The following is a 57,671-nucleotide window of genomic DNA, read 5'->3' on the forward strand; positions in this document are numbered from 1 at the left end:
TATAACCACCATCGGTAATCAACGCAACAGCATCGCGCTTGTACTCCTCGGTAAAGCTCCTGCGGGTGGAACCCATAAAAGTAGTCTCCTACACTCGGGAACCCGGACAAACCCAACCGTGTCCACTAAACCGGGGACGCTCCACTCGGAGCACGCTGCGGCTACGACCACCACCTCAAAGACGACCCCCACACCCGCTGGACCACCACCCAACCAACCCCCGGCACCTTCACCCACACCTCACCCACCGGCCGCACCTACACCACCCACCCAGAACCCCCACCCTTCTGATATGTAGGTTTTGTTGTCAAGGGGCATCCGCGCGGCGGATGAGACAAAGATGATTGCTGATCAGGCTGATGGTCGGCGAGACTATCCAAGCCATTGACACTCAAAAGCGGCTCAAGGGGCGCTTCCAACCTATTGGAACGGGTGTCGATTACTTCTTCTTCTGGATGAGTGTGAGGATCTGCCATGGCTTCCAGTCGGCGCCCAGCGGATATCGGGCCGATCTCAGAAGTGTTTCGATACGGTTTCAGTTCCGTCCCGAAGGCCCTGACCGCCCAGCCCGCGGTCGCTGTCATGCGAAGCTGAAGAGGCCGCCGCGCGAGCGCGGGACATTCTTTATCGAAGGACACAGCCATCAGGAACACCGTGAATGCCACTGTGCGCCGGTACAGCCACTGCCGGTGGGTGCCGTCGCGCGCGTGGTTGCGCCCGGGCGCGATTGCTGTTTGCGCTGTCTTGCTGCTCTCCGGCTGCAGTCATTCCGGTCCCCCCACTCCCGCGGATGCCACCATGCCGCCCTCGAGCAGCACTACGCCCACGTCAGCCGTAACGAGCGCCCCGCTGGAGACCACGCAGAGCTCAGCGAAAATTCCGGTGTACTGGTTGGGCCACAGCAACAGCGACGTCTTCTTGTACCGCGAATTCCTGCCTGTCAACGGCAATGGAGATCCCATTCAGGCCGCCCTGATGGCCATGACGAGCCAGAAGCCTTTGGACGGCGACTACTTCACGCCCTGGAAGAAGCCCTCGAAGCTGGGCGCTTCCATCTCCGCCAAAAACGTTATAACGGTGGACATCTCCGCCGACGCCTTCAGCAACGATGTTGACGAGGGAATTGCCCGGCGGGCCATCCAGCAGTTGGTTTACACCGCCACGGCGGCTGCCGCTAACGCCGGACTTATCGACGACAACTCCTCCATTCAGGTCGTCATCCTGGTGGACGGCCATACGGACTACGAAGCCTTTGGAAAGGTTCCTCTCAGTGGACCGCTGGTTCGTGAGGGCAGCTTCCTGGCTCCGGTCTGGGTGATTGATCCTCAGGAGGGGACGCGGCAGAACTCCCCGGTTAAGGTGGACGGCCGGGGCATCTCGGCCGACGGGCAACTGATGTGGCAGCTTCTCAAATCAGATGCCAAGGGCCACCAAAGCGTCTACCTTTCCGGCAGTACTGACATCAGTAGCGGAAGCGGCCAGTTGGGAGATTTCGGATTCACAGTGAAGCCGGTGCCGGGATCATATGAGCTGAAGGTGTACGCCGCGGATCCGGCTCATCCCATGGCGAAATCCGGAGTGGAAACCAAAAAGCTGGAAGTCAAGTAACGCTACCAGCGGCCCAGCTGTTCGCTCAGCAGGGCGACGGCGGCGGGACCGGCCGTGGAGGAGCGCAGCACATGTGGGCCGAGACGCACGGGCTTGGCTCCGGCGGTGCTAAACAACTTCATTTCACGGTCGCTGATTCCGCCCTCCGGCCCGACGATCATCAGCAGGTCGCAGCCACGCCCGCCAGAATCTGAACCGCCTGCCCTATCGGACCCATCTGCCGCGTCTGCGCCAGCACCGGATTGCGGCGCCGTGGCCCGCCAGGTTTCGATGACGGAGCGCAGAGGACTTTCTGCTTCCTCAGACAGCACCATGGCTAAAGGTGCCGAGGCGATCAGCCGTGCCAGCGCGGCCGAGTCGACGGCTTCCCCAACGGTAGGAATCCACGCCCGTCTGGCCTGCTTGGCCGCCGCCGTCACGGCGCCTCGCCACTTGGCCAACGATTTGGCGCTGCGTTCACCTTTCCAACGCACAATTGAGCGTTCGGCCTGCCAGGGGAGAACGGCGTCAACGCCCAGTTCGGTGGCCGTTTCGATGGCGAGCAGGTCCCGGTCCCCCTTGGCCAGAGCCTGCACCAGCACCAGTCGTTGGGCTGGCATCGGCTCGGTACAGATGCTGTCCACCCGCAGCTCCAGCTCCCCGGCGGCGGCGGCTGTCACAGTTCCTGACACCCGAAGCCCGCAGCCGTCAACGATGTCCAGTTTTTCCCCGGCGGTGAGCCGCTTGACGGTGCTGGCGTGGCGGCCTTCCGCGCCAGTTAAGGTAAACCCAGCGCCCGGCGTCAGGGCTGCCAGTTCTGCGGCAGCGGCAAAGAATATGGGCCTGGTCATGCGGATTCCTAGAGGTTCCCCAGCCTGTCCTTCAGCCTGGCGAACATTCCGCCGCTGCTGACGAGCCTGCCCTCGCGGAACTGCTCTCCGCGCAGTTGGGCCAATTGGCGCAGCAGCTCCTCCTGGGCGGGATCCAGTTTTGCCGGGGTCTCCACGTGAAGGTGCACCTTTAGGTCTCCGCGGCCGTAACCGCGCAGGTGTGTCACCCCCAGAGCCCTGAGGTTGACCACCTCGCCGGATTGTGTGCCCGCCTTGACGCTGATCGGCTGCTCGCCGTCGAACGTCTCCAGGGTCAGTTCGGTACCCAGAGCGGCGGCCGTCATGGGGACGCTGACCGTGGCGTGGAGATCATCTCCATCCCGCAGGAAGGCCGGATCGTTGTTGACCTTGATTTCCACGTAGAGATCGCCCGCGGGACCGCCCGCCGGTCCTGCCTCGCCCTGGCTGGCAAGCTGGATCCGGGTTCCAGTGCTGACGCCAGCGGGAACCTTGATGGTGATGGAACGGCGGCTGCGCACCCGACCCTCGCCCGAGCATTCCAGGCAGGGATCCGGAATTACGGTCCCCAGTCCCTGGCACGATCCGCACGTGGCCACGGTCATGACCTGGCCCAAAATGGAACGCACCGGACGCTGAATCTGCCCGCTGCCATGGCAAATGTCGCAGGTAGCCGGTGAGGTTCCCTCGCGGCAGCAGCTGCCCTTGCAGGTGGGACAGGTGACAGCGGTTTCGACCTCAATCTTCTTATTCACGCCGAAGACGGCCTCGCGCAGCTCGATCCGGACGTTGATCAGCGCGTCCTGCCCCCGGCGGGCGCGTGAGGCGGGGCCGGCCTGGCCACCGCCGCCGCCGCCGAAAAAGGTTTCAAAGATATCCTGGAAGGCGAAGCCGGAGCCGGCGTAGTTTCCGCCGAATCCGCTCTCGGTGCCGTTCTCATTGCCGGTGGTGTCGTAGACCCGGCGTTTCTGCGTATCCGAGAGAACCTCGTACGCATGCGTGACGTCTTTGAAGCGTTCCTGTGCGTCGTCGCCCTGATACACATCGGGGTGGTAGCGGCGGGCAAGCTTGCGGTACGCCTTCTTGATTTCCTCACCGGTAGCGTCGTGGGAAACACCCAGTACATCGTAGTGGTTGCTCAAAGTCTCTGACTCTTTCTTTTGTACGGCATCTGTTACGAGCGGGGGCAGCGGACTGCCGGCTCAGCCTTGACTGGCCAAAATTCGGGAAAGATAGCGGGCCACCGCCCGAACGGCAGCCATCGTGGTCGGATAGTCCATCCGGGTCGGGCCCAAGATACCGATCTTTGCGGACGAGTCCTGTCCGTAGACGGTGGCGACCACGGACGCTTCGGCCAGAGCGTCGTACGGATTCTCCCGGCCGATGCTCACGGATACGCCGCGGGCGTCCTGCGCCATTTCGGAGAGCAGCCGGAGCATCACCACCTGTTCCTCCAGAGCATCCAGGACCGGGCCGATACTAAGCGGAAAATCCACGTTGGAGCGGGCCAGGTTCGCTGTCCCTGCCAGGACAATGCGTTCCTCCCGTGCCGTGGCCGCCAGCTGGGCCAGTGCGGAGGCAATCTTATGGGCGGCCGGGCGCAGCGTCTGCGGCACCAGGGCGGGCACGGTTTCCAACACCTGCGGCAGTGATCCAATCACTGATCCCACGCAGCAGGCCAGGAACCGGCTGCGCAGCAGCGTCAGGGTGTCGTCGTCGAGCTGCTGGCCCACGTCGATCACGCGCTGTTCAACCTTACCGGTCGTCAAAATCAGCACAATCAGCACCTGGTGCGGCGTCAAAGACACGAATTCAACGTGCCGCACTGTGGCCGACTGCAGCTTGGGGTACTGTACGACGGCGACTTGGTTGGTCAGCTGCGACAGCGTCCGTACTGTGCGGTCCAGGACGTCGTCAATGTCATTTGAGCCTTCCAGCAGGGAGGCGATGGCACGGCGTTCGGGTGCTGACAACGGCTTGACTGCCGAGATCTGGTCCACGAACAACCGATAGCCCTTGTCGGTGGGGATCCTGCCGGCGCTGGTATGCGGGGCGGTGATCAGACCTTCCTCCTCCAGCACGGCCATGTCGTTGCGGATGGTGGCGCTGGAAACACCGAGATGGTGGCGGTCCACGAGCGCTTTGGAGCCCACCGGTTCACGCGAATGGACGTAGTCTTCGACGATGGCACGCAGAACCTCGAGTTTGCGCGGTTCGCTCATCAATACACCTCCCACGGTCCCAACAGTTCTCTGGCGCGCGGCCCGCCCCAAACGTCGCCGGTGCAGGCGTTAGCACTCTCCGTACCCAAGTGCTAAGTCTAATACCTTCGGCCGCTGACCTCCTGCAGCCTTGCTAGCATGGGATCTTCCGTGCCCGAGGAGGCCAGATGATGTATGACCAGTGGGGCCCGCAAGACCTTTCCGCCCCCGTAGCGTCCAGGCTGCCCGAAGTGCCGGCAGACCTGGGCCTGGTCCTGGAGGACGTCCAAAGCGGCTGGGTGGGCGCTGTGGTGCGGGTGGAAAAGTCCGGCGGCATGCACATCCTTGCGCTCGAAGACCGACGCGGCAGGACCAAATCCTTTCAACTGGGCTTCGGCTTCCTGCTGGACGGGCGCCCGGTGAAAATTGTGGCACCTGGCTCCACCAAACCCGGCAGCCCGGCTCCAACGCTGCGAACCGCCTCCGGCTCTGTGAAGGTGGCCGGCCAGCGGGCCCAGGTTGCACGCGCCAGCCGCATCTGGGTTGAAGGCAAGCACGACGCCGAACTGGTCGAGAAGGTCTGGGGGGATGACCTCCGGGTGGAGGGCATCGTCGTCGAACCGCTGCACGGCATCGACGACCTGGCCGCAGCCGTACGGGACTTTGCACCGGGGCCCGGCCGCCGGCTCGGTGTCCTGGTGGACCATCTGGTTCCCAACTCAAAGGAATCCAGGATCGCCGCAGACGTGTTGCGGCAGCCTGGCTCCCGCAATAATGTGCTGATTGTAGGGCATCCCTATGTGGACGTCTGGCAAGCCATACGGCCTGCCGTCCTGGGGATCCCGGCGTGGCCCAGCGTGCCGCGGAACATTGAGTGGAAGGTGGGCATCCTTACATCCTTCGGTTGGCCGCACACCACTGCCACCGATATTGCGATGGGCTGGAAAAGGCTCCTGGGCAAGGTCGGCAGCTACGCGGACCTTGAGCCGACACTGTTGGGACGGGTCGAGGAAGTAATTGACTTCCTCACTGTTCCCGTATCCTAGAAGGGGACCGCTAATGGCGGTTCTGTCATCGGAGAGAGCCGGTACCGGCGCAGCGTAGAGGACAGCAGCAGTGGTCAACAGTGCCCGCGGGAACGACGCGGATCGAGCCCAGGAACCCCGGGAGCCTGTGCAGTATCAGGGGGTCCCGGCAAATGCGCCGCCCCTGACCGCCAGCGAGGATCGGCAATGGGCATTCATGGCGCATTGTGGCGGCATCCTCGGATTCGTGCCCGCACTTGTCATCTACATCGTTTTCCGCGACCGCGGCCCGTTCACGGCCCAGGAATCCAAGGAAGCTCTCAACTTCACCCTGCCGCCAACCATCCTTGCGGCACTGGCCAACATTCTGGCCCTCGCGGTCCCCTCCGAAGGCAGCCTCTTTGCCATCCTCGCCGTGGCACTTTGGATCTTCCTGACCGTCTATTCGGTCGTCGCCGCCATCGCGGTCAACCGCGGCCGGCCGTACCGGTACCTGCTGAATCTGCGCCTGATCCGCTGACCAGCGGGCGATCCGCCGCCGGCTCAGTCCGGCAAAAGGTCCCGAACCACCGTGTCGGCCAGCAGCCGTCCCCGCAGCGTCAGTATCAGCCGTCCGGCGAAGGCCTGAGCCGGTTCAATAAGTTCCCCAGCTATCAGCTGTGCCACGGCGCGGCGTGGCGCCGGGCCCAGGGTGTCCAGCGCCAGGCCATCGGACAGCCGGGCGGCGAGCATAATGCGCTCAACGTCGCGGGTGGCCTCGTCCAATGTTTCCCGGCCGGCGGCCGGCGACTGCCCCTGGGACAATCTGTTGGCATAGGCCGTCGGGTGTTTGACGTTCCACCAGCGCACGCCGCCTACGTGTGAATGAGCCCCCGGCCCGACTCCCCACCAATCGCTGCCCCGCCAATAGGCGAGATTGTGCCGGCAGGCATCCTCCGGACTGCGGGCCCAGTTGCTGACTTCGTACCAGGACAATCCGGCGGCGGCGAAGAGTCCGTCGGCCAACGCATATTTGCTGGCGTGGTCGTCGTCGTCGATGGGTGGCACCTGACCGCGGCGGATCTGGGCGGCTAGTTTGGTGCCTTCTTCAACAATCAGAGCGTAGGCGGAAATATGGTCCGGCTCATACCCCAGAGCGGTTCTGACGGAGAGTTCCCAATCCGCTTCCGACTCCCCCGGCGTGCCGTAGATCAGGTCAACACTGACCTTCAGACCGGCCTCGCGTGCCCACTCAATCGCCTGCGGCACGCGGCTGGGCTCGTGTGTTCGGTCCAGCACCTTAAGGACGTGCGGCACTGCCGACTGCATCCCAAAGGAGACCCGGGTAAAGCCACCGTCTGCCAGCTCCCGCAAGGACGACCGGCTCACCGAATCCGGGTTCGCCTCGGTGGTCACCTCTGCGTCGTTCTTCAGACCCCAGACGCCGGCGGCGGACTGCAGCACTGTGACCAAGTCGGACGCCGGCAGCAGGGTAGGGGTGCCACCGCCAAAGAAGACGGTGTCCAGTTCGCGGGCGGGCAGCCCCGATTGCTCCAGCACACGGGCGGCAAAATTGACTTCCGTGGTGGCCGTTGCAGCATATGCATCCTGGGAGGCACCGCCGCCGAGCTCGGTGGCGGTGTAGGTGTTGAAGTCGCAGTAGCCGCAGCGCACTGCGCAGAAGGGGATGTGCACGTACAGGCCGAATCCGCGCCCGGCGGCGCCATGGCGCGCCTGCTTCGGCAGAACGCCGTCGGCCGGGGCAGGATCCCCCAGCGGCAGGACGCTAGGCATGCAGCGTCCGCCCGCCGGCCCGTTCCGCTGCCATGCACACTGGCAGGAAACTCATTTCTTGGACTTGTCCTTGGAATCATCGGAGGACAGGGCAGCAATGAATGCCTCCTGCGGCACCTCCACGCGGCCCACCATCTTCATGCGCTTCTTGCCCTCCTTCTGCTTTTCGAGCAACTTGCGCTTCCGGGTGATGTCACCGCCGTAGCACTTGGCCAGCACATCCTTGCGGATGGCACGGATGCTCTCCCGGGCAATGATGCGCGCCCCGATAGCGGCCTGAATCGGCACCTCGAACTGCTGGCGGGGAATGAGTTCGCGCAGCTTGCCCGTCATCATCACCCCATACGCATACGCTTTATCCCGATGGGTAATCGCGCTGAAGGCGTCCACCTGTTCGCCCTGGAGCAGGATGTCCACCTTGACCAAATCAGCGACCTGATCGCCGTCGGCCTTCCAATCCAGCGAGCCATACCCGCGGGTCTTGGACTTGAGCAGGTCGAAGAAGTCGAAGACGATCTCGGCGAGCGGCAGACGATAGCGGATTTCCACCCGGTCCTCGGACAGGTAATCCATGCCACCCATCACGCCTCGGCGCTGCTGGCAAAGTTCCATGATGGCACCAACGAACTCATTGGGAGCCAGGATGGTGGCAGCCACCATGGGCTCACGCACCTCAGCAATCTTGCCGCTGGGATACTCGCTGGGATTGGTGACCTCAATAACCTTCCGGTCCTCCAGGGTCACCTCGTACTCAACGTTGGGCGCGGTGGAGATCAGGTCCAGTTTGTACTCGCGTTCCAGCCGCTCCCGGGTAATCTCCAGGTGCAGCAGCCCGAGGAACCCGACCCGGAAGCCGAATCCCAGCGCGGCCGACGTTTCTGGTTCGTAGACCAGCGCGGCATCGTTGAGAGTGAACTTATCCAGCGCGTCCCGGAGCACCGGATAGTCGGCGCCGTCGAGCGGATACAGACCGGAAAACACCATCGGTTTGGGATCTTCGTAACCGCCCAATGATTCGGTGGCGGGCTTGTTCAAGGTGGTGACAGTGTCGCCCACCTTCGACTGGCGGACGTCCTTGACACCGGTGATCAGGTACCCCACTTCGCCGACACCGAGACCCTTGCACGGTGTGGGCTCCGGCGAGCTGACACCGATCTCCAGAAGCTCATGCGTGGCGCGGGTGGACATCATCTGGATACGTTCACGCGGTTTGAGGTTTCCATCCACGACCCGCACATAGGTGACCACGCCGCGGTAGGTGTCATAAACGGAGTCGAAAATCATCGCGCGGGCCGGGGCGTCCGGATTCCCCACCGGCGCCGGCAGATCGCGGACAATCTTATCCAGCAGTGCTTCCACGCCGATCCCGGTCTTGCCCGACACCAGCAGCACATCCTCGGCCTTGCCGCCGATCAGGTTGGCCAACTCCAGGGCATACTTTTCCGGCTGGGCCGCCGGCAGGTCGATCTTGTTCAGCACCGGGATGATGGTGAGGTTGTGCTCCATCGCCAAGTACAGGTTCGCCAGCGTCTGGGCTTCAATGCCCTGCGCCGCATCGACCAGTAGAATGGCGCCCTCGCAGGCGGCCAGCGACCGCGACACTTCGTAGGTGAAGTCGACGTGCCCGGGAGTGTCGATCATATTCAGGCAGTATGCGGTGCCATCCACTTCCCAAGGCACGCGCACGGCTTGGGATTTGATCGTAATGCCGCGTTCGCGCTCAATGTCCATGCGGTCCAGGTACTGGGCCTTCATGTCCCGCTGCTGGACGGCTCCGGTCAACTGCAGCATCCGGTCCGCCAGGGTGGACTTCCCATGGTCGATATGGGCGATGATGCAGAAGTTCCGAATGATCGCCGGATCGGTCGCGGCGGGCACCGGGGCGGTGCGGGCCATGGGTGACACGCGCTTCCTTACTGTTGTACGAATGGTCGACGGCGGTCCAGCCCCCGCGCGCAAACACACCGCGCTGCCGAATCGCAAGCGTTAACAGTCTCCCACGCCGCGCGCCGCAGCGGCGCATTGAGCCGCGAGTCCACCGGACTGCCGCCTTCCCGCAGGCTTCGGTGGTCTGTACGGTGGTCTGTCCGGTGACCGCTGGTAGACCCGTTGCCCGGCGTTTGACTGATTCCAGTTCGGAGCGGGCGGTCCCGTGTTCTGACAGTGCGCAGGCCGCGATCTGCTACTCTTGGTAGCTGTGTGTCCGTGCAGGTCGGCGGGCACTACAGGTCAGCCGGACGTTCACCTTATTCGAGCATCCCCACGCCGCTGTCAATGGCTGGCCTACGCCCTCTACGACCGAAGTCCGCTTTAAAAAGAGAGTTCAAACGTGGCTAATATCAAGTCCCAGAAGAAGCGCATTCTCACCAATGAGAAGGCGCGTCAGCGCAACAACTCCATGAAGTCCGAGTTGAAGACCGCCATCCGCGCCGTAAATACAGCCGTGGAGACTTCCGATAAGGAAGCTGCGACGGTGGCTATGGTTAGCGCCAGCCGCAAGCTGGACAAGGCCGTTGGCAAGGGAATCATCCACGCCAACAATGCGGCCAACCGTAAGTCGGCCATCTCCAAGAAGGTTAACGCCCTCTAGGAACGCCTGCTCCGCGTCCAGCGGGGTCACAAAGTATCACCGCAGCAAAGTATCAGACCAACAGCGACCGACGCTTGGCGCCGGTCGCTGTTGGTGTGTTCGGGCTCATTCGGCCTGGATAATCCATGCGGGCTGGATCAGCGCCGTGACGTCGCTATGACTGTCACTGCCCGCTCCACTGCATAAATCGGATCCCTGGCGGCCCCTTTGACCTGGGCATCAGCCTCGGCCAGCACCTGGATGGCCCGCACCAGCGCCGCGGAATCCCAGCCCCGGATGTCCCGCTTCGCCTGATCCACCTGCCAGCCCTGTAATCCGAGTTCCTTGGCAATTTGCGCGGAACTTCCACGCGCCGAATACACCTTGGCGAGCGTGCGTACCTTCATCGCCAGCGCTGCGACGAGGGGTACCGGATCAACCCCGGTTGCCAGGGCATGCCGGAGTGAGGACAGTGCCACCGGCCCATTTCCGGCCAGCGCCGCATCAGCCACTTTGAAGGCGGTTGCCTCCACCCGGCCGCCGTAATATTTGTCCACCAACTCATGCGTCACCGTGGCCGAACCCCCAGCGGCCGGAACGTCGGCGATCAATTGACTGCATGCCGCCGCAAGCTCGGCCAAGCTGGCGCCCACGGCTGCAACCAAAGTCCGTACGGCCATTGGATCAATCCGCCGCCCGGCCTGCCGAAATTCCGCAGCTACAAAGTCGGCTTTGTCAGCATCCTTTTTCAACGGTTGGCACTCCACATAGGTTGATCCACCCGTCTTGAGCGCGTCGAGCAGTTTTTTCCCGCGGACTCCCCCGCCGTGGTGAAAGACGGCTACCACATCGGGGTCCGGTGCACGGACATAATCGAGTCCATCGACGAGGAAATCGTCACTCATGCTGGCCAGACCGGAGACTTCGATCAGTTTTGCCTCGCCGAAGAGCGAAGGACTGGCAGCCATTGCAAGCTGACCGGCCACATAATGAGAGGCGTCCAGCCGGGTGACTTCAAGGTCGGGGCTTTGCAGCCGCAAAGTTTTGCGAAGTCCTGCCAGCGCGCGTGCAGCGAGATACTCTTCCGTTCCCTGGACCAGAACCAGGCTTGCGGGCTGGACGTCGCGCCAATTGGACGTTCGGACATTGGCATTGCCTGCCCCTGCTCCTGGGCGGGCATTAGAGGATGCAGCCGGGGTCATCGGCTGGTCAATTCAGTAATTCGGATCACGCACCTAGCGTCCCACGTGGCGCCGACATTCCCAAGCGCGTTGGTGCTCCCCAGCAGCCCTCAGAGGACCAACATTGTCTCGCCAAGGGTGCCAATCGACCGTGGGTTCAGATCAGGCCGGTTTGACTCAGGACCCACACTGTCACCCCTGTGACAGCTGCCGCGCCTGCGGCGACGGCTGGCAGACCCACTGCAGCCTGCCAGCGCGCCGGAAGGCGTCCCCGGGCGGCAGCCGCCATTGTGGCAACGCGCCCGAGGTTGAGAAGAGTCCACAGCGTTGCCACGGTGAGGACGCACAGAAATGACATCAGGGCAACACCCACTGCGCCGGCTGGCCAGGGAATCGCCGCGCCGGGCAAGCCGGAGAAGAACCTGGCAGCTAATGCCACCCATTCGGCTCCCAGACCGGCTGTGGCCACGAACGCCGGCGCGGCCCATGGTATTAACAGCAGTGTCGGCAGGCCCAGAGTGCCGGCGGCGGTCACCAAGGCCACGACCGGTGCTGCGGCGATATTTGCCGGTAGTGAATAAACGGTCAACTGCGGCTGGAGCAGCACGATGACCGGGGCACAGAAGAGTTGGGCCGATAAAGGCACCGCCACCGCCTGGGCAATCCACTGCGGCAGGCAGGTGCTCAACCATCGTGCGCACGGTTTTCCGAGCAGTACCAAACCCAGCATGGCCAGGACGGAGAGAATGAAGGCGAAGCTGCCTGATAGCCAGGGATCTACGGTCAAGAGCACCACGATGGTGACGGCCAGTAAGGCGGGGATGCGTCTCGGCCTTCCCGAGAGCAGGGCGAACAACCCAATCAGCCCCATCAAGGCTGCCCTGAGCACGCTTGGGTCCGGTCCCACCAACGCCACGAAGCCCGTCAGCCCCGCTGCGGCTCCGGCCGCGGCCAGCCAGCGCGGCATCCGAAGACTTCGGGTCGCGAACAGCAAGCCAGCCAGTATCAGAGTGCAATTTGCGCCGCTGACCGCGGTCAAGTGCGTTAGGCCCACCCGTTTCATGGCAGTGTCCAGATCTGACGTAATCGAGGTTCGGTCCCCCACCGTCATCCCAGGCAACAGCCCGGCTGCGTCCGGCCACAGCCATGCGCAGGCCAGCCGCCAGCGTGATCTGAGCTCGGCAGTCCATTGCGCCCAGCCAAAATCTACGGGCAGAATTCGCGGGGCGCCGCCGGCGAGGAACAGCGCTGCAGCGTCCTGTCCCGCACGTCCCGGAACAAGTCTGCCCGCGGTGGCGACCCTGTTGCCGGTCTTCACTTTGGCCCAGTCGTAACGACCGAGCAGGACAACGGGGGTATTGGCACCAAACCTTTGGCCCTTGGCTGTGGCCTCGGTCACCACAGCGTTTAGAGAGAGACGGGCACCGTTGCCGAAAGCCGGAGGCCCGGTAGCGGCCGCCCGCGGCTCGCCTGTGACCGTCAGCGTGGCGGTCACCGTGCCAGATTCGGCAATGACCGCTCCGATGGGGCCCTTGGTCCGGCTATCGCCCTTAAACCCCGCGGCCAGCAGCACTCCACCGATGCAAAGAAGCGTCAGAGCCAGCGCCGACCAGGCCGAGTGACGCGCGGTTTTTCGATATCTTCGTCCTTCGGCTGGAACTGCGGGGACTCCGGGGGCCGAGGAGGTTGCGGCCGGGACTTCGGGGGTGGGAGCTGCGGCGATCGAGTGCGTAGATGCGTGCGCCGTGCTGGCGGCGAGGCCGAGCACGCTTCCGACTGCAATTATTGCCATACCGGCGCTCAAAGCAGGCCCGGTTCCTACCCGGATCCCTATCCACGCAGCCGCCCAGCCGCCGATGGCCGCCGGTACAAGGCGCACGTCAAGCCGGGCTCTGCGCGCATCCCATGCGACGGCCTGGGGCCGGATCCGGCGGCGGGTTCTGGCGGCTACCTGCTCGACCACGCGGCTCCAAGATTGGCCAGCCAATGCGGCGAGGATCTCTGCTGTGGGGAGCATCGGGCGAGTGACGTCAGTTGCCTGGCCGCTTTCAGCAGTGTCCCGGCGATCGGAACGGGCCCTGGTGCGGTTCGCGCGGCCCCGAGCTTGATGGTTGGATTGTGGACCGGCCGTACCGCCGCCGGCGGGACGGACAGCACAGGTGGCCGCTTCGGTATACCTAAGTCGATCCCGGCTCGTCATCTAAATCGTTACCAAGGGCAGAAGCGACTCGAGCATTTTCGGTCCAACCCCGTCGACGGAGTCGAGCTCCTGCGCCGAACTGAACCTTCCATGGTCCAGTCGCCATTGGACAATCCGCTGCGCAAGGACCGGTCCCACCCTGGGCAGGGTCTGGAGTTCCTCCGCGGTGGAAGTGTTCAGGTTGATTTTTGCTCCAGCCGTTCCGGGCACCGGGAGAATTTTGGCGGCTGATCCACCACCGGAGCCCGGCTGTTGGGTCGCTGCCTGCGGTCCACTGCCTGGCGCGGCGGCTGCTGGTATCAGCTGAGCTGCGACCTGGTCCCGGGTGGGAACGATGACCTGTTCGCCATCCTGAAGCGGGGCGGCCAGGTTCACCGCTTCCAAAGCGGCCTCCGGCAGGCTCCCACCGGCTCTGTCGATAGCCTGATAGAGCCGGCTGCCAGCAGGCAGACTGAAGATTCCCGGTCGCTTGACGGCGCCGGCGATATATACCACGAACGTCCCCGCCGTCGTGGAGGGCGCCGGAGACTCCGCGGGTTTCGTGGCTGCGGGGCTGGGGACGGAATTCGTTTCGAGCGGCGGCACGGTCACCTTCGGTGACACCACCGCAGCCACGCTCTGCACGGGGAATCGTTGGCTGGCGGCCTGTAGCCACAGCACTGCCACAGCGCTGAGCAGCATGGCCAAGGCTACGATGACAGCACCGGAGGCCACCCGCCAGCGGATTGTGCGCCGTTTCGGAGGGTCGTCGCCAGCTCCTGGGCTTCGGTCCCGACCGCTGTCGTCCTCTACTGCCGTGCCACCTGGCGGGGCGCTGACTTGTGCCGGTGCCGTGCCGCCGGCCGGCGTCACGGCACCCGCAGTGGCGCCGGTTTGGGCGATGTACCGTGACGGTGTTAAGCCATCTGCCGGGGCGGTGGCGCTTGTATTGTCACCTGTCTCGACGGTGTCCGGTGTCTCGGCTGTGTCCGCTGTTGCCCTGTTGTGCTCGGCGGCGTCTTCGCCGTGCACAACGGCGCTTCCGGAGGTGGCGCCCGGACCTACGGTTGCCGGCCTCCCGTTCTGAAGGGCAGGAAGAAGCCCTACCGTCGGGGAGCGGGACAGACCGGTCCCGGCATGCCGGCCCGGTGGGCGGACTCCGGTCCGGCCAGGTGGCTGCAGCAGTTCAGCGAGGCGGGACGGATGCCCGTCCACCCCCGGTGCCCCCCGCTGCCTGCTCTCCCTAGCCATGATTTCCACCGTAGGGAGCCAGATGGACACCCGGCAGCGCGGCGTACGGCTATGTGAGGCCGGGCCGGGAATCCGGGGGCTGTGCAGGAGAACTGTGCGTTCCGCGCCGGCGCTTCCAACGCACGCCGCCGCCGCTTCCAACGCACCCCGCCGCCGCCGCTGCTGCGAAGGATCTCAGCCGCGCTGCGCCGGATCCTCACCAACGATGACTGCCAGGACACCCAGCCCGGCGTGGGCTGCAAGCACGGCCGGCAAGGGTGTGATCAGCACCTCTGGCGCCTTCGCTGCGGCTCCTGCAGCGGACACCGCGGGAATTCCCGCAGCCGGGCCAACGGGATCGCCGGCAATTACTCCGCCAGCGGCCTCCGCGCCAGCCGCCGCTGCGGCTTGTTCGAGGCCGGAAACGAGCCGCGCGCATAAGGCCTCAGCCGCAGGCTCATTGCCGAAATGGTGCACAGCGAGCTTCGCCGCACCGACCGGGCGCCCGGCGATGTCCTGACGAACCAGCTCCTCCAGCCGGGCGATCGCCCGAACCTCGGTGCGAATCCGTTCGAGCGGAACCACCTGGCCATCACGAACGGACAGGATCGGTTTAATCGAAAACACAGTTCCCAGCCAGGAAGCCGCCGTCCCAATACGTCCGCCGCGGCGCAGCTGGTCAAGGCTCGGAACGTAAAAGTAGATCCTGGCGGCATCCGTCTGCTGCCGAACGGCCGCGGCTACCTCCCTCAGATCGGATCCGGCCGCGGCGGCCAGCAACGCGGCCTGGACGCCAAAGCCTTGGGCCATCCCCACGGTCCTGGTGTCGATGACCTCGACCGGGAAATCGACAGTGGCCGCGGCCAGCTGCGCGGATTCGACGGTTCCGGACAGCGCGCCGGAGAGGTGGATGGAAACCGCCCCCGCGAAGCCGTCCGCCTTGGCAGCGCGGTAGGCCCTTTCGAACTGGCCCGGCGAGGGCCGGGATGTGCGGACGGGCTGACCCGCCGCGAGTGCCAAGCCAATGGACGCCGCAACGTCATCGGCTCCTTCACCGAAAATGTCCGGCCCCACCATCACCGGCATCGGCACGATAGCCAACCGGCCGTCGTCGGGCAGGTCAAGCCCCCACGCCGGCGGCAGCGCCGCAGCCGAGTCCGTGATTACAGCGACCGACGGCAGGTGTTCGACGGCGGCTGCTTCCGGCCGGAGCTTAGCCAGCCGTTCGCGCAGCCAGCTGACGGCGGCAGCTTCGCGTTCAGCCATGTGCGCGCTCCTTATGCCGAAAGCCGGTCATGCCGAAAAGCTGGAATTACGAGGCCGGGACGATGTTCACCAGATTTGGCGCACGGACAATCACGGTCCGCACGCCGCGCCCAGCCAGGAACCGCTGCACAGGCTCGGAAGCCAACGCCAGCTCGCGCAGCTCCGATTCCGCGATGTCCGGGGAAACGGTGAGCCGATCGCGGACCTTGCCCTGGACCTGGACCACGGCTGTTACGGTGGCCTGCACCAGCAGCGCCTGATCAACCTCCGGCCACCCTGCAGCGGCAACAGATGGCTCATGCCCCAGCGCCAGCCACATGTCCTCGGCGGTGTACGGCGCGAAGAGGCTCAGCACCACGGCGACCGCTTCGACGGCCTCGCGCACGGCAGGGTCCGCCCCGCCGGCGCCGCTGTCAATATCCTTGCGTGTGGCGTTGACCAGTTCCATCAGCCGTGCCACCACCACATTGAACTTGTGATGTTCCACCAGCTCAGTGGCATCAGCCACCATCCGGTGCGTGGCGGACCGCAGGACAGAGTTCCCCTCGGCTGGGTCCGTGCCGGGAGCACTGACCACATCCTGGGCCAGCCGCCAGGCGCGCGCCAAGAACTTTGATGAGCCGGAAGGGGACACGTCGGCCCAATCCAGATCGTCCTCGGGCGGCCCGGCAAACACCATAGTCAGCCGGATGGCGTCCACGCCGAATTTGTCCAGCTGCTGGCCCAGATCCACGCCGTTGCCCAGCGATTTGCTCATCGCTTTGCCGCCGTTGAGTACCTGACCCTGATTCAACAGGGCCCGAAACGGCTCATCCGCTGTGATCATGCCCATGTCGTGGATGACTTTGGTGAAGAACCGGGCATAGAGCAGGTGCAGGATTGCGTGCTCGACGCCACCGACATACTGGCCTACCGGCATCCACTCGTTGACCTTGGCCGGGTCGAATGGACCGTCTGTGTACTCGGGGGAGGTGAAGCGCAGGAAGTACCAGGACGAATCGACGAAGGTGTCCATCGTGTCGGTGTCGCGTTTCGCGCTGCCGCCGCACCTCGGGCAGGGGACGTTGACCCAAGCCTCAACGGCCGCCAGCGGGGAGGTTCCCTTGGGCGACAGATCCTCGCCGCGCAGATCCGCCGGCAGGGTAACCGGCAGCTGGTCATCCGGAACCGGCACCTCACCGCAGTCCGCGCAGTGGATGATCGGAATCGGAGTCCCCCAGAAACGCTGACGGCTCAGCAGCCAGTCACGCAGCCGAAAGTTCACGAATTTCTCCCCGGTGCCCTGGCGTTCCAGCTGGCCGACGGCGGCAGCAATGGCTTCCGCTTTGGGCATGCCGTCCAGTTCGCCGGAGTTCACCAGCACGCCGTCGCCGGTGGTGGCAACGCCCGAGTCGGCCGGATCGTCCGCCCCGGTGTCCAGCACCACGCGCACCGGCAGACCGAAGGCCCGGGCGAAGTCCAGATCCCGCTGGTCATGGGCGGGAACGGCCATTATCGCGCCCGTTCCGTAGTCGGCCAGCACGTAGTCCGCCGCCCAGACCGGCAGTTTTTCGCCGTTGAGCGGGTTCACGGCATAGCGGCCGGTGAAGACGCCGGTCTTTTCCCGCTCGGTGGACTGCCGCTCGATCTCGCTCAGTGCCTTGACCTTCTCGCGGTAGGCAGTGAGGGCGGCGGCATGTTCGGGCGTCACCAGATCCTCGGCCAGAGGCGCGTCGGCGGCGACCACGAAGAACGTGGCCCCATACAGGGTGTCCGGGCGGGTGGTGAAGACCGGAACCTCATGCGCCGGCAGACCGCCGTCGGCCTCGATCACAAAACGGACGTGCGCGCCCTCGGAGCGGCCGATCCAGTTGCGCTGCATGGCCAGCACGCGCTCGGGCCAGTGGCCCTCCAACTCGTCCATGTCATCCAGCAGCCGGTCCGCGTAATCGGTGATCTTGAAGTACCACTGGTTCAGCGATTTCTTGGTCACCAGCGTGCCGCAGCGTTCGCAGGCGCCGTTGACGACCTGCTCGTTGGCGAGCACCGTCTGGTCCTTCGGGCACCAGTTGACCGGGGAGTCCTTCCGGTAGGCCAGACCGCGTTCGTAGAAACGCTTGAACAGCCACTGCGTCCAGCGGTAGTACCCTTGGTCCGAGGTGTGCAGCCGGCGGGACCAGTCCGCGGAGATGGCGTAGCGGCGGAAGGACGCCGCCTGGGTTTCGATGTTGGCGTAGGTCCACTCGCTGGGGTGTGCGTTGCGCTTGATTGCTGCGTTTTCCGCCGGCAGGCCGAAGGAGTCCCAGCCAATCGGGTGCAGGACGTCGAACCCGCGCTGGCGCCAATACCGTGCCACCACGTCGCCCATCGCAAACGCCTCGGCGTGACCCATGTGCAGATCCCCGGAGGGATAAGGGAACATGTCCAGCACATAGCGCCGTTCCCGGGAACCGTCATCGACCGGAGTGAAGACCTTCAGCTCATCCCAGACGGCCGGCCACTTCGCCTCCATGGCAGCGAAGTTGGAGCTGCTGCCGTCCTGCTGGGACGGTTGCACCTGGTCCATTTGCCCGGTCTGCGACTGCACGCTCACTGGTCCTGCCTTTTCACTTTTCATTGTCATCTTTCCCATCGAATTCTTCCCGGACACACAAAAGCCCCTCGACAAGGCAAGGGGCTAACCGCGCGGCAACGATTCCATCAAACAGGACCCGCAGTGCCGAGCGGCTATCCAAGAAGGAGAAGGAAGTACATAGCAACACTTTAGCGCATGGGACGCACACGACGGCGGTGCGCCGTCCGAACGTGGGCCGGGCCTGGTTACGCCGCTGAAGCAGCGTCCCGATCCGGAACCCGGGCTCGACGCCGAGATGCGTCGGCTTTCGAGCGCGACGTGAACGAGGGTGCCGTAGTCGTCTTCCATCTCCAGGACGCCGCCGCGGAGGATTCACATGCGGAACATCGACGAATTTCCCAAAGAATGAGACGATCCGGGAACTGAGCACATTAGTAGATGAATAGATCGTTCGGACGCCTCGATGGGGATGGTATGGAATCAAATGCTGACGCGGAGATTTCATCCGACAGCGCGGCTGATGGATGTCTGCTTAGACGAATCGGCAAGGGTGACAAACCGGCGTTCGGGATGGTCTACGAGAAGTACGTCCGTGCGGTGGCATGGACTGCGAGGAGCATGCTGGGTTCCATTGATCTCGCTGAAGATGTCACGCAGACAACGTTTCTGGTTTTGTGGCAGGAATCAAAGCGCATCACTCTGGTTGGTGAGTCCCTGCTGCCGTGGCTGCTGGGTACATGCAGGATGCAGTGCCGCAATCTCCGCGTAAAGGAGCGACGACGAACACATCAACAGCTGGACAACGATGCCGATATCTCCGCTGCGGGGTTCTCCACAGAAGATTTGGTTATTCAACAGGCGACAGTCATGGGACTGGAGTCCCACATTGAAAGCCTCAAAGACATCGACCGGCAAATTTACCGGCTATGCCTTCGGCAGGAACTCAGCTACGAGGCCGCGGCCAACTCTCTGGGCATCAGCCACGCGGCAGTCCGCAATCGCCTTTCCAGACTCAAGAAGAACCTGCGTCAATTCCTGTCGGCCCAGGAATCAAAGGAGACCTCATGAGCACCAATCGACCGGCGGTCTGGCCAACGGAAACAGACATCGACCGGATGCGCGCCGCAACACTCGATCGCGTGAGTCAGCACCAGCAGCGAATCCGTCGACATCGCATTGCCGGAACCACCGCCGTCGCAGTGATGGTGATCGGTTCCGCCTCCGCCGCCATCTATATCCCGACCACGCAGCGCCCCGCAGACTCGTCGACCTACTGCTACTCCGAGCAATCCCTGGATTCCGCATCCATCCAGGCAACGAATCCTGATGGCTCTGCGAACCAGGACAGAACCGGACGCAAGGCTATGACGTGGTGCGGCCTGAATTGGGCCACGGGAGAACTGCCGGCCGTGAAAGGAAGCCATTCGGCAGCTAGTCAGCATTCCGAGCTTTCGGTCCCCCCACTGGGTGTCTGTGTCCGGCCCGACAACGTCCTGGGTGTTTTCCCCCTCACCACGACAAGCGGCCAGCTTCTGACAAATGCTCAACTGTGCCGGGACCTCAACCTTCGCCGTGCCAACTCGAATGAAACGGGCGACGGTGTTCCCCGAAAGGACGGTAAGTAAACGTGAACGCTCGGTCAACGCGGAGCCGGATGGCTTACAAGGCAGCTACGGCCGTGATTGCTGTCGCAGCGGCAGCCGGTATTGCAGGCTGCGCGAGTGTCCCTGCTGTCCCGCCGCCTTCAGCAGCCCCGGCCATGATTACCGGAGCTGGCATCGGCGTCAGCTGGGCGACTGGATACTACAACCTGCACGATCTCAAGGCTCATAGTACGATCGCCGTGCAGGGAAGATTCACACGCCTAGTCGGGCAGAACTCCCTTAAAACAATTCCCCTCACGGATTTCGAATTTACTGTTGATCAGGTTCTGCATGACCCGGGAAACCTTGTGAACACGGGCGCCAAGCTCACGGTTCGCCAAACCGGCGGCACGGTGAACGGCGTAGTGCAACAAACTTCGGACGACCCACTTTTTCAGATCTCCGAGAGGAATGTGCTGTTCCTGAAACAGGCCTCTCCAGGGCTCTTCTACGTCATTGGCGGTCCGACCGGCCGTTTCGAGATCACGAACGGAACCGTTGCTGCCTTCGCCTCCAACGGCGCGTCATTCACCGGCTCCCCTGCCGACTTTGCCGCCGCCGTGAAAAACTCGTAAGCCCTCGCCACCCGCAACCACTCAAATCCTTGGCGGCCTGGCTTCGGAGAGTCCTTTCCCGATCTAGACTCCTGGCATGGGCAATCACCTCCAAAGCGTCTTCCTCAACGGCACAGTTGGTTCCGGCAAGAGCGCCACTGCCGAAGCCCTGCACCAATTGCTCATTGACGACGGCATAAGTAACGCCGTCATCGATCTGGATGAATTGCGGCGCAGCTGGCCAGTTCCCGCTGCAGACCGGTTCAACCATGAACTCGAGCTCCGCAATCTTCAGGCTGTTGCTAAAAACTACCGCGAGGTTGGGGTGCGGCGATTCATTTTGGCCGGTGTCCTTGAAGAACCCGCCGAGGTGGGCCGCTACGTGGCGGCACTGAGTGGCGGGGAACTGACAGTGGTCCGGCTGGATCCGCCCATCACGACTATTCAGGACCGGCTCCGGAACCGGCACGAGGCCGGAAGCGCGGAATTATCCTGGCACCTGCACCGCAGCGTGGAGCTCAACCGGATCCTGGACGCAGCACGCCTTGATACTTACGTGGTGCCGGTCGGCGAGGGAGGCCCGCAGGACGTGGCCTTTTCGGTTCGCGCACTGCTGGGCTGGTAGAGGACTGAGCCGCTACTTGACGTCCTCGTCCACCCAGTCCATCGACTTGGTCACCGCCTTCTTCCACAGCCGGAGCTGCCGGTCCCGCTCCTCGGCGTCCATCCGTGGTTCCCAGCGCTTGTCCTCGGTCCAATTGCCGGCCAACTGGTCCAAGTCCGACCAGAACTCCACAGCCAAGCCGGCGGCGTAAGCCGCGCCCAGCGCCGTGGTTTCAATCACTCGGGGACGGATCACAGGGACGCCCAGGATGTCGGCCTGGAACTGCATCAGCGCATCGTTGGCGACCATGCCGCCGTCGACCTTGAGCTCGGTCAGCGGCACGCCAGTGTCTGCGTTCACCGCTTCCAGCACGTCGCAAGTCTGGAAGGCCGTTGCCTCCAGCGCCGCCCGGGCAATATGGCCCTTCGTGACATAGCGGGTCAGACCCACCAAGGCCCCGCGGGCATCGGGGCGCCAGTGCGGGGCGAAGAGACCGGAGAAGGCCGGAACGAAGTACGCGCCGCCGTTGTCCGGCACGGATGCCGCCAGGGTTTCCACCTCCGGCGCCGAATTGATCATGCCCAGATTGTCGCGCAGCCATTGGATCAGCGAACCGGTGACAGCAATTGAGCCTTCCAGGGCGTAATGCGCTGGTGCCTCACCCAGCTTGTAGCCCACGGTGGTGAGCAGGCCGTTGGCGGAGCGGACAATCTCTTTCCCGGTATTGACGATCAGGAAGCAGCCGGTGCCATAGGTGTTCTTCGCCTCGCCGGTGCCAAACGCCGCCTGGCCGAAGGTGGCCGCCTGCTGATCGCCGAGGATTCCCGCGACCGGAACCTCGCGCAGCAGCTGGGAGGTGTGCACCGTCCCGTAGACCTCCGAGGAGGATTTGATCTCGGGCATCATGGAGCGCGGCACGGTGAAGGCCGCGAGGATGTCTTCATTCCAGGTCAAAGTTCTAAGGTCCATGAACAGGGTGCGTGAGGCGTTGGTGACATCGGTGATGTGCACTCCGCCGTCGGTGCCACCGGTCAGATTCCAGGTGATCCAGCTGTCCGTGGTGCCGAAGAGCAGGTCCCCCGCCTCGGCCCGCTCCCGGACGCCGTCCACATTGTCCAGGATCCACTTGAGCTTGGTGCCGGAGAAGTAGGTGGCCAGCGGCAAGCCCACCTTGTCCTTAAACCTGTCGACACCGCCCGATGCCGCCAGCTCGTCGACGATGGACTGGGTCCGGGTGTCCTGCCAAACGATGGCGTTACAGACCGGTCGGCCGGTTTTCCGGTCCCAGACTACGGTCGTCTCGCGCTGGTTGGTCAGGCCGACGGCGGCAATATCGTGCCGGGTCAGGTTCGCCTTGGACAGGGCAGTGGCCACCACCTCGCGCACGTTGTCCCAGAGTTCGACGGCGTCGTGCTCCACCCAGCCGGCTCGCGGGAGGATCTGCCGGTGCTCCTTCTGGCCGGAGGACACGATGTCCCCGCCGTGGTCGAAGATGATGGCACGGTTGCTGGTGGTTCCCTGGTCAATGGCGATGATGAACTGCGACATAGGTGGACCTTTCCGCTGGGCGTGGCACGTAGGCCTATGCTATCCGGCGCAAGGTCCGGTCCTCCGGCGAGGCGGCCCGGCGTATGGCGGGCCGGGCGGGCGCAGTCTGGCGTATGGCGGGCCGGGCGGGCGCAGTCTGGCGTATGGCGGGCCGGGCATCTGACGAGGTGGAATGCAGGGAAAGTGGGGGCATTTTCGGTAGAGTCGTAATCATCCGGCGGGCGGTGGGACACAACAGGCAAGGACACATACTTCGGTGAGCGATATCGCAGTTCAGCTGGGCACGCGGACCAGCCGGCACACGCTGATGCTTCGCGGGACCGAAGTTCATTACTGGGACTATGCGCCCGTGGAACCTGCCGGCTCAGGCAAAGCCACCGACACCGACACCGGCCCGGCTGTCGGAATCGCCGCTGACCTGGCTGCCGGAATCGGCGCTGACACCTCCCCTACCGTCTGCACCCCCACCGCCACGGCCACGGCCACTACCATCCTCGTGGTTCACGGCTTCCGCGGGGACCATCATGGTCTCGAGCGACTGGTGGAGGCGCTGCCGCAGTTTCGCTTCATCATGCCGGACCTGCCCGGATTCGGTAGCTCCGCCGCTGTGGCCGCGGGCGAACATGACGTGGAGCAGTACAGCCGCTTTGTGGACGAACTGCTGGCGGCCCTGGAACTGGGCCCGGAGACGGTGCTGCTGGGGCATTCATTCGGCTCGATCGTGGCCAGCCATTTCACCGCCGGACACCTCGGGCGTGTCAGCAGCCTGATCCTGATCAATCCCATTGCGGCTCCGGCCCTTGCGGGGCCCAATGCGGTGCTTTCAAAATTGGCGGCATTCTATTATCTGTCCGCCGCGAAGCTTCCCGCGGCAATGGGGAACGCGCTGCTGCGCAACGCCCTCATTGTCCGCCTGATGAGCATCACGATGGCCAAGACCAAGGACAAGGCGCTGCTGGAATTCATTCATGGCCAGCACTCGGCCTACTTCAGCATTTTTGCCAACCGGGACATGCTCCTGCAGGCCTTCCGCGCCTCGATTAGCGGCAACGTCCGCCAGTTTGCGTTCCGTTTGGGGCTGCCCGTCCTGCTGGTGGCCGGGGCAGAGGACGAGATTGCCCCGCTCCCCGATCAGCACAGGCTGATGGAAGTTCTTCCGGACGCCGAACTGAGTGTGATACCCCGAGTGGGCCATCTGATCCATTACGAGACTCCGAAGCCTGCCGCCGCTGCCATCAGCGATTTCCTGAAGAGGCATCCCCATTCCTGAAACAGCAGCTCCGGTGAAGATTGTCATCGACGCCCGGTTCACCCGCATCGATCACCACGACGGCATCAGCCGTTACGGCGCAAGCCTTATTGCCGCCGTCGCCCGGCTGTCGGAGGTGACAATGCTCATCAGTGACAAGCGCCAGTTGGCGCTGCTGCCTGACGTGCCGTACCAGCTGATCCGCAGCCCGCTGTCCCCGCTGGAGCTGTTTGTTGCCCGATCCGTCAATACGCTTGCACCGGACGTGGTGTTCTGCCCGATGCAGACCATGGGAAGTTGGGGCCGCAAATATGCCCTGGTGCTAACGCTGCATGACCTCATCTACTACGAGCACCCGGCCCCGCCGGGGTTCCTTCCGGCGCCGGTGCGGCTGCTGTGGCGGCTGTACCACAAGGCATACTGGCCGCAGCGGGTCCTGCTCAACCGGGCGGACATGGTCGCCACGATCAGCCGGACCACCGAATCGCTGATTGCCAAATACCGGCTGACCAGGCGGCCGGTACGCATCATCGGCAACGCACCGCAGGGAGACCGTGTGCCGCGCAGCCCGGATTCCGTTCCGGATAAGACACTGATCTACATGGGCTCGTTCATGCCCTATAAGAACGTTGAAACCATGATCCGGGGCATGGAGGCGCTACCCGGCTTCACGCTGCATCTGCTCAGCCGGGTGACCCCGCACCGGCGCGCGGAACTGGAGGCAGTAATTCCGGCAGGAGCCTCGGTGGTGTTTCACAATGGGGTTTCCGACCAGGAGTATGACGACTTACTGCTGAAGGCAACGGCGTTGGTGACGCTGTCCCGTGCCGAGGGCTACGGCCTGCCGCTGGTGGAGGCGATGGCCTTGGGCACTCCGGTAATCGCCAGTGACACGCCGATTTTCCGGGAGGTGGGCGGGAGCGCCGTGAGCTATGTCCCGGCCGGGTCAGCCGCGGAGTTTGCAGCAGCCGTCCGGGCTTTGGAGGATCCGCTAGTTTGGGCGGACTGCTCCAGGGCGTCCGTGCGGCAGGCGGAAACCTTCAACTGGGATCGCTCGGCGCGGGAACTGATTTCGATCGCCACAGAACTGGCAGACCGAGGTGCCAATTCGGCAGCATAACCTCGTGGCCAGGTCAGATCACATCGAGTCCGTCGCAACGGACCTGGACCGGTGAGCCGGTTCGCTTGGCCGCATTGCTGGCCTTCAACGCCCGCAGCTTGGAGACAATGTCGGCTGCCATGGCGAAGGGGATGAAAATCAGGCTCCGGTAGTCGGTGTCCTCCACTGGCAGCGGATGTCCTGTCGGCGCCGACCCAGCAGAAAGTGCCGCCGGGCCCACCACTCGGACTTCCGGCGGCAAGGACATCCGGGTGATGAAGGATTCAATGTCGGATTGACCGCCGGTCAGTGAGGCTATCCGCACGGCCGGAGGGAGGCCTAGCTCCTGCCGCAGGGACAGTTCGCGCTCGGCAAAGCCGCCCGGATCCCAGCGCACCAGGGCGCCCACGGTTTGTTGGTCCTCGGCTGTTACCACCACTGTTCCGCCTTGAGCGGCGGGGCGGACCAGCGCCGCCGCATTGAACCAAAGCCTCAGCGTCTCCTCCGAGGCGCGCAGGGACTCGCGGCGAAGCAGCGCGTCACCATCCAGCAGCAGGGCGGCGGCATAGCCGGTCGGGGCAACCGGTTCCGCTCCAATCGTGGCCACCACCAAAGCCGGTCCGTCGCCCACCACGGCTTTGACATGGTCTCCGGCGGAGGACACCACTTGAACACCGGGAAATGCTTTGCCCAATTCCTCGGCAGTGCGGGCGGCCCCAACCACCACACGTCGCAGCGCCCGCGAACCGCATTGCGCGCAACTGAAGTCCAGCTCCGCTGTGCCGCACCAGCGGCACTGCAGGATCGGAGTCGAGCCGGAGTGGCCGGCTGGCTCCATCAGCGGTCCCTGGCAATGTCGGCAGCGCGCGATTTCCCGGCACCGCTGGCAGGCCAGGCTTGGCGCATACCCAGACCTGGCCACCTGAACCAGCACCGGACCACGGGCGAGTGCTTCCTTGGCACTCTGCCAAGCGCGCTGGGGCAGCCTAGCCAGCCCGGCCAGCGGATCACGCTCCTGTTCATAGCTGTCCGCGGTGCTGATCACCCGGGCGGCCACTGTCCGCGCCAGGGCCCGTTCCGGGACGATCGGCTCCGCCCATCGGGTGTTCAGCAACCGCTGGCCTTCCGTGCTGCGGGCATGCCCAGCGAGCAGCATCGCGGCGTGGTGCTGCTCCGCGCGCAGCAACAGAACATCGCGGCTGTGCTGGTACGGCGCGCGGCGTTCCACATGGAGGTCGTCGCCGTCGTCCCAGCAGCAGAACAGGCCGGGATTGGCAACCGGAGCGAAGGCTGCCGACCGGGTTCCCAGCACCACGCGGACTTCACCGCTGAGCACGCGCAGGAAGTTCCGGTACCTCGGCGTCGGGCCGTCCTCCGCCGTGAGCCGGACAAAACTGTCGGCCGGCAGGAGCGCTGCAACTGCTTCCTCGAGCAGCAGCAGGTCGCGCTGATCGGGCACCACGGCGACCGCGCCCCGACCCGATTGGTGGCAATGTGCAATAGCCTGGGCCAGTTGGTGGTGCCAGGCGTGGCTGCCGTAGCCGCTCAGTGCGCTCAACACTGCACGCGGCGAGCCGCCGGCGGCAAGGTGGCTCAGAAACGCGTCCCCATTCCGGTATCCGTGCAGCAGGCTCGGAGCCGTGCCCCTTTCGGCGGAGGACGCGGGAACGGACGCCGGAGAAGGGCCCGGCGCGGAGGATGCGGGAAGGGACGATGCGGAGGACGCGGGAATGGACGGTGGAACTGATTGGAGCGCGGCCGTCCGAAGCAGATGGTCCTTGTCCAGTTTGGCCACACGGGGTGGTATTGCCACCCGCAGCACATCGCTGACGCTGCCGGCATAGCGGGCCGCCACCGCTTCGGCGAGCCGCAGCACAGCGGGCGTGAGCACCGGAACTGCGCTGAGGACCTTGCCAATCGGACTGAGATTGCTGGTCTCTGACGCGGCCGTCCGCTCGGTCAGGTAACCGTTGAGCTCCTGACCGGAAAAGCGCACCTTGACCCGCACCCCCGGTTGGGCATCGTCGGCCAGCTCGGCCGGAACGCTGTAGTCGAAAACCCTGTCCAAATGTGGGAGCGAGGATTCGATCAGAACTTTCGCCACCGGCAGTTCCGCGGCGAGGACGATGCCGCTGGAGGGTTCCGGGCGCCGCTGCGGGCTCACAAAACCCTGCAGTAAGGACAACTGAACCCCGGAAGCATTATCCGCCGTCATCTTGTCCTCCCTCCCGCCGTGTTCCATCCGTCAGCGCCGTCGAGCTGACCCTGCAACCGCCGCCGTCGAGCTGACCCTGCAACCGCCATGCCGCCGTCGAACCAACCGCCATGCACAGCACACCACGGGGCACTGACATTATTGATCGGCACCGCGTGGCACTGCGCAGTCGGCACCTGACGGCGCGGCTCAGGCGTTGAAGAACGACTTTAGTGCGTCAACCCGGTCCAGGTTTTCCCAGCTGAAGTCCGGGTCGTCGCGGCCGAAGTGGCCATGGGCCGCCGTCTTGGCGTAGATCGGACGCTTCAGCGCCAAGTCATGGATAATCGCCTGCGGGCGCAGGTCAAAGATGTCCTCGATGGCTGCCTCGATACTGGCCGGGTCCACCGTCTCAGTGCCAAAGGTCTCAACGTAGATCCCCACCGGCCGGGCCACCCCGATGGCGTAGGCGATCTGGATTTCGGCCCGGCTGGCCAGGCCGGCGGCCACCACGTTCTTGGCCACCCAGCGCATGGCGTAGGCGCCGGAGCGGTCCACCTTAGAGGGATCCTTGCCGGAGAACGCCCCACCACCGTGCCGCGCCATGCCGCCATACGTGTCGACAATAATTTTGCGCCCAGTCAGCCCGGCATCGCCCACTGGGCCGCCCACCACGAAGGAACCGGCCGGATTGATAATGTTCCGGGCCTTGGAGGTATCCAGGTCGGAGCCTGCCAGCACCGGCTCAATGACGTGCCGGGCCAAATCCGCACGCAGCTGATCCAGCGGTATACCTTCGGCATGCTGGCTGGAAATCACCACTGTCTCAACGGAAACCGGCCTGTCCCCTTCATAGCCCACGGTGACCTGCGTCTTGCCGTCCGGGCGCAGATAGCTCAGCAGGCCGGACTTGCGGACCCGGGTGAGCCGTTCGGAGAGCCTGTGCGCCAGGAAGATCGGCGTCGGCATATAGGAGGCCGTCTCATTGCTGGCGTAACCAAACATGATGCCCTGGTCGCCGGCGCCCTGCTGATCATAATCGTCCGTTGAGCCGTTGACGCCCTGCTGGTGAAAGACGCCGGCGAAGATGTCGGGAGACTGCTGCCCGATGGACACCGACACGCCGCAGCGGGCGCCGTCGAATCCGTTGGCGGAGGAGTCGTAGCCGATGTTGAGAATGGTTTCGCGCACGATCTGCGGAATTTCGACGTAAGCGTCAGTGGTAACTTCACCGGCGACATGGACCAGGCCGGTGGTGGCCATTGTTTCGACCGCAACGCGGGAATTGGGATCCTTGGACAACAGCGCATCCAGGATCGAGTCGCTGATCTGATCGCAGATCTTGTCCGGGTGGCCTTCGGTAACCGATTCGGAGGTAAACAGGCGCAAAGGCAATTTGGCGTTAGTCACTAACCCACTCTACTTCGTTGGTCCCGGCCCGCCGATTCGGGGAATTTGGGGGCGGCTCAGTCCAGCGGCCGGGCTGGGCCCCTGTGGGCGTTTGCCCGGTTACTTGCCGCATCGGAGGGCCAGGTGCCGGTCCGCCGCGCGTCTATTTCGCGCACGACGGCGGCAGCCACCTCCGCTTTCGAGCCGGACACCTCGAGTGGTGCCTTGCCACCCCGATCCAGGATGACCACTTCGTTCCGGTCCTGGCCAAACACCCGGTCCACGCCCACCTGATTGACCACCAGCAGGTCGCATCCCTTCCGTGTCAGCTTGGCCAGGGCGTAATCGAGCACGTTGCCGTGGTCGTCCCCGGTTTCCGCCGCGAAGCCGATGATCAGCTGTCGACGCTGTCGTGCGTTGCGTTCATGAACGAGTTCGGCCAGAATGTCGGGATTTCGGACCAGGGTGATGACTGGGTCCGCCACGTCGTCGCGCTTTTTGATCTTGCTGTCGGAAGACCGGTCCGGGCGGAAATCCGCCACGGCCGCGGCCATGATGACTACGTCCGAGTCCGCCGCGGCGTCCAGCGTGGCGGCGCGCAGCTCCAATGCCGTTTCCACGGAGACCAGCTCCACCCCCGCCGGCGTCGGAACCTCCAGGTGAGCGCAGATCAACCGAACGCGCGCTCCGGCCGCCAGCGCGGCCGCGGCGAGGGCAACGCCCTGCTTACCGGAGGAGCGGTTGCCCAGAAAACGGACCGGGTCCAGCGGCTCCCGGGTTCCGCCCGCCGTGATGGTGACGGTGCGGCCGGCAAGGGACGCGGCGCCGGACGGATTCGTCCCGGTGAGAGCCAGCGCCGCGGCAAAGATCTCCGCCGGTTCCGGCAGCCGTCCGGGTCCGGAGTCCTTGCCCGTCAGCCGGCCCCCAGCGGGTTCAAGCACTGTGCCGCCGCGGGCCCGCAACGTGGCCACGTTTGCCCTGGTTGCGGCGTGCTGCCACATTTCCGTATGCATGGCCGGGACGAAGAGCACGGGTCCGCGGGCCATCAGCAGCGTGGTGCTGAGCAGGTCGTTGGCCTGGCCGGTCGCTGCTTTGGCCAGCAAGTCCGCCGTGGCGGGCGCCACCACCATGAGGTCGGCCTCGTGACCGAGCCGGACGTGGTTGACGTTTTGGACGTCGTCAAAGACGTTGTTCGTCACCGGATGGCCGGAAAGTGCCTCCCAGGTGGCGACCCCGACAAAGCGCGTTGATGCTTCGGTGGGAATCACAGTGACGCTGTGCCCGGCCTCAGTGAACAGACGCAGCAGTGAGGCCACCTTGTAGGCGGCGATGCCACCGCCAACGCCCAGCACAATCCTCACGTGGAAAACTCCCCAACCGGCGGTGCGGCTACTCGGCGACCTCTATCGGGGTGGAAACCAGAAGTCCCTCGTCGATTTCGCGCAGTGCAATGGAGAGCGACTTCTCGTTGAGCTTGGTCTCAACCAGGGGGCCGACGTACTCGAACAGGCCCTCGTGCAGCTGGGCGTAGTAGGCGTTGATCTGGCGGGCACGCTTGGCTCCGAAGATCACGAGGCCGTACTTAGAATCCGCCGCCTCGAGCAGCGAATCGATCGGCGGGTTGATAATGCCTTCAAGCTTGGTAGCCACAAATTCTCCAAAAATCCGGTGGGGATGGACGCACACTCAGCGTGGATTGGGCGTCAGTCCCATTAACGAAACGAGCTCATCTGCCGCCCGTTGAACGTCATCATTAATGATGGTGGAATCGAACTCGGGTTCGGCAGCAAGTTCCAGTTTAGCCGTTTCCAGCCGGCGCTGCTGTTCATCGGGTGTTTCCGTGCCGCGGCCCACAAGCCGGCGGACCATTTCTTCCCAGCTGGGCGGGGCCAGAAAGACGAAGTTGGCCTCCGGCACCGCTGCTTTGACCTGGCGTGCGCCCTGCAGATCTATCTCCAGCAGCACGGCACGCCCCTCTTGGATGGCCTCGCTCACCGTGCTGCGCAGCGTGCCGTACCGGTTGCGTCCATGCACCACCGCCCATTCGAGGAAGTCCCCGGCGGCAGCGCGCCGCTCGAACTCGTCGGCGGAAATGAAAAAGTAGTGCACGCCGTCCACCTCGCCGGGACGCGGCGCCCGGGTGGTGGCCGAAACAGAGAGCCAGACCTGCGGATAGTTATCCCTAATGAACGTGGAAACGGTGCCCTTGCCGACGGCAGTGGGACCGGCCAGCACGGTCAGACCGTGGGCCGCTGGAGCGCCGGCATCGGCCATCAGGATTGCCCCAGCATTTCAACGAGCGCCCGGCGCTGATGGATTCCCAGCCCACGGAGCCGCCGCGTCGGCGCGATGCCGACGGTGCTCATGATGGCCGCGGCGCGCACCCTGCCTACGCCCGGCAGGGCCTCCAACAATTCGGTGACCTTTAAGCGGCCGATCGCGGCGTCGCCGTCGCCAGCCAGAAGTACGTCGGCCACAGTGGTTTTCCCCGTTTTCAGTTGGCTTTTGATTTCCGCCCTGGTACCGCGTGCGGCGGCAGCCTTCAGCAGGGCCGCCGTTCTTTCCTGCGCTGTCAAAGGCCGCAAATTCACGTGGAACTCCCTGAAAGCAATAGGCGGGCGCGATGGCGCGTTGAAACGGACGTTCCTTGAACTTATCGGTTCCAGGGCGGCAAAATCAATCCGCCCGTCCGCGGCACCTGCGGTACCGCTGTGTTCACGGCACCAACGGTCCGGACAGGATGGTCCGGGCGGCCGCAGTATCACCTTGCAGCAGGGCATGGCCCTGCCATTCCACCCTCCCCCACAGCGCCAGGTACAGGGTCCGGGCGTCCGCCGTTACTGTCGCTGCCGGAGTGCCCTCCCCCAGGATCCACGAATTCTTCGCAGCACGGCCGGCTGGCGCGGCTGCGAACGCAACTGCTGCTGCGGGTACTGGCATCAGGCCACGCTTGACTTGGCGGGGCACGAATACGGAGAACACCTCGTCCACGCCGTCCACGGCAAGTTCGGATGGGAGCAATGCCTCCGGCAGTACGCGAGGGTCTGCGGTGGCAACAGGGGCAGTGTCCGAGCCCGCCGAGGCGAGTGCATGCATCACGTCCCAGAGGTGCACGGTATGTTCATGAGCCTGGCGGCGCAGCCAAAAAGTGGCGGTCCGCGGCGGACCCATCGTCCAGCACGCCGCATTCGGATCCACGGACTCCATCCCAGCCAGGAAGTCGGCCGTCCCGGCCAGGAACCATGGCACCGGATTTCCTGCCGGCCAGGGCTGGCTCGCTTCCGGTTTCCCGCCGGCCAGAATGCCTGCGGTCCAGCGTTCGATCGAACCAAGATGGCCGAAGACATCCGCCACCGTCCAGCCGGGACAGCCACGGACGGGCGTCTCCAACTGCGCCGGCGTGGATTGCTCCGCGATCCGGCGCAGTTCCACCATGCTGCGGGACAGTGCCGCGAGATAGTCGAGGCGTTCCATGATCAGCTCCGGAGTTCCTCAATGGTCTGAACTACGGCGGTGCGCAGGGCTGCGGCGTCCGGGCCAGCGGCCAGAATGCCCCGGCTTGAGGTCGCCAGCACCTGCCGATAGGCGGCGCCGAAGGTCCTGCGGATGTCCGCCGCGGTGGCCCCCTGCGCGCCGAGCCCCGGCGCCAGGATCGGGCCATGGAGGGCCTCCAAGTCAATGTCCAGCTCGGCTAGGGCGGTGCCGACGGTGGCTCCCACCACCAGGCCAACCGGTCCCATCGGCACGGCGCTGCGGAGATTCTCCTGCGCCGCGGACATCACGATCCGCCTGGCAACAGAGTCCTTACCGCCGGCGTGCTGGACGGACGCGCCCTCCGGGTTGGACGTTAGCGCCAGCACAAAAACACCGCGGCCACTCGAAGCCGCCAGCTCCAGCGCCGGGCGCAGCGACTCGAACCCCAGATACGGGCTCAGCGTGACGGCGTCGGCCGCCAGCGCCGAGCCGTCGCGCAGCCAGGCGTCCGCGTAGGCGGCCATAGTGGAGCCGATGTCACCGCGTTTGGCATCGGCGATGGTCAGTACGCCAGCGCCCGCGGCGTCGGCGAGGAGCTCCTCCAGCACCGCTATTCCGGCGGAGCCGTGCCGTTCATACAGTGCCACCTGCGGCTTGAGCGCGGCGGCCAGCGGGCCCACCGTCTGCAGCACTGCCTGGGAAAAATACCGCAGCCCCGCTGTGTCGTCGGCGAGTCCCCAGTTCCGCAGCAGCTGCGGGTGCGGATCGATCCCCACGCACAGCGGCCCCTTGGCCGCCATGGCCTCGGACAGTCGGGTGCCGAAGGCCACCCGTTCGGGTTTCGCCTCAGGCATGGGACGATTTCGATGCGGTCGATTCCTGCCCAGGGCGGCCGGAGCGTTCCCGGTCGGGACCGCGCAGTGCCAGGGCATGTTCCTGCAGGCTGGTCACGCTCCACTCGAAGGAGCGCATGGCCTCGATCGCCTGCACGGCAACATTGAACTCCGCCACAGTGGTGATGCAGGGCCGGCCGTTGGACACAGCCGCCGCCCGGATCTCATAGCCGTCCCCGCGGGCCTCGCCGCCGGAGGGAGTGTTGAAGATCATGTCGATCTCGCCATTGTTGATCAGGTCGGTAATGGTTCCTTCGCCCTCAGCCGAGGTGCCCTCGCCCACCTTGCGCACCGTGGTGGCGTGGATGCCATTGCGGCGCAGCACGTCCGCCGTCCCGCCGGTAGACAGGATATCGAAGCCGAAATCCGCCAGCCGCTTGACCGCCATGATGATGGAGCGCTTGTCCCGGTTGGCCACCGAGACGAAGACCTTGCCGGAGGTGGGCAAGGCGTTATTGGCCGCGGCCTGGCTCTTGGCAAAGGCTGTGTCGAAGTGTTTATCGATGCCCATCACCTCGCCGGTGGAACGCATTTCCGGACCCAGCAGGGAATCCACCACGGTGCCGTCCGGAGTCCGGAACCGGTTGAACGGCAGCACGGCTTCCTTCACCGCGACCGGAGCGTGCGGCGGCAGGCTGCCGCCGTCGCCGGTGGCCGGCAGGATGTGGTGGACGCTGCGCAGCTCGCTGATTGAGACGCCCATGCCGATCAGTGCCGCGGCCTTGGCCATCTGCACCCCGGTGGCCTTGGAGACGAACGGCACCGTTCGGGAGGCGCGCGGATTGGCCTCCAGCACGTACAGCACGTCGGTGGCCAGCGCGAACTGGATGTTGATCAGGCCACGAACACCCACGCCGGCGGCAATGGCCAATGTCGCGGTCCGGACCCGGTCCAGCACGTTCTGCCCCAGCGTGATCGGTGGCAGCACACAGGCGGAATCGCCGGAGTGGATCCCGGCTTCCTCGATGTGCTCCATGATTCCACCCAGATACATCTCGGTGCCGTCGTAGAGCGCGTCGACGTCGATTTCGATGGCGTCCTCCAGGAACCTGTCGATCAGCACCGGATGGTCCGCGGTGATTTCGGTGGCATTGGAGATGTAGCGGGCCAGATGTGCCTCGTCATAGACGATCTCCCTGCCGCGCCCGCCCAGCACGTAGGAGGGGCGGACCAGGACCGGGTAACCAATCTCGTCGGCGATGGTCTTGGAGTCCTCAAAGGAAACCGCTGTGCCGTTCTTCGGTGCGATCAGTCCGGCCTTATCCAGCACCCGGGAGAACATGCCGCGGTGCTCCGCGAGGTCGATGGCCGCCGGGGAGGTGCCCAGGATCGGCACACCGGCGTCCGAAAGAGCCTGCGCCAGCTTCAGTGGAGTCTGGCCGCCCAGCTGGACGAAGACGCCCAGCACGCCGCCGGTGCGTTCCTCGGCCGCAATCACTTCGAGCACGTCCTCAAGCGTCAGTGGCTCGAAGTAGAGCCTGGTGGACACGTCGTAATCGGTTGACACCGTTTCCGGGTTGCAGTTGACCATCACCGTCTCGTAGCCGGCCTTGCGCAGCGCCATCGAGGCATGCACGCAGGAGTAATCGAACTCGATGCCCTGGCCAATCCGGTTCGGCCCTGATCCCAGGATGATCACTGAGGGCTGCTCGTGCGGACCCACTTCGTCCTCCTCATCGTAGGAGGAATAGTGGTAGGGCGTGTAGGCGGCAAATTCGGCGGCGCAGGTATCGACGGTTTTGTACACCGGGCGAATGCCCAGCGCCTGCCGGACGCCGCGGACCACGGATTCCTGGTTGTGCGTCAAAATGCCGATCTGCTCATCGGAAAAACCGTGCCGCTTGGCCCGGCGCAGCATATCCGGCGTCAACGCGGTGGCGCGGCGGATTTCCCCTGCCACCTCATTGAGCAGTTCCAGCTGGTCCAGGAACCACGGATCAATGGCCGTGGCGGCATGGAGCTGCTCCACGGTGGCCCCGCCCAGCAGAGCGCGGTGAACCTGTGAGAGCCGCTGAGTCGTGGGACGCTTGGCCGCCTCGATCAGCGCCGGCACGTCGGCGCCGTCGACCGGGCTGAAGTCCAGGCTGGCACCCTTTTGCTCCAATGAGCGCAGCGCCTTCTGCAGCGCCTCGGTGAAGTTGCGGCCCATTGCCATCGCCTCGCCGACCGATTTCATCGTCGTCGTCAGGGTGGGATCGGCTGCCGGGAACTTCTCGAAGGCAAAGCGCGGGACCTTGACGACGACGTAGTCCAGGGTCGGCTCGAACGACGCCGGTGTCTTGCGCGTGATGTCGTTCGGGATCTCGTCGAGCGTGTAGCCGAGCGAAAGCTTGGTCGCGATTTTGGCGATCGCGAAGCCGGTGGCCTTGGACGCCAGCGCCGAGGAGCGGGAGACGCGGGGGTTCATTTCGATCACGACGACGCGTCCGGTGCCCGGCTCTATCGCGAACTGGATGTTGCAGCCGCCGGTGTCCACGCCCACCTCGCGGATGACGGCGATGGAGATGTCGCGCAGGCGCTGGTATTCGCGGTCGGTCAGCGTGAGCGCGGGCGCCACGGTGATGGAGTCACCGGTGTGCACGCCGACCGGATCGACGTTCTCGATGGAACACACGACGACGACGTTGTCGTTTTTGTCCCGCATCATCTCCAGCTCGTATTCCTTCCAGCCCAGGATGCTCTCCTCGAGCAGGACCTCGGTGGTCGGGCTGTACTGCAGGCCCTGGCCGACAATCCGGCGCAGGTCGGCCTCGTCGTAGGCCAGCCCGGAACCTAAACCGCCCATCGTGTAGGAGGGCCGGACCACCATCGGATAGCCCAGGTCTTCGGCGGCCACCAGCGCCTCCGCGATGGTGTGGATGATGTGGCTGCGCGCGGATTCGGCACCGCAGCGTGCCACCACGCCCTTGAATTTCTCCCGGTCCTCGCCCAGTTCAATTGCGGCGATGTTGGCGCCGATCAGCTCCACGTTGTACTTGGCCAGCACGCCGTTCTTGTCGAGCGCAATCGCGGTGTTCAGCGCGGTCTGGCCGCCCAAGGTGGGCAGGATCGCATCCGGGCGCTCCTTGGCGATGATCATCTCCACCACCTCGGGGGTAATGGGCTCCACGTAGGTGGCGTCGGCGAACTCCGGGTCCGTCATGATGGTGGCCGGATTCGAGTTCACCAGGATGACCCGCAGGCCCTCCTCTTTGAGCACACGCAGCGCCTGGGTTCCGGAGTAGTCGAATTCCGCTGCCTGGCCGATCACGATGGGGCCGGAGCCGATCACCAGGACGCTTTTGAGGTCTTCTCTCTTGGGCATTAGTTCTTATCCTGATTCTGCTGTGTTGAATCCTGCTGTGCTGAATCCTGCTGTGTTGAATCCTGCTGTGTTGAATCCTGCTGGGAAGTTTCTTCGGTTTCCGGGGCCGGGATGAGTGCATGGTCCACGTCCGCGCCGCTGACCGGGGTTCCATCGGCGCTGGCCTGCATCAGGTCGATGAAGCGGTCAAAAAGGTAAGCCGAATCGTGGGGCCCGGCGGCGGCCTCCGGATGGTACTGGACGGAGAAGGCGGGGATGTCCAGGCAGCTCAAGCCCTCGACGACGTCGTCGTTGAGACTGACATGGCTGACTTCCACGCGGCCGAATCGTTCCTGTGGGGCCGTCGTGGCGGACCCGCGCGGAGCGTCGACGGCGAAGCCGTGGTTCTGCGAGGTGATCTCCACCTTGCCGGTCCGCAGATCCAGCACCGGCTGGTTGATCCCGCGGTGGCCATAACGCAGCTTGTAGGTTCCAAAGCCCAGCGCCCGGCCCAGGATCTGGTTGCCGAAGCAGATGCCAAAGAACGGAATTTTCGCATCCAGCACTTCGCGCAGCAGCGAGACCTGCGCATCCGCCGTCGCCGGATCTCCGGGTCCGTTGGACATAAAAACCCCGTCCACCCCGAGAGCCTGGATGTCAGCCAGGGTGGCCGTCGCGGGGAGCACGTGCACCCGCACCCCGCGCTCAGCAAACCGGTGCGGCGTCATGGATTTGATGCCCAGATCCAGTGCGGCGATGCTGAAGCGCGGCTCCCCGGCCCAGCCATGGGCGGCCGGTTCGACGACGTATGCTTCCTTCACGCTGACCTCCTCGGCCAGCCGGGCTCCCGCCATGGGGGCGCTGGCCAGGACCTGCTCCAGCAGTTCTGCGTGCGGCGCGGCCGCCGCGTCTCCGGAGAAGATGCCCGCCCGCATGGCGCCGCGTTCGCGCAGATGCCGGGTGATGGCGCGGGTGTCCACGCCCTGGATCCCGACGATGCCCTGCGTGAGCAGTTCCTCATCTAGGCTGCGTTCCGAGCGCCAGTTGGACGGCCGGCGGGCGGCGTCGCGGACGATGTAGCCTGCCACCCAAATCCGGCGGGATTCCGCATCCTCGTCATTCGCGCCGGTGTTGCCGATGTGCGGAGCGGTCTGCACCACCAGTTGGCGGGCGTAGGACGGATCCGTGATGGTCTCCTGGTAGCCGGTCATTCCGGTCGCAAAAACCGCCTCACCAAGAGCCGTCCCGGCTGCGCCGTAACCGGTCCCCCGGAAAGTCCGTCCGTCCTCCAGAATCAGTACTGCCGCGCCTTGGACCGGTGCTGGCTGCATGCGTTGTTCAGTCATTGCGTTCTTTCTCTCCAGTGGGGATCTGCGGGAAGGTGGTGCGGGTGCCGGGCTCCTGCGGCACAAGAGCGGTCAGGGCGGCCAGCAGGGGCTTCTTGTCGGCAGCCGCGCGGGTCCGGAAGCCGGTGTCCACGGGCTGGTCTCCGAGGCGCCAGGACAGCACCACCAGTCCCTGAGCCTCCACGAACTTGCCGGCCATTCCGGCCTCCAGCCGGACGTCGTCGAGCCTGTCCGCCGCCACGAAAACGTCCGGCGCACCGGATCGTGCCAGCAGCACGCCCTCGCTGTGGACATGCACCACGGCGTTGGTGCGGATGCCCAGCGAATGCACGGCGAGCCGATCCAACCAGTCCCCTTCCGTCGTCGTCGCCACGTACTGGCCCTCGACGCTCAAGGAAGGGACGGACAGCTCGGCCGGGACCGCCGGCAGCGGTGCCGTTCCGGCTTGCCGGCGCAGCCGATTGCGCCAGCCCAGGCCAATCAGGGCAAAAATGGCCAGCAGGATGAACACGGTCAAAATGGTGGGCAGGACCTTTTCCATCACTGCCCCCCGTACTGGCCGCCGGCAGCACCGGCCGTTCCGGCAGCACCAGCCGTTCCGACGCTGCCAAAGCGGGCCGGAGCGACGCCCGGATCGCGGTAGGGCGAGTGCAGCTCGCCGTCGAGCACGGTGGGGTGGCCGCGGAAGAACGTGGCGACGACGGCGCCGGGAAGTTCGCGACCGCGGAACGGCGAGTTCCGTCCCTTGCTGGCCATCGTTTCCGGCTGGACCGTCCACCGGGCCGCTGGATCGACCAGCACCAGGTTGGCCGGCTGGCCCGCCTGCAGCGGCCGGCCCTGGTCCGGCAGTTGGCCAATCCGCGCGGGGGCATGCGAAGTCACCCGGGCGAAGTCCGCCCACCCGATCATCCCGGTCTCGATCATGGTGTGCTGCACCACGGACAGGGCGGTTTCGAGCCCGGTCATGCCCATCGCCGCCTGGGCCCATTCACAGTCCTTGGCCTCGCTGGGGTGCGGCGCATGGTCCGTCGCGACGACATCGATGGTGCCGTCGGCCAGGGCCTCCCGCAGCGCCCGCACGTCCTCGTCGGAGCGCAGCGGCGGGTTGACCTTGTAGACCGGATCGTAGCTTCGGACCAGGTCCTCGGTCAGCCAAAGATGGTGCGGGGTGACTTCGGCCGTCACATTCACACCGCGTGCCTTGGCCCAGCGGAGAATGTCCACCGAACCGGCCGTGGAAACATGGCAGACATGCAGCCGGGAGCCCACATGCTGGGCCAGCAGCACGTCCCGGGCGATAATGCTCTCCTCGGCCACTGCCGGCCATCCGGCCAAGCCCAGCACCGCGGAAACCTTGCCCTCATTCATCTGCGCGCCCTCGGTGAGCCTGGGTTCCTGCGCATGCTGGGCGATTACGCCGTCGAACGCCTTGATGTACTCCAGCGCCCGGCGCATCAGGACGGGGTCGCTGACACAGATCCCGTCGTCGGAAAACATCCGTACACGTGCCCGGGAATCCGCCATCGCGCCCAGTTCCGCCAGCCGCTCCCCGGCCAGTCCCACTGTCACGGCTCCAACCGGGCGCACGTCCACCCAGCCGGCCTCGCGGCCCAGCGAGAAGACCTGCTCCACCACACCGGCCGTATCCGCCACGGGCGAGCTGTTCGCCATCGCATGCACCGCGGTGAAACCGCCCAGCGCGGCAGCGCGGGTCCCAGTCTCCACCGTCTCGGCGTCCTCTCGGCCGGGCTCGCGAAGGTGCGTGTGCAGATCCACCATCCCCGGCAACGCCAGCAGGCCGTCGGCATCGACTACGGTGGCACCCGCGGAGTCCAGCCCGGTGCCTACCGCCGCAATGCGGCCGCCTTGCAGCAGCAGGTCGGTGCGCTCGGCGCCGAGCACGGCGGCGCCCCGGATCAGGTAGGAGCCGCCGGCGGCCCGGGTTCCGGTGGTCTGGAATTCGATGGTCACAGTGCGGTCTCCGGTATCTCGACAGGTATCTTCACGGCGCGAACACCGTGGGTGGGAGCGGTTCTCCGGAGATCTCCGGAGAGCAGCAGGTAAAGGGTGGCCATCCGCACAGAGACACCGTTGCGGACCTGGGCGAGCACCGTGGACCGCGGGGAATCGGCGGCCGCTGAGGAGATTTCCAGGCCCCGATTCATCGGACCCGGGTGCAGAATGATGGTGTCCTTGAGCCCCAGCGCGTCCAAGGCAGCGAGCCGGCCGTCGTCGAACCCCCAGCGCCGCGAGTATTCGCGGGTGGAGGGAAAGAAGGAGTCGTTCATCCGTTCTGCCTGCACGCGCAGCATCATGATGGCGTCCACCCCGGATGCCAGGACGGCGTCCAAGTCATAACTGACCTCGCAGGGCCAATGTTCGACGCCGACAGGCAGCAAAGTGGGCGGCGCCACCAGAGTGACGTGCGCGCCAAGGGTTTTCAGCAGCCAGACATTGGACCGTGCCACCCTGGAGTGCAGCACGTCCCCGGCGATGGCGACCCGCATTCCAGCCAGGTCCGCGGCCGTGGAGTCCGAGCCCGCCAGCCGGGACCAGTGCCGGCGCATGGTGAAGGCATCCAGCAGAGCCTGGGTGGGGTGCTCGTGGGTGCCGTCACCGGCGTTGATCACCGCTGCGTCGATCCAGCCCGAGCGTGCCAGCCGTTCCGGCGCGCCGGATGCCCAGTGCCGGATTACCACGGCGTCGGCACTCATCGCCTCCAGCGTCTGCGCCGTGTCCTTGAGCGACTCGCCCTTGGAGACGGAAGACCCCTTGGCGGAAAAGTTGATCACATCGGCCGAGAGCCGTTTGGCGGCTGCCTCGAAGGAAATCCGGGTGCGCGTCGAGTCCTCGAAGAAGAGGTTGACTACGGTGCGGCCGCGCAGCGCCGGAAGCTTTTTCACTTCGCGCTCGCCGACGGCGGCCATTTCCTCGGCCGTATCGAGGATCCGGACCGCATCTTCCCGGCTCAGGTCCTGCGTGGAAAGTAGATGCCTCATTGCGCGGCCTCAATCAGGACTTCATCGGCGCCGTCGGTCTCGCTGAGACGGACCCGGACCTTTTCGAACGACGACGTCGGCAGGTTTTTGCCGACGTGGTCGGCACGGATCGGCAGTTCACGGTGACCGCGGTCCACCAGCACGGCCAGTCGGACCGCCCGGGGACGGCCAAGGTCGACCAATGCGTCCAGGGCCGCGCGGATCGTGCGCCCGGAATAGAGCACATCATCGACCAGCACCACGACTTTGTCGTCGATGCCGGTGACGGGAAGCTGAGTGCGTTCCGGAGCACGGGTTGGCTGCCTTGCCAGATCGTCGCGAAACATCGTCACGTCCAGCTGGCCGACGATGGCGTGAGCGGTGACGGAGGGATCGGTGGCGGCCAATTTTCCAGCCAGCCGCTGTGCCAACGGGTAACCCCGGCGCGGAATACCGAGCAGAACCAGGTCCTGGGAACCCTTGTTGGCCTCGAGGATCTCATGGGCTATACGAGTGAGTGCGCGGTCGATGTCCGCTGCGGTCAAAACAGTCCGCGCGGAGCCTGCAGCTGTTGCTTCAGAGCTCATGTCTCGCCTCCCCCTTCCCCGCCTCACAGGACGGAATTAAAAGGATCATTGCAAGCCCAAACTATCACAGGGCCGGCCGCCACCTTGCCCCAGCCGCAGGTCCGGCGGCGAGCCGTTACCTGCGGCGGCCCTTGGTGATCAGGCCCCAGATGAGCAGGAGGACTATGGAGCCACCGATGGCGAGCAGCCAGGTCTGCAGTGAAAAGAAATTCTCCAGGTGCGCGCCGAATACCAAGCCTCCAAGCCAGCCGCCCAAGAACGCACCAATGACTCCCACAATCAGGGTGGAGATAATCCCCCCACCCTGGCGGCCGGGAAGTATCAGTTTGGCAATGGCTCCAGCAATGAGTCCAAGTATCAGAAAAGCAAAAAATCCCACTGTGTTCTCCTTCGTAGGGCTTCCAATGCGGAAGGCCCGCTAACGTAGCGACGGAAGCTGATCCGCCGGATTGCCACACTAAATCTGGCAACTCCTTTGCTGGTGTCATTCCCAACCTAAGGTTGCCGGTTTTCTCCATTGTAAGCATACTTACAAAGATAGTAAGCATGGTTACTATAGGAGGGACTACGTTTCATCACCGGCTAACGGACGTGTACAGGGAGGAAAGATGGCAGAGAACCCACTGATGCGGGCCGCAACGAACACCTCGCCCCGGCCCGGCACTCAACCAGCCAACACTGGTGCAACAACAGTGCTCGCCAAGGCGGCGGGGGCGAATGTCGCCCTTGCGGCAGCGGAGTCTGCGGGCCACGTTGGGGCAACAGTAAAGGATGGTGCCTCGGAGGTGGCCTCAAAAATAGGGTCTCAGGGCAGGGACCTGTTGGCACAGCTGGGCACCGAGCTGACGGATCGGGCTGACGGTCAGCAGCAGCGGCTCGCTGCGGGATTCCGCTCGGCCGCCGAAGAATTGCAGTCCATGGCGGATTCGTCGGATCATCGTGGAATGGCCAGTGATCTGGTTCGCCAAGGTGCCGATAGATCCGCCTCCGTTGCCTCCTGGCTCGAGGCACGCGATTCGACGGCTTCCCTTGCGGAGGTCCGCGGTTTTGCCCGTCACCGGCCGGCAGCGTTTCTGGCTCTTGCCGCCGGCATCGGAATCCTGGCAGGCCGCCTGACCAAGGGATTGAGCGGGGGGACCTCCAGCAGCGGGACACGAAACGGCAGGGTATCTGCTCCGGTTAAACCGGTTTCAGCGACCCTAGAACCCATGCCGGTTCAGCCCTACGGCACCCGTGACGTGTACACGGAACCAACCGTTGCCCCGGGAGAGCCGCCAGCCTCAACAACCACATTGCCAGGATCTTAGGACCACTTTGGGCGCGCACACTGCAGACAACGTCCAAAATGCCTAGGCCCCGAACAATGTCGGACAGTCGTGCGCCCGTTGGGTCAGGCGACCAGCTGCCGCAGGCTGCACCGGATCTCGATTCGTGGCCCACCACACGGCTGTTGAGCACGGCCGGTCGGCTGGCGGAGCACGTCGACAACAAAATCCTTGCGACCCAAAAACTGACCATGTCCTCATTCACTGCCCTGCTCTGCCTCAGCGCGGCCGGTCCACTGTCCCAGGCGGCCCTCGCTGACAGTCTTAGAATCCGGCCGCAAACTGTTGGGAAGCTTCTGCAAGGCTTGGAAAAGGACGGGCTAATCACCCGGGACCGGGGAGTTCCCGATCGCCGCAGCACCAAAGTCGCCCTCACTGACCACGGTAGCGAGGTGCTGCAGCGCGCCCGCGAAGCCATAAACGTATTGTCCCTGGAGGATCCCGACCGGTCAGCGGAACTGCGTTTACGGCTCGAGGATCTGATTGACGGCATCTGCGCGATGGACACCGATCTGCCCGGTGGATCGAGGAAGCACAGCTCGGAAGACGCTTGACGGCCTCACCGTCTTCGTTATCCGCCTGTCCCCATAACCCCGTGAGCGGATCCACACCGGGGCACCCTCGGTGAAGCTATGGTTTAGGCATGAGCGAGTCCGGTGCCAGGCGGGATGCCTCCGAATCAACGGGACAAGTACCGGCCCGTCCCAACTATACGCAGGCATCCGAGGCACCCCCGGTCTCCCCGCGCACCTTTGAGCCAGCGGTTCTAGCGCCACTAACGCCAGTAAGTTGGAACCGGCCCCCGGCCCGGTCGGGCAGCGTCCGGTTCCGGGTCATCAACATCGTCCTGTCCTGCGTGCTGGTGCTGATCACGGCCGGTACCCTTGCGTTTTTTGCCGGCACGCTGGGCCCTGGCGTCTTTCTGATCTGCGGAGCCTTGGCACTTGTCCCGCTGGGCATTTGCCTGCTCACGCTGTTTCGCATCGACCGCTGGGAGCCGGAGCCCAAAACCGCTGTCCTCTTCGCCTTCTGTTGGGGTGCCGGCATGTCCGTCGCGGCGGCCCTGGTGCTAGGCGGTTGGGTGAAGCCCGTCCTGATGGCCAACACATTCATCGGCGATCCGGATACGGTCAGTTCGATCCTGCAGGCTCCGCTGGTGGAGGAGCTGTGCAAAGGAACGGGTGTCCTGCTGATCTTTCTGCTGCGCCGGCGTACGTTTGACGGTCCCCTGGACGGCGTGATTTATGGCGGCATGGTTGGAGCGGGCTTCGCCTTCACCGAGAACATCCTTTACTTCGGCTCCGCGATGGCACAGACACATGAAGTGGGACGCGAGCTGTTCGCCACTTTTTTGGTGCGGGGACTGATGTCCCCCTTCGCACACGTAATGTTTACGGCCACCATGGGCGCCATCCTCGGCTACGCCGCGCGCCGGGGCAGCACGGCACTGGCTCTGCTTTCCTGGCTGGCCGGCCTGATTCCGGCGATGGGCCTGCATGCACTCTGGAACAGCAGTTCGCTGATCAGCAGCAACTTCTTTGCCGCCTACGCGTTGCTGCAGGTTCCGGTCTTCTTGCTCTTCGCCACTGGCGTGCTGCTGCTGGGGATATCGGAGACGCGACTGACCCGCCGGCGGCTGGCTGACTACGTGGGGCCCGGCTGGTTCGTGGCGGAGGAGGCACTGATGCTGGGGACGGCGGGCGGACGACGGCGGGCCCTGGCTTGGGCGGGCTCGTTCGGCGCGAAGAAGGCCATGAGGGATTTCATTGCGCTGGCAACCAGACTGGCGTTCACTCGCCAGCGCATCCTTTTTCGCCCGCAGTCGCTGCAGCTGCAGCAGGATGAACTTGCCCTGCTGCATCAGCTGGCCGCGGCCCGCGCGGGGCTACAGCGCAGCGCGGCGCTGCGGAGGAACTCCGCAACGCCGCGCTCCTAAAGCAGAGGTTCTAGGCCAGCAGGGTTGGTTTAAGCTGCTGCAGCCGTCCGAGCAGGCCATTGATGAACTGCGGTGACTCATCGGTGGACAGGGTCTTGGCCAGCTCGACGGCCTCACTGACCGCAACGCCGTCCGGAACGTCGTCGTTGTACAGCAGTTCCCAGCTGCCGATCCGCAGGATAATCCGATCCACCGAGGGCATCCGATCCAGCGTCCAGCCCTGGGAGTAGGTCTGCAGGAACTCATCGATCGTTTCCTGGAGTTCGCAGACCCCTTCGACAATATCGACGGTGTAGCTGTTGATGATCTGGTCGGTGCTCTCGCGCCGCTGCTGGATGGCTCCGGCAGCGGAAACCGCACGCTGTTCCGATTCGAAAAGGATGTCCAAGGCCCGACGGCGTGCCTTACTTCTGGCCGAATTGGGCTTCGGGAAATCTTTTGCAGCCACTAGTCGTTGACACGTCCCAGGTAGCTGCCGTCGCGGGTGTCCACCTTGACCTTGGTGTTGTTCTCGATGAACAACGGAACCTGAATTTCGTAGCCGGTCTCCAGCGTGGCGGGTTTGGTTCCTGCGGAGGACCTGTCGCCCTGCAGGCCCGGCTCGGTGTAGGTGATCTGCAGCGTCACTGAGGGCGGCAGTTCGATGTACAGCGGTGCACCTTCATGAATGGCAATGTTGACCATCTGGTTTTCCAGCATGAAATTCGTGGCGTCTCCGACGGTCTCTCCCATAACGGTGATCTGGTCGTAGTCCTGGGTGTCCATGAAGACGAAGTCCGCACCATCCTGGTACAGGTACTGATAGTCGCGGCGGTCCACCGTAGCCGTCTCGATCTTGAGGCCGGCATTGAACGTCTTGTCGACCACCTTGCCGGACATGACGTTGCGCATCTTGGTGCGCACAAAGGCTCCGCCCTTGCCCGGTTTGACGTGCTGGAACTCAATGACGTTCCAAAGCTGCCCCTCCAGCTTCAGGACCGTGCCGTTCTTAATATCGTTAGTGGTTGCCACTGCGTCTCTCTCTGTTGCCGGCTATTGTCCCGCTGACCCTCCGCGCTGCCTTTCCGGGCCGTGCGGAAACCATGCGGGAAGTGTTATCAAAAATCCATTGACTATTCTACCTGAAGCCCTCAGATCAGGATGCAATTTCCTGATACGCGGCAAAAAGCAGCGACGTGTCCGGAACGTCGAGAATCCTGGGCCGGGCGACGTCGTCGAGCACCACAAAGCGCAGCAGGTCCCCTCTGGCCTTCTTGTCCCGGCGCATGCCGTCCAAGAGACCTTGCCAACGGTCCCGCCGATAGGTGACTGGCAGACCAAGCCCTGCCAGAATGGTGCGGTGCCGGTCGGCGACCTCATCGGAGAGGCGCCCGACGCTGCGGGCCAGCTCGGCGGCAAACATCATGCCCACCGAAACGGCCGCGCCATGACGCCAGGAGTACCGCTCAACCAGCTCGAGGGCATGGCCGAGGGTATGGCCGTAGTTGAGGATTTCGCGTCGGCCTTCCTCCATCAGGTCGGCGGAGACCACCTCTGCCTTGACGGCGATGGCGCGCTCGATCAGCTCGCGCAGTACGGCCGACGCCGGATCCCGGACCGCCTCCGGGTTCTTCTCGACCAGCTCCAGGATGGCCGGATCGGCCACGAACCCGCACTTCACCACCTCGGCCATGCCGGAAATCAGTTCATTTGGAGGCAGGGTCGCCAGCGTATCCAGATCCACCAGCACGGCCGCCGGCGGATGGAAGGCACCCACCAGGTTCTTGCCCTCGGCGGTGTTGATTCCGGTCTTTCCGCCAACGGCGGCGTCCACCATGCCCAGCAGGCTGGTGGGCAGATGAATAACTTTAACGCCGCGCAGCCAGGTCGCGGCGACGAAGCCGGCGACGTCAGTAACCGCGCCGCCGCCTACCGCCACGATCGCATCCGATCGGGTGAAGTCGTTTTGCCCCAGCACCTGCCAACAGAATGCCGCCACCTGGATGTGCTTACCCTCCTCGGCATCGGGAATTTCCGCCGTCAGCGCGGTGAAGCCGGCTTCGGCAAGCTCGTCCCGGACCGTGTCGCCGGTGAGCCGCAGGGCGCGCGGGTGGATCACCAGCACCCGGCGCACCCGCTCCCCCAGCAATGCCGGAAGTTGGGGCAGCAGGCCGTTACCGACGACGACGTCGTAATTGTCCGAGGGTGCGCTTCCGCTCACCGCAATGATTGTCGATGCCGTGGTCACTGTTGTCCATCCTCCGGTACTGCCTCTGGTCCTGCATCTGACGTGGAATCTGATCCTGAAGCGCGCAGCGCGTTCCGCGCGCTCGGGTGGCCGGGCGACCGGCGCGGGTCCGGGCCGGGAGCCGCTGACTCCGCTGGCATCAACCGGACCAGCGCCGCGGCCAGCTCAGGCACGGAGCCGTGCCTGACGTCCAACGTGGCATCCGCCAGCCGCTGGTAGACCGGCAACCGCGTCCGGGACATCTGCTCCCAGCGCTGCATCGGATCTCCGGTGAGCAGGGGCCTGCCACTGTTGCGGCGGATCCGCTCGCGCACGGTATCCAGATCCGCATCCAAATGAACCACCCACGCCCCCGCCAGCAGCTGCTGCGTGCCGGAATCGAGCACCGCTCCCCCGCCGAGGGAGATCACCCGGGGCCGCTGGGTCGTGGCCTCCAGTGCGGCGGCCACCATTTTCGCTTCCACTTCCCGGAAGAACAGTTCGCCCCGGCCGGCAAAAATCTGCGCAATGGATCCGTGCTTGCTGACGATCAGCTGATCCGTGTCCACGAACTCCCGCTGCAGCGCCCGGGCCAGCTCCTGGCCGATCGCGGACTTCCCTACGGCCATGGCACCGATGAGCACGATGTGGCGCCGGAACAATGCACCGTCCGGGCCAATGGGCGCCCCGGGCGTCATCGGCCCAGCGAGTCCAGCGCCTGCGGAATGTTCGCCAGGTAGGACTGAAGGTTGCGGGCGGTTTCCGAAATAGAGTCCCCGCCGAATTTTTCCGTGACAGCCTCGGCAAGCACCAGCGCGACCATCGCCTCCGCGACTACGCCGGCGGCCGGGACGGCGCAGACATCGGAGCGCTGATGATGGGCCTTGGCCGGCTCTCCGGTTGCCACGTCCACGGTCCTCAGGGCCCGCGGAACGGTGGCTATGGGCTTCATGGCTGCCCGCACGCGCAGTAGATCACCGATGCTCATGCCGCCCTCAATCCCACCGGCGCGGTTACTGGTGCGGCCGATGACGCCGGCATCGTCCTTGACAATTTCATCGTGCGCCTGCGAGCCGCGCCGGGCGGCGGTGCTGAAGCCGTCCCCTACCTCCACGCCCTTGATGGCTTGGATGCCCATCAGGGCTCCCGCCAGCCTGGCATCGAGGCGACGGTCCCAATGCACGTAGCTGCCCAGCCCAGGCGGCAAACCGTAGGCCAGGACCTCCACGACGCCACCCAGGGTTTCACCCTCCTTGTGGGCCGCGTCCACTTCGGCCACCATGGCCTGCGAGGTGGCCGAATCAAAGCAGCGCAGCGGGTCCGCATCCAGCGCCGGGACATCAGCCGGGCCGGGCAGCGTGCTGGCTTCCGGAACGGCCACCCCGGCAATGGCCACGGTGTGGCTTACCAACTCAATGCCGAGGGCACGCAGCAGTGCGGCGGCGACAGTGCCCAGGGCCACCCGGGTGGCCGTTTCCCGGGCGCTGGCGCGCTCCAGCACCGGGCGTGCTTCATCGAAACCATACTTCTGCATGCCAGTGAAATCTGCGTGCCCGGGTCGGGGCCGGGTCAGCGGTGCGTTACGTCCGGACTCCGCCAGGACGGCCGGGTCCACCGGATCCGCGGACATGATCTGCTCCCATTTGGGCCACTCGGTATTGCCGATCTGGATCGCCACGGGGCCGCCCTGGGTCTTTCCATGCCGGACGCCGCCGAGGATACTGACCTGGTCCTGCTCAAATTTCATCCGGGCGCCGCGGCCGTATCCCAAGCGGCGGCGGGCCAGCGCATCGGCGATCATCGAACTGGTCAGTTCGATCCCGGCCGGAACGCCTTCGATTATTCCCACTAAAGCCGGCCCATGGGACTCTCCGGCGGTCAGCCAACGCAACATAGCTTCCATCCTGCCATGCCCAGTGGCCGCGGCTAGCGTTGAGGCAGGCCGACCGCGTCACACATGACGTTGATCACTGCCGGGGAGAGCTCATAACGATCTGCGGTGAACAGGCGCACCTGTTCCACCGCCTGATACAACAGCATTTCCAATCCGGACACGGTGGTCCCGCCAGTCGATTCCCAGCCGGCGGCCAACGCACTGGGCCACGGATCGTAGGCCACATCCAGCAACAGCCGCGGCGAGTCCCGGTCCGCTCGAGCGGCGGCCGGAGCAGTGTTGAGTTCGCGCGCCAGTTCATCGGCCGCGTGCGGCGGGAGCGTTGAGATGACAAGGTCGTATCCGGCCAAGGCTCCTGCCGCCTCGGACCAGGGGCGGAACCGATGCGGCAGGCCGACGGTGGTCGCCGCCTTTGCTGTCGGACTCGCCCGGGCCCCGCTGCGGACGAAAATGTCCACCGCTGCGGCGCCCAGTTCCGCCGCGGCGGCCACGGCGGCAACGGCCGTTCCGCCGCCCCCCAGCAGCGCAACGGCAGGACGTTGCCGCACGCCGGCGTATTGCAGCGCCCTGACCAGGCCGACGACGTCGGAATTGTGCCCGGTCAGCCGGGGCTGACCCGGGTCGGAATAGTCGAAGGTGACGGTGTTAACCACTCCCAGCCGTGCAGCTTCGCCCTTTAGCCGGTCCAGCAGCGGCACCATGGCGGACTTCAGCGGCATCGTCACGGACAATCCCAGCCAGTCCTGGTCCAACCGGAGGGCCTCGACGAACCGGGGCAGTTCGGCCTCCTGGATATCGGCGGCATAGTAGCCAATATCCAGTCCCAGTTGGCGGTAGGCCGCCGCATGCAAAGCGGGGGATCTGGAATGGGATATTGGATGACCAAGGACGGCCGCGAGCCGCCGCGGCCTGTTCCCAGCCTTCGGGATCCAGTCAGAGGGCAGGTTCACCTATTTGCACTTGCCGGTGTTGGCCTTGCACCACGCCTGGTACTTCTGGACGTTTTTCAGGTGTTGGGCATAGGTCTTGGCGTACAGCGTTTCCCCGGTGTCCAAGTTCACTGTCACCCAGAAGTAGTAAGGGTTCGCCTTGGGATGGGCCGCCGCCTGGATGGCCTTTTCCTTCGGCGAGCCGATCGGGCCCACCGGCAAACCCGGATGAGCGAACGTGTTGTAGGGGTTGGACGCGTCTTTTTTCTGCGCGGCCGTCAGGTTGTAGGTTTTGATTCCCAGACCATAGGCCACTGTTGCGTCGGATTCGAGCCTGCCGCCGGTTTCCTTGTTCGGATGGTTGAGCCGATTGTCGATTGCTCCGGAAATCAAGGCGTAATTCGCCTCGTTCCCCTCGGCTTCGATGATGCTGGCGATGGTCAGCACCCGATATTGCTCCGCCGGCGCGGTGACCCCCGTCTGAACAAGCTGGTCCTTGGTGGTCTTCACCAGCTGGGCCAGAATTTCGCGTGCGGTCATGTCCACCGGAAAGCGGTACTCCCCCGGGGCCAGGTAACCTTCCAGGTTCTTCGCGGCTGCCGGGAGCCCGAAGGACCGCGGGTCCTTGGCCAGCGCGGCAAACTGCTTTTCCGCTATCCCGGTGGATTTCGCCAGCAGGGCAAGCACCTCGGGTTCGCGCAGATTTTGCGCAATGGCGGCATAATGGACCTTTTTGTCCGGGCTCACCAGGATGGATACCGCATCGGAGGCCTTCATCTGCAGTTTCATCTCGAACATGCCCGGCTGAAGTGCGGTGTCGCCATTGACCGCAGCGAGAGCACTGAGGAAGGCACCGTCGCTGGCCACGATGTCCGCCTTAACCAGCCCGACAGCGACTGTCCTGCCGCTCGAACCGGGGTCAACGGTGAAATTGACCGAGCCGTGGCCGGGGCCGGCATAGTCCTTGGCGGCCTGCGGTGTAAGTAAGGGCCGGATGAATTGGAAGGCCAGTACCACAACCACCACGAAAAAGGCTGTCACCAGCGTCAGCACCACAGCCCGGCGGCGGCGGCGAACCCGGGAGGAGGACTTTCGCATCCGCCGGCGGTGGGGGGAGTCCTGGTCGGCGAAGATGGGGTGTTCACCCTCGCCGGGGTCGGGTTCCTCGGCCGCGAAGTCCTGGTCCGGGGAGGGATGGTCGGGGAAAATCGAGCTCACAGGGATGGTCCCCGTTCATCGTTAACGGCTTTGATGACGTCTTCCTTATCTGTTGACTGCCGTTCAACGTGCCCCGTCGCGTCAGGCATCCGGACCAGAGAACCCGCGGGTCTGCTGCGGGATTTCTCCATATCGAGGGCGTGCTGCAAAATTCCTGCGGCCGCCACCTGATCAACTATTTTACGGTGGTCCCGGCTTCCCACGCCAGCGGAGTGCAGCTGCTGGTGGGCGGTCACGCTGCTCAGCCGCTCGTCCACCAAGCGCACCGGGACCGCCAGCTCGGCAGCGGAGAGGGCCTGTACCAGCAGCTCTGCATAGGACCGTGCCATCTGCGCGGAGGCTGTTTCGGTACCCTTGAGGGTCCGCGGTAATCCGACGTAGACCGCGACGGCACCTCGTTCCCGGACTTCGCGCAGGAGCACCCGGATGTCGGAATTTTTTTTGGCATCCCGGCTGAGGGTCCGGACCGGAGTGGCGAGGATTCCGTCCGGGTCGCAGCATGCCACGCCGACGCGGACGGTGCCAACGTCCACGCCGAGTTTGACACCGCGCTGGAGCGCTCCTTCCGTCATGGCTGGGGTTCTAGCCGCGCTGGGCGATGGCGTCAACGATTGCGGTCAGCGCAGCCGGAATCTTGCCCGCGTCCGAACCGCCGCCCTGGGCCACGTCATCTTTACCGCCTCCGCCTCCGCCGAGAATTCCGGCGGCCAGCTTGACCAGGGCCCCGGCGCGCACACCCGCCGCGCGCGCGGCCTCGTTGGTTGCCACCAGGACCATCGGCCGTCCGTTCGCCGTGCCCGTCACCGCGACGGTGGACGCCGCACCGCCCAACCGGCTGCGCAGGTCCATCGCCAGCGACCGCAGGTCCTCGGCAGCATTGATCGGCCCGGCGTCGTGGGCTATCACCCTGACGCCGGCATAATCGCGGGCCGTGGCCAGCAGGTTGCCGGCTGTGGCGGCCAGTTGCTCCTTGCGCAGCCGGTCCAGCTCCTTCTCCGCGGTGCGCAGCTTCGCCAACGTGGCTGCCACCCGCTCCTGCAGCTGGTTGGAGGGTACTTTGAGCAGATCGGTCAACTCGGTCACCAGGGCGCGTTCGGCGGCCAAATGGCGAAAGGCGTCCATGCCCACAAAGGCTTCCACCCGGCGGTTGCCAGAGCCGACAGACTGTTCTCCAAGCAGCGTGAGGCTGCCGATCAGCGAGGTGTTCGCTACGTGGGTACCGCCGCACAGCTCCCGTGACCAGGCACCGTCTATCTCCACCACGCGCACTTCATTGCCGTAGTTTTCACCGAACAGTGCCATCGCGCCAAGGGCTTTCGCGTCAGCGAGGCCCATCACCTTGGTGTCCACGCGGTAGTTGTTCCGGATGGCGATGTTGGAAACTTCTTCGATTTCCGACCGGGTCGCGGTGCTCAGTCCTTCACCCCAGGCGAAGTCAAACCGCAGGTAACCGGCCTTGTTGAATGAACCGCGCTGCAGGGCTTCCGGACCAAGAATCTGGTGCAGGGCAGCGTGCACTATGTGCGTTCCGGTATGCGCCTGCTCGGCGGCGTGCCGGCGCTCCCGGTCCACCGAGGCTTTGACCAGCGCATCGGCGCCCAGTTCCCCCTCACGCACTATCGCCTTGTGCACGCTCAGACCCTTGACCGGGCGCTGGACGTCCAGGACTTCCAGCACAAATCCGTCGCCGGTGATAAGCCCGGTGTCCGCGGCCTGGCCGCCGGCCTCTGCGTAGAAGGGCGTCTCGGCCAGCACCAGCTCGACTTCACTGCCGGCGGCGGCCCGCTCAACCCGCTGACCGCCGGAAAGAATTCCGCGGACCCGGGATTGGCCATCCAGGTCGTCATAGCCGGTAAATACGGTGGCGCCTTGGCTGAGGAGTTCGTGGAAAACGCCCAGGTCCGCATGCCCGGTTTTCTTTTCGCGCGCGTCGGCCTGTGCCCGCTGGCGCTGTTCAAGCATCAACGCACGAAACGCTGTTTCGTCCACGGCCAGGCCTGCCTCATCGGCCATTTCAAGCGTCAGGTCGATCGGAAAACCGTAGGTGTCGTGCAGGGCGAAGGCGTCGGCTCCGGAGAGCGGACGGCCGGCGGCCTTGGACTCGACGACGGCGTCCTCCAAGCGCGCTGTTCCGCTGGCAATGGTGCGCAGGAAGGCCTTTTCCTCCGCATAGGCGATGCGGCTGATCCGCTCGAAATCGGTCTCCACCTGCGGGTACGCGCCCTTCATGGCGTCCCGCGAGGCGGGCAGCAGCTCTGGCAGGCAGGGCCGCTCCACGCCCAGCAGACGCATGGCCCGCACTGCCCGGCGGATCAGCCGGCGCAGCACATAGCCGCGGCCCTCATTAGTCGGTGAAACGCCATCAGCGATCAGCATCAGGGCCGAGCGGATATGGTCGGCCACCACCCGCATCCGCACGTCGTCCGTGTGGTGCGGGTCATCGGCGGTCTCCGCGCTGGTGTATTCCTTGCCGGAGAGCCGGGCGGCCACGTCCAGCACCGGGCGTACCTGGTCGGTTTCGTAGAAGTTCTCCACGCCCTGCAGGATCAGCGCCAGGCGTTCCAGCCCCAGGCCGGTATCAATGTTCTTTTTGGGCAGTTCGCCCAGGATCTCGAAATTGTCCTTGCCGATGCCCTCGCCGCGCTGGTACTGCATGAAGACCAAATTCCAGATCTCAATGAACCGCGTGTCGTCGACCGCCGGGCCGCCGTCCTTGCCGTAGGCCGGCCCCCGGTCATAATAGATCTCCGAGCACGGCCCGGCGGGGCCGGGCTGGCCGGTGGACCAGTAGTTGTCCTTCATGCCCATCCGCTGGATCCGCTCCTGCGGCAGCTTGGCGATGTCGCGCCAAAGCCGGGCCGCGTCGTCGTCGTCCTGAGAGACGGTGACCCAGAGACGTTCCTTCGGCAGGCCATAGCCGCCGTCCTGCACACTGCTGGTCAGCAGTTCCCAGGCAAAGCCGATCGCTTCAGCCTTGAAATAGTCGCCAAAGGAGAAGTTGCCGCACATCTGGAAGAACGTCCCGTGCCGCGCCGTCTTGCCCACTTCTTCGATATCCCCGGTACGGATGCATTTCTGCACACTCGTGGCGCGGAGGTACGGTGCCTCCTCGCGGGCGGTGAGGTAGGGGATGAAGGGCACCATGCCGGCGACGGTGAAGAGCAGCGAAGGGTCGGAGGAAACCAGCGAAGCCGAGGGAACGGTGGTATGGCCCTTGCTGGTGAAGAACTCGACCCAGCGTTGTGCAATCTCGTGCGACTTCATTTTGGAACTGGACCCTTCGTCTGCGAACTCTTGAATTAGCGGCTGCGGGATTTAGCGCTGGCCGGATTTAGCGGCGGACAGATCTGGCGCCGCCGGATTTGGCGCTGGCCGGATCTGGCGGCGGCCGGATTCAGCGCCAGCGGGATTTAGCGGAGCCGGATCTAGCGCCCGCCGGCGCGGAGGGTGTCGCTGCCGGCGGCTCCGCCGGCGTCCACACCTAGGGCCGCCCGGAGGTCATGTTCGCGCTCGTCCATGCCGTCGCGGACCGCGTCGGCGAAGCTGTGGATACTGTCGCTGAGCCGGCCAACCGCACGGTTGAGGCCCTCCGGGCCCAGGGCGGCCCGCGCGCGCGACACCTTACGGACGGCGATGGCACCGACGGCAATGCCAATGCCTAACCAGAAAATCTTCTTCATGCGCTTGAAACTCCTTTAGTGCGGCCGGATATGCTGCGGCTGGACCTAGCGGCTGCGTGAATGGCGGGACCTGGTGCTGCGGCGGCCGGTGAACGCGGAGCGAACGCCGTAGGAAAAGGCCGCGACCCTGATCAGCGGGGAACCGACGGTTGCCGCGACCAGAGAGGAGAGGGCCGAAATGTTCGCCGTGGCGTCGGAGACATTGTTGGAAATGCCGTCGACCTTCTTCAGCTGCTGATTGGTCGTAGAGACCGTGGCGGTGACCTCGTCGATCAGGGGCGTGGTGCCCTCGCCGATCGACGCGATGGTGCGGCGCAGTTCATCAAAGACCGCTCCGAGCTTCATCACGGGTACCGCCAGGATGGCTACCAGAACGGCGAATACGCCCGCCGCAATCAGGCCTGCAATATCTCCACCGGACATAGGGGGCCGCCTCTTTTCTCTTGGCTTGGTCTCTTGACACTCACGAATGACACTAACGAATTCTTCTACTGCTCCTTGATGTACCTTACCTACAAAGCAGCCCGCGGCGCTTGCCACGGGCTGCTTTGTATTCGTCTTCGGTAGCCGCGGACAATGCCGCGGCCACTGACGCGCTAAGGGATCTAGCGGGCGTAGAACTCGACGACGAGCTGCTCTTCGCAGGTCACGGGGACCTCGGAGCGCTTCGGACGGCGGACCAGGCGCGCCTGGAGGCCTTCCAGCTTGACATCAAGGTAGGCGGGAACGGCGGGCAGCACGTCGCGGTGTGCACCTGCAGCAGCAACCTGCAGCGGGACCATGGTCTCGCTGCGCGGGTGCACATGCACCAGCTGGCCTTCGGCAACACGGAACGACGGACGGTCCACGCGGGCGCCATCCACCATGATGTGGCGGTGCACTACCAGTTGGCGGGCTTGGGCGATCGTACGGGCAAAACCCGAACGCAGCACCAGGGCATCCAGACGCATTTCCAGCAGCTCAACCAGGTTTTCACCGGTCAGGCCCTTGGTGCGGCGGGCTTCCTCGAAGACACGGGTCATCTGTGCTTCGCGGATGCCGTACTGGGCGCGCAGACGCTGCTTTTCGCGCAAACGCACCGCGTAGTCGCTGTCCTGCTTCTTGCGGGCACGACCATGCTCGCCCGGGCCGTACGGACGGCGCTCGAGGTATTTGGCGGCCTTGGGAGTCAGAGCAATGCCAAGCGCCCGTGAGAGGCGTCCCTGGCGGCGGGCACGTGTGTTGTTAGCCACGTTGTCCTTCCAATATTCATGCGGTAAAGCTCGCTGACACCGAAACCGGCACTTCCGCTCCGCTAACGACACGCATGCCGGTACTGAACAGAATGAGGTGCTGGAAATGGATCAATGCTTAGGTTATGTTCCTGGCCTCCATCATGGAGAGTTAGGGCTACCGCCGCCCGTCGCTGCAACCGCTGGGCATACCTGTTTCACAAATACTCCAGGATGCGAACATCGCCGGGGTCAGGAAAGGCAACAGGTATGGAGCCAAGGCTTGCCAGTGCACCCAACAGCTTAGCAGTTATTTGGGCTTGATTCCGCGGATTATGCCCCGCAGCCGCTCCAGTCGGCCGCCAATCTCCCGCTCGAGGCCATAAGAGGTTGGCTGGTAATAGTCCCGTCCCACCAAGTCATCGGGCGGATACTGCTGCTTCGCCACCGAATGTGGCTGATCATGGGAGTACACGTAACCCTTGCCATGGCCGAGCTGGGCGGATCCCGGATAGTGCGCGTCCCGCAGATGCGTGGGGATGCCGGTTCCGCGGCCAGCGCGCACATCGGCAATGGCGGAATTAATCCCGAGATAGGCAGCATTGGACTTCGGTGCGGTGGCCAAATGGACTACCGCTTCGGCCAGCACGATCCGAGCCTCAGGCATTCCGATCAGCGCAACCGCCTGGGCTGCCGCCACGGCAGTCTGCAAAGCGGTGGGGTCCGCCATACCCACATCTTCCGAGGCCGAAATAATAATCCGCCGGGCCACAAAGCGCGGGTCCTCCCCGGCCTCCAGCATCCGGGCCAGATAGTGCAGCGACGCATCCACGTCGGAGCCGCGAATCGACTTGATGAAAGCGCTGATCACATCGTAATGCTGGTCCCCGGCCCGGTCGTAGCGCACGGCCGCTGCGTCCACCGCCCGCTCGGCGTGGTCAAGCTCCACCGTCACCGGGGCGGATCCGGAAGGTTCCGTTCGTGCGGCGGAACCGGCACTTCCTGCACCCGCGACCGGGTCCGTTTCTCCACCGGCTGTGCCGCCCGTGACCGGGCCGGATTCTCCATCGGCTGTGCCGCCCATGACCGGGTCCGTTTCTCCATCGCCACCAACTCCCGTGCCGTTGGCCTGCGCACCGGCGTTGACACTCTCCGCGTAGGCCACGCCGGCGGCGGCTTCAAGAGTGGTCAGTGCCCGACGCGCGTCGCCGGCGGCCAGCCGAATCAGGTGATCCAGCGCCTCCTCGCTCAGCTGCACCTTTCCCGCCAGGCCACGAGGATCCTGCACCGCCCGCAGGATCAGTCCTTTGATGTCGTCGCTGGTCAAAGGCTGAAGGGTCAGGAGCAGAGATCGGGAAAGCAGCGGCGACACCACCGAGAATGCCGGGTTCTCCGTGGTTGCGGCGATCAGGACCACCCAGCGGTTCTCCACTCCCGGCAGCAACGCATCCTGTTGAGCCTTGTTGAAGCGGTGGATTTCATCCAAGAAGAGCACAGTGGTGGTCCGGTGAAGATCCCGGGCCGCCAAGGCATCCTCCATCACCTTGCGAACGTCCTTGACGCCGGCGGTGATTGCGGACAGTTCCACAAATTTTCGTCCTGGACCGCGTGCGATCACGTGGGCCAGGGTGGTTTTGCCGGTGCCTGGTGGTCCCCACAGAATGACCGAACTCGGTCCTGCCGGCCCCGCATGCCCTGCACCGGCGGCGAGCAGCCGCAGCGGTGAGCCGGAACCCAGCAGATGCTGCTGGCCCACCACCTCGTCCACACCGCGTGGCCGCATCCGCACAGCCAGCGGGCTGCGGGGCCGGGACCGAAGTCCCCCGCCGGAATCCGTATAGTCCTCGTCGTCGCCGTCGTCCACCCCTGCGCCGGCACTGGGGCCAAAAAGATCACTCACCCGCTAAGGCTATCGGTCGGGACGGACCAGCAGACCCGACGGCCGCCCGAAGGATCGGCTGAGCCGGAACCCCACGGAGCTGTGAAACGGATGCCGGTACACGGGGCATCCGACGGCT

52 protein-coding genes are annotated in these 57,671 nt (G+C 64.7%); 13 read left to right on the forward strand and 39 right to left on the reverse strand.

Features of this window, described 5'->3' with window-relative positions; all coding sequences use genetic code 11:
* Positions 1 to 798 precede the first annotated feature (798 nt).
* Positions 799 to 1,608, forward strand: coding sequence for a GerMN domain-containing protein (locus IV498_RS05770; RefSeq protein ID WP_269045614.1), 810 nt, complete (start codon positions 799 to 801; stop codon positions 1,606 to 1,608).
* Positions 1,609 to 1,610: 2 nt separating this feature from the next.
* On the opposite strand, the gene IV498_RS05775 is transcribed toward IV498_RS05770, so the two are convergent.
* The 3 genes from IV498_RS05775 to hrcA are packed head-to-tail and all read right to left on the reverse strand — an operon-like array spanning position 1,611 to position 4,657.
* Positions 1,611 to 2,438 (reverse strand): 16S rRNA (uracil(1498)-N(3))-methyltransferase, encoded by an 828-nt coding sequence (locus IV498_RS05775; RefSeq protein ID WP_269045615.1) that lies wholly within the window; start codon positions 2,436 to 2,438, stop codon positions 1,611 to 1,613.
* Between the two features lie 8 nt (positions 2,439 to 2,446).
* Positions 2,447 to 3,577 carry a molecular chaperone DnaJ gene (dnaJ, locus tag IV498_RS05780; RefSeq protein ID WP_269045616.1) on the reverse strand — a complete coding sequence of 377 codons (1,131 nt, stop codon included), beginning with the start codon at positions 3,575 to 3,577 and terminating at the stop codon, positions 2,447 to 2,449.
* Positions 3,578 to 3,637: 60 nt separating this feature from the next.
* Positions 3,638 to 4,657 (reverse strand): heat-inducible transcriptional repressor HrcA, encoded by a 1,020-nt coding sequence (gene hrcA / locus IV498_RS05785; protein ID WP_269045617.1) that lies wholly within the window; start codon positions 4,655 to 4,657, stop codon positions 3,638 to 3,640.
* 167 nt (positions 4,658 to 4,824) lie between these two features.
* On the opposite strand from hrcA, the gene IV498_RS05790 reads away from it, so the two are divergent.
* Together IV498_RS05790 and IV498_RS05795 are read left to right on the forward strand one after the other, a co-directional pair.
* Complete coding sequence (locus IV498_RS05790; protein ID WP_269045618.1) at positions 4,825 to 5,682, forward strand: DUF3097 domain-containing protein; 858 nt, start codon at positions 4,825 to 4,827, stop codon at positions 5,680 to 5,682.
* A 70-nt stretch (positions 5,683 to 5,752) separates the two neighbouring features.
* The gene (locus tag IV498_RS05795; RefSeq protein WP_269045619.1) at positions 5,753 to 6,181 is read left to right on the forward strand and encodes a DUF4870 domain-containing protein; all 429 of its coding nucleotides are present in this window, start codon (positions 5,753 to 5,755) and stop codon (positions 6,179 to 6,181) included.
* 23 nt (positions 6,182 to 6,204) lie between these two features.
* Here the strand turns inward: IV498_RS05795 and hemW are convergent, their stop codons facing one another.
* Complete coding sequence (gene hemW, locus IV498_RS05800) at positions 6,205 to 7,434, reverse strand: radical SAM family heme chaperone HemW (RefSeq protein ID WP_269045620.1); 1,230 nt, start codon at positions 7,432 to 7,434, stop codon at positions 6,205 to 6,207.
* A 51-nt stretch (positions 7,435 to 7,485) separates the two neighbouring features.
* On the reverse strand, positions 7,486 to 9,339 hold the full coding sequence (gene lepA / locus IV498_RS05805; protein ID WP_269045621.1) for a translation elongation factor 4: 1,854 nt from the start codon (positions 9,337 to 9,339) through the stop codon (positions 7,486 to 7,488).
* A gap of 424 nt (positions 9,340 to 9,763) precedes the next feature.
* On the opposite strand from lepA, the gene rpsT reads away from it, so the two are divergent.
* A complete protein-coding gene (rpsT, locus tag IV498_RS05810) occupies positions 9,764 to 10,024 on the forward strand; it encodes a 30S ribosomal protein S20 (RefSeq protein ID WP_269045622.1) in 261 nt (86 codons plus the stop codon).
* A 137-nt stretch (positions 10,025 to 10,161) separates the two neighbouring features.
* On the opposite strand, the gene holA is transcribed toward rpsT, so the two are convergent.
* The 5 genes from holA to leuS all read right to left on the reverse strand — a co-directional run bounded on the left by holA (position 10,162) and on the right by leuS (position 18,431).
* Entirely contained in the window at positions 10,162 to 11,205 is a 1,044-nt protein-coding gene (gene holA / locus IV498_RS05815; RefSeq protein WP_269045623.1) for a DNA polymerase III subunit delta, read from the reverse strand.
* A gap of 136 nt (positions 11,206 to 11,341) precedes the next feature.
* Entirely contained in the window at positions 11,342 to 12,976 is a 1,635-nt protein-coding gene (locus IV498_RS05820; protein ID WP_269045624.1) for a ComEC/Rec2 family competence protein, read from the reverse strand.
* A 408-nt stretch (positions 12,977 to 13,384) separates the two neighbouring features.
* Positions 13,385 to 14,614 carry a helix-hairpin-helix domain-containing protein gene (locus IV498_RS05825; protein WP_269045625.1) on the reverse strand — a complete coding sequence of 410 codons (1,230 nt, stop codon included), beginning with the start codon at positions 14,612 to 14,614 and terminating at the stop codon, positions 13,385 to 13,387.
* Between the two features lie 174 nt (positions 14,615 to 14,788).
* Positions 14,789 to 15,859 carry a DegV family protein gene (locus IV498_RS05830; RefSeq protein ID WP_269045626.1) on the reverse strand — a complete coding sequence of 357 codons (1,071 nt, stop codon included), beginning with the start codon at positions 15,857 to 15,859 and terminating at the stop codon, positions 14,789 to 14,791.
* A gap of 46 nt (positions 15,860 to 15,905) precedes the next feature.
* Entirely contained in the window at positions 15,906 to 18,431 is a 2,526-nt protein-coding gene (leuS, locus tag IV498_RS05835; RefSeq protein WP_442951300.1) for a leucine--tRNA ligase, read from the reverse strand.
* 456 nt (positions 18,432 to 18,887) lie between these two features.
* Between leuS and IV498_RS05840 the strand changes: the two genes are divergently transcribed.
* From IV498_RS05840 to IV498_RS05855, 4 genes are all read left to right on the forward strand, one after another.
* The gene (locus IV498_RS05840) at positions 18,888 to 19,481 is read left to right on the forward strand and encodes an RNA polymerase sigma factor (RefSeq protein WP_269045627.1); all 594 of its coding nucleotides are present in this window, start codon (positions 18,888 to 18,890) and stop codon (positions 19,479 to 19,481) included.
* On the forward strand, positions 19,478 to 20,038 hold the full coding sequence (locus IV498_RS05845) for a hypothetical protein (protein ID WP_269045628.1): 561 nt from the start codon (positions 19,478 to 19,480) through the stop codon (positions 20,036 to 20,038). Before IV498_RS05840 ends, IV498_RS05845 begins: the two co-directional genes overlap by 4 nt.
* A 134-nt stretch (positions 20,039 to 20,172) precedes the next feature.
* Entirely contained in the window at positions 20,173 to 20,631 is a 459-nt protein-coding gene (locus tag IV498_RS05850; protein WP_269045629.1) for a hypothetical protein, read from the forward strand.
* 76 nt (positions 20,632 to 20,707) lie between these two features.
* The gene (locus IV498_RS05855; RefSeq protein WP_269045630.1) at positions 20,708 to 21,235 is read left to right on the forward strand and encodes an adenylyl-sulfate kinase; all 528 of its coding nucleotides are present in this window, start codon (positions 20,708 to 20,710) and stop codon (positions 21,233 to 21,235) included.
* A gap of 12 nt (positions 21,236 to 21,247) precedes the next feature.
* On the opposite strand, the gene glpK is transcribed toward IV498_RS05855, so the two are convergent.
* Positions 21,248 to 22,762, reverse strand: a complete 1,515-nt coding sequence (gene glpK / locus IV498_RS05860; protein WP_269045631.1) for a glycerol kinase GlpK — start codon at positions 22,760 to 22,762, stop codon at positions 21,248 to 21,250.
* Positions 22,763 to 23,018: 256 nt separating this feature from the next.
* Between glpK and IV498_RS05865 the strand changes: the two genes are divergently transcribed.
* Together IV498_RS05865 and IV498_RS05870 are read left to right on the forward strand one after the other, a co-directional pair.
* Positions 23,019 to 24,032: an alpha/beta fold hydrolase gene (locus tag IV498_RS05865; RefSeq protein ID WP_269045632.1), complete on the forward strand. Its 1,014-nt coding sequence runs from the start codon at positions 23,019 to 23,021 to the stop codon at positions 24,030 to 24,032.
* Positions 24,033 to 24,045: 13 nt separating this feature from the next.
* The gene (locus IV498_RS05870) at positions 24,046 to 25,131 is read left to right on the forward strand and encodes a glycosyltransferase family 4 protein (protein WP_269045633.1); all 1,086 of its coding nucleotides are present in this window, start codon (positions 24,046 to 24,048) and stop codon (positions 25,129 to 25,131) included.
* A gap of 13 nt (positions 25,132 to 25,144) precedes the next feature.
* Here IV498_RS05870 and IV498_RS05875 read toward each other — a convergent pair whose 3' ends face one another.
* From IV498_RS05875 to IV498_RS05945, 15 genes are all read right to left on the reverse strand, one after another.
* Positions 25,145 to 27,325, reverse strand: coding sequence for a primosomal protein N' (locus IV498_RS05875; RefSeq protein WP_269045634.1), 2,181 nt, complete (start codon positions 27,323 to 27,325; stop codon positions 25,145 to 25,147).
* A gap of 189 nt (positions 27,326 to 27,514) precedes the next feature.
* Complete coding sequence (gene metK / locus IV498_RS05880) at positions 27,515 to 28,714, reverse strand: methionine adenosyltransferase (RefSeq protein ID WP_269045635.1); 1,200 nt, start codon at positions 28,712 to 28,714, stop codon at positions 27,515 to 27,517.
* Between the two features lie 56 nt (positions 28,715 to 28,770).
* A complete protein-coding gene (gene coaBC, locus IV498_RS05885) occupies positions 28,771 to 30,054 on the reverse strand; it encodes a bifunctional phosphopantothenoylcysteine decarboxylase/phosphopantothenate--cysteine ligase CoaBC (RefSeq protein WP_269045636.1) in 1,284 nt (427 codons plus the stop codon).
* A 28-nt stretch (positions 30,055 to 30,082) separates the two neighbouring features.
* Positions 30,083 to 30,343, reverse strand: a complete 261-nt coding sequence (gene rpoZ, locus IV498_RS05890; RefSeq protein ID WP_269045637.1) for a DNA-directed RNA polymerase subunit omega — start codon at positions 30,341 to 30,343, stop codon at positions 30,083 to 30,085.
* Positions 30,344 to 30,379: 36 nt separating this feature from the next.
* Positions 30,380 to 30,967 carry a guanylate kinase gene (gene gmk / locus IV498_RS05895; RefSeq protein WP_269045638.1) on the reverse strand — a complete coding sequence of 196 codons (588 nt, stop codon included), beginning with the start codon at positions 30,965 to 30,967 and terminating at the stop codon, positions 30,380 to 30,382.
* On the reverse strand, positions 30,967 to 31,284 hold the full coding sequence (gene mihF, locus IV498_RS05900; RefSeq protein WP_269045639.1) for an integration host factor, actinobacterial type: 318 nt from the start codon (positions 31,282 to 31,284) through the stop codon (positions 30,967 to 30,969). The genes gmk and mihF overlap by 1 nt, the downstream gene beginning before the upstream one ends.
* Positions 31,285 to 31,408: 124 nt before the next feature.
* Positions 31,409 to 32,167, reverse strand: a complete 759-nt coding sequence (locus tag IV498_RS05905) for a maleylpyruvate isomerase family mycothiol-dependent enzyme (protein ID WP_269045640.1) — start codon at positions 32,165 to 32,167, stop codon at positions 31,409 to 31,411.
* Positions 32,168 to 32,169: 2 nt separating this feature from the next.
* A complete protein-coding gene (gene pyrF, locus IV498_RS05910) occupies positions 32,170 to 33,021 on the reverse strand; it encodes an orotidine-5'-phosphate decarboxylase (protein ID WP_269045641.1) in 852 nt (283 codons plus the stop codon).
* Positions 33,014 to 36,364 carry a carbamoyl-phosphate synthase large subunit gene (gene carB / locus IV498_RS05915; RefSeq protein WP_269045642.1) on the reverse strand — a complete coding sequence of 1,117 codons (3,351 nt, stop codon included), beginning with the start codon at positions 36,362 to 36,364 and terminating at the stop codon, positions 33,014 to 33,016. The genes pyrF and carB overlap by 8 nt, the downstream gene beginning before the upstream one ends.
* Positions 36,364 to 37,689: a glutamine-hydrolyzing carbamoyl-phosphate synthase small subunit gene (gene carA / locus IV498_RS05920; protein WP_269045643.1), complete on the reverse strand. Its 1,326-nt coding sequence runs from the start codon at positions 37,687 to 37,689 to the stop codon at positions 36,364 to 36,366. Before carA ends, carB begins: the two co-directional genes overlap by 1 nt.
* On the reverse strand, positions 37,682 to 38,230 hold the full coding sequence (locus IV498_RS05925; protein ID WP_269045675.1) for a PH-like domain-containing protein: 549 nt from the start codon (positions 38,228 to 38,230) through the stop codon (positions 37,682 to 37,684). The genes carA and IV498_RS05925 overlap by 8 nt, the downstream gene beginning before the upstream one ends.
* The gene (locus tag IV498_RS05930; RefSeq protein WP_269045644.1) at positions 38,230 to 39,660 is read right to left on the reverse strand and encodes a dihydroorotase; all 1,431 of its coding nucleotides are present in this window, start codon (positions 39,658 to 39,660) and stop codon (positions 38,230 to 38,232) included. The genes IV498_RS05925 and IV498_RS05930 overlap by 1 nt, the downstream gene beginning before the upstream one ends.
* The gene (locus IV498_RS05935) at positions 39,657 to 40,688 is read right to left on the reverse strand and encodes an aspartate carbamoyltransferase catalytic subunit (protein WP_269045645.1); all 1,032 of its coding nucleotides are present in this window, start codon (positions 40,686 to 40,688) and stop codon (positions 39,657 to 39,659) included. Before IV498_RS05935 ends, IV498_RS05930 begins: the two co-directional genes overlap by 4 nt.
* Complete coding sequence (gene pyrR, locus IV498_RS05940; RefSeq protein ID WP_269045646.1) at positions 40,685 to 41,254, reverse strand: bifunctional pyr operon transcriptional regulator/uracil phosphoribosyltransferase PyrR; 570 nt, start codon at positions 41,252 to 41,254, stop codon at positions 40,685 to 40,687. Before pyrR ends, IV498_RS05935 begins: the two co-directional genes overlap by 4 nt.
* A 115-nt stretch (positions 41,255 to 41,369) precedes the next feature.
* Entirely contained in the window at positions 41,370 to 41,633 is a 264-nt protein-coding gene (locus IV498_RS05945) for a GlsB/YeaQ/YmgE family stress response membrane protein (protein ID WP_269045647.1), read from the reverse strand.
* A gap of 229 nt (positions 41,634 to 41,862) precedes the next feature.
* On the opposite strand from IV498_RS05945, the gene IV498_RS05950 reads away from it, so the two are divergent.
* From IV498_RS05950 to IV498_RS05960, 3 genes are all read left to right on the forward strand, one after another.
* Complete coding sequence (locus tag IV498_RS05950; protein WP_269045648.1) at positions 41,863 to 42,561, forward strand: hypothetical protein; 699 nt, start codon at positions 41,863 to 41,865, stop codon at positions 42,559 to 42,561.
* Between the two features lie 56 nt (positions 42,562 to 42,617).
* On the forward strand, positions 42,618 to 43,133 hold the full coding sequence (locus tag IV498_RS05955; RefSeq protein ID WP_269045649.1) for a MarR family transcriptional regulator: 516 nt from the start codon (positions 42,618 to 42,620) through the stop codon (positions 43,131 to 43,133).
* Positions 43,134 to 43,222: 89 nt separating this feature from the next.
* Entirely contained in the window at positions 43,223 to 44,515 is a 1,293-nt protein-coding gene (locus IV498_RS05960; protein ID WP_269045650.1) for a PrsW family intramembrane metalloprotease, read from the forward strand.
* Between the two features lie 10 nt (positions 44,516 to 44,525).
* Here IV498_RS05960 and nusB read toward each other — a convergent pair whose 3' ends face one another.
* From nusB to IV498_RS06025, 13 genes are all read right to left on the reverse strand, one after another.
* On the reverse strand, positions 44,526 to 44,963 hold the full coding sequence (gene nusB, locus IV498_RS05965; RefSeq protein WP_269045651.1) for a transcription antitermination factor NusB: 438 nt from the start codon (positions 44,961 to 44,963) through the stop codon (positions 44,526 to 44,528).
* Positions 44,963 to 45,526, reverse strand: coding sequence for an elongation factor P (gene efp, locus IV498_RS05970; protein ID WP_269045652.1), 564 nt, complete (start codon positions 45,524 to 45,526; stop codon positions 44,963 to 44,965). The genes nusB and efp overlap by 1 nt, the downstream gene beginning before the upstream one ends.
* Positions 45,527 to 45,650: 124 nt before the next feature.
* A complete protein-coding gene (gene aroB / locus IV498_RS05975) occupies positions 45,651 to 46,742 on the reverse strand; it encodes a 3-dehydroquinate synthase (protein ID WP_269045653.1) in 1,092 nt (363 codons plus the stop codon).
* Positions 46,739 to 47,419: a shikimate kinase gene (locus IV498_RS05980; RefSeq protein ID WP_269045654.1), complete on the reverse strand. Its 681-nt coding sequence runs from the start codon at positions 47,417 to 47,419 to the stop codon at positions 46,739 to 46,741. Before IV498_RS05980 ends, aroB begins: the two co-directional genes overlap by 4 nt.
* The gene (gene aroC, locus IV498_RS05985; protein ID WP_269045655.1) at positions 47,416 to 48,615 is read right to left on the reverse strand and encodes a chorismate synthase; all 1,200 of its coding nucleotides are present in this window, start codon (positions 48,613 to 48,615) and stop codon (positions 47,416 to 47,418) included. Before aroC ends, IV498_RS05980 begins: the two co-directional genes overlap by 4 nt.
* Positions 48,616 to 48,647: 32 nt before the next feature.
* Positions 48,648 to 49,565 carry a shikimate dehydrogenase family protein gene (locus tag IV498_RS05990; RefSeq protein WP_269045656.1) on the reverse strand — a complete coding sequence of 306 codons (918 nt, stop codon included), beginning with the start codon at positions 49,563 to 49,565 and terminating at the stop codon, positions 48,648 to 48,650.
* Positions 49,566 to 50,762: an endolytic transglycosylase MltG gene (gene mltG / locus IV498_RS05995; protein ID WP_269045657.1), complete on the reverse strand. Its 1,197-nt coding sequence runs from the start codon at positions 50,760 to 50,762 to the stop codon at positions 49,566 to 49,568.
* A complete protein-coding gene (gene ruvX / locus IV498_RS06000) occupies positions 50,759 to 51,334 on the reverse strand; it encodes a Holliday junction resolvase RuvX (protein WP_269045658.1) in 576 nt (191 codons plus the stop codon). Before ruvX ends, mltG begins: the two co-directional genes overlap by 4 nt.
* Positions 51,335 to 51,344: 10 nt before the next feature.
* Positions 51,345 to 54,026 (reverse strand): alanine--tRNA ligase, encoded by a 2,682-nt coding sequence (gene alaS / locus IV498_RS06005; RefSeq protein ID WP_269045659.1) that lies wholly within the window; start codon positions 54,024 to 54,026, stop codon positions 51,345 to 51,347.
* A 161-nt stretch (positions 54,027 to 54,187) separates the two neighbouring features.
* Positions 54,188 to 54,442: a DUF6167 family protein gene (locus tag IV498_RS06010; protein ID WP_269045660.1), complete on the reverse strand. Its 255-nt coding sequence runs from the start codon at positions 54,440 to 54,442 to the stop codon at positions 54,188 to 54,190.
* 45 nt (positions 54,443 to 54,487) lie between these two features.
* Positions 54,488 to 54,865 (reverse strand): DUF948 domain-containing protein, encoded by a 378-nt coding sequence (locus IV498_RS06015; protein ID WP_269045661.1) that lies wholly within the window; start codon positions 54,863 to 54,865, stop codon positions 54,488 to 54,490.
* A gap of 182 nt (positions 54,866 to 55,047) precedes the next feature.
* Positions 55,048 to 55,674 carry a 30S ribosomal protein S4 gene (rpsD, locus tag IV498_RS06020; RefSeq protein WP_269045662.1) on the reverse strand — a complete coding sequence of 209 codons (627 nt, stop codon included), beginning with the start codon at positions 55,672 to 55,674 and terminating at the stop codon, positions 55,048 to 55,050.
* 289 nt (positions 55,675 to 55,963) lie between these two features.
* Entirely contained in the window at positions 55,964 to 57,553 is a 1,590-nt protein-coding gene (locus IV498_RS06025) for a replication-associated recombination protein A (RefSeq protein WP_269045663.1), read from the reverse strand.
* Positions 57,554 to 57,671: the final 118 nt, after the last annotated feature.

The sequence above is a fragment of the Paenarthrobacter sp. Z7-10 genome, assembly GCF_026932795.1.
Taxonomy (GTDB): Bacteria; Actinomycetota; Actinomycetes; order Actinomycetales; family Micrococcaceae; genus Arthrobacter_M.

Excerpts from the sequence above, each read along its gene's own strand:
- IV498_RS05845 (WP_269045628.1), top strand. The coding sequence starts at position 19,478 with ATGAGCACCAATCGACCGGCGGTCTGGCCAACGGAAACAGACATCGAC.
- IV498_RS05980 (WP_269045654.1), bottom strand. The coding sequence starts at position 47,419 with ATGACGCCCGGGGCGCCCATTGGCCCGGACGGTGCATTGTTCCGGCGC.
- IV498_RS06015 (WP_269045661.1), bottom strand. The coding sequence starts at position 54,865 with ATGTCCGGTGGAGATATTGCAGGCCTGATTGCGGCGGGCGTATTCGCC.
- IV498_RS05850 (WP_269045629.1), top strand. The coding sequence starts at position 20,173 with ATGATTACCGGAGCTGGCATCGGCGTCAGCTGGGCGACTGGATACTAC.
- IV498_RS05830 (WP_269045626.1), bottom strand. The coding sequence starts at position 15,859 with ATGGCTGAACGCGAAGCTGCCGCCGTCAGCTGGCTGCGCGAACGGCTG.
- IV498_RS05775 (WP_269045615.1), bottom strand. The coding sequence starts at position 2,438 with ATGACCAGGCCCATATTCTTTGCCGCTGCCGCAGAACTGGCAGCCCTG.
- IV498_RS05955 (WP_269045649.1), top strand. The coding sequence starts at position 42,618 with ATGTCGGACAGTCGTGCGCCCGTTGGGTCAGGCGACCAGCTGCCGCAG.
- IV498_RS06010 (WP_269045660.1), bottom strand. The coding sequence starts at position 54,442 with ATGAAGAAGATTTTCTGGTTAGGCATTGGCATTGCCGTCGGTGCCATC.
- IV498_RS05825 (WP_269045625.1), bottom strand. The coding sequence starts at position 14,614 with ATGGCTAGGGAGAGCAGGCAGCGGGGGGCACCGGGGGTGGACGGGCAT.
- IV498_RS05820 (WP_269045624.1), bottom strand. The coding sequence starts at position 12,976 with ATGGCAATAATTGCAGTCGGAAGCGTGCTCGGCCTCGCCGCCAGCACG.
- IV498_RS05905 (WP_269045640.1), bottom strand. The coding sequence starts at position 32,167 with ATGGAACGCCTCGACTATCTCGCGGCACTGTCCCGCAGCATGGTGGAA.
- IV498_RS05925 (WP_269045675.1), bottom strand. The coding sequence starts at position 38,230 with ATGGAAAAGGTCCTGCCCACCATTTTGACCGTGTTCATCCTGCTGGCC.
- IV498_RS05875 (WP_269045634.1), bottom strand. The coding sequence starts at position 27,325 with ATGACGGCGGATAATGCTTCCGGGGTTCAGTTGTCCTTACTGCAGGGT.
- IV498_RS05840 (WP_269045627.1), top strand. The coding sequence starts at position 18,888 with ATGGAATCAAATGCTGACGCGGAGATTTCATCCGACAGCGCGGCTGAT.
- alaS (WP_269045659.1), bottom strand. The coding sequence starts at position 54,026 with ATGAAGTCGCACGAGATTGCACAACGCTGGGTCGAGTTCTTCACCAGC.
- IV498_RS05770 (WP_269045614.1), top strand. The coding sequence starts at position 799 with ATGCCGCCCTCGAGCAGCACTACGCCCACGTCAGCCGTAACGAGCGCC.
- IV498_RS05790 (WP_269045618.1), top strand. The coding sequence starts at position 4,825 with ATGATGTATGACCAGTGGGGCCCGCAAGACCTTTCCGCCCCCGTAGCG.
- carB (WP_269045642.1), bottom strand. The coding sequence starts at position 36,364 with ATGCCCAAGAGAGAAGACCTCAAAAGCGTCCTGGTGATCGGCTCCGGC.
- glpK (WP_269045631.1), bottom strand. The coding sequence starts at position 22,762 with ATGTCGCAGTTCATCATCGCCATTGACCAGGGAACCACCAGCAACCGT.
- hemW (WP_269045620.1), bottom strand. The coding sequence starts at position 7,434 with ATGCCTAGCGTCCTGCCGCTGGGGGATCCTGCCCCGGCCGACGGCGTT.
- gmk (WP_269045638.1), bottom strand. The coding sequence starts at position 30,967 with ATGGCCGATGCCGGCGCTCCAGCGGCCCACGGTCTGACCGTGCTGGCC.
- hrcA (WP_269045617.1), bottom strand. The coding sequence starts at position 4,657 with ATGAGCGAACCGCGCAAACTCGAGGTTCTGCGTGCCATCGTCGAAGAC.
- IV498_RS05950 (WP_269045648.1), top strand. The coding sequence starts at position 41,863 with ATGGCAGAGAACCCACTGATGCGGGCCGCAACGAACACCTCGCCCCGG.
- holA (WP_269045623.1), bottom strand. The coding sequence starts at position 11,205 with ATGACCCCGGCTGCATCCTCTAATGCCCGCCCAGGAGCAGGGGCAGGC.
- IV498_RS05935 (WP_269045645.1), bottom strand. The coding sequence starts at position 40,688 with ATGAGGCATCTACTTTCCACGCAGGACCTGAGCCGGGAAGATGCGGTC.
- IV498_RS05855 (WP_269045630.1), top strand. The coding sequence starts at position 20,708 with ATGGGCAATCACCTCCAAAGCGTCTTCCTCAACGGCACAGTTGGTTCC.
- carA (WP_269045643.1), bottom strand. The coding sequence starts at position 37,689 with ATGACTGAACAACGCATGCAGCCAGCACCGGTCCAAGGCGCGGCAGTA.
- ruvX (WP_269045658.1), bottom strand. The coding sequence starts at position 51,334 with ATGACGGAAGGAGCGCTCCAGCGCGGTGTCAAACTCGGCGTGGACGTT.
- pyrR (WP_269045646.1), bottom strand. The coding sequence starts at position 41,254 with ATGAGCTCTGAAGCAACAGCTGCAGGCTCCGCGCGGACTGTTTTGACC.
- IV498_RS05960 (WP_269045650.1), top strand. The coding sequence starts at position 43,223 with ATGAGCGAGTCCGGTGCCAGGCGGGATGCCTCCGAATCAACGGGACAA.
- aroC (WP_269045655.1), bottom strand. The coding sequence starts at position 48,615 with ATGTTGCGTTGGCTGACCGCCGGAGAGTCCCATGGGCCGGCTTTAGTG.
- pyrF (WP_269045641.1), bottom strand. The coding sequence starts at position 33,021 with ATGCCTGAGGCGAAACCCGAACGGGTGGCCTTCGGCACCCGACTGTCC.